At 70.1% G+C, this 57,032-nt stretch carries 50 protein-coding genes, 5 tRNA genes and 1 pseudogene (2 of these 56 running past the window's edge); 34 read left to right on the top strand and 22 right to left on the bottom strand.

Going from position 1 to position 57,032, the window contains the following annotated elements:
- From OKJ99_RS09290 to OKJ99_RS09260, 7 genes are all read right to left on the bottom strand, one after another.
- Positions 1-425: the 5' portion of a DUF742 domain-containing protein gene (locus tag OKJ99_RS09290; RefSeq protein WP_389282630.1), read on the bottom strand. It extends 172 nt beyond the left edge of the window; 425 of the gene's 597 nt are visible here — the first part of the coding sequence; its start codon is at positions 423-425; its stop codon lies beyond the left edge, outside the window.
- Positions 426-519: 94 nt separating this feature from the next.
- On the bottom strand, positions 520-933 hold the full coding sequence (locus tag OKJ99_RS09285) for a roadblock/LC7 domain-containing protein (protein ID WP_266714481.1): 414 nt from the start codon (positions 931-933) through the stop codon (positions 520-522).
- 10 nt (positions 934-943) lie between these two features.
- Positions 944-4,252, bottom strand: a complete 3,309-nt coding sequence (locus OKJ99_RS09280; protein ID WP_326015372.1) for a nitrate- and nitrite sensing domain-containing protein — start codon at positions 4,250-4,252, stop codon at positions 944-946.
- Positions 4,253-4,636: 384 nt separating this feature from the next.
- On the bottom strand, positions 4,637-5,227 hold the full coding sequence (locus OKJ99_RS09275) for a GTP-binding protein (RefSeq protein ID WP_326015371.1): 591 nt from the start codon (positions 5,225-5,227) through the stop codon (positions 4,637-4,639).
- Positions 5,208-5,618, bottom strand: a complete 411-nt coding sequence (locus OKJ99_RS09270) for a DUF742 domain-containing protein (protein WP_326015370.1) — start codon at positions 5,616-5,618, stop codon at positions 5,208-5,210. Before OKJ99_RS09270 ends, OKJ99_RS09275 begins: the two co-directional genes overlap by 20 nt.
- A 171-nt stretch (positions 5,619-5,789) precedes the next feature.
- Positions 5,790-6,203, bottom strand: coding sequence for a roadblock/LC7 domain-containing protein (locus OKJ99_RS09265; protein WP_266718905.1), 414 nt, complete (start codon positions 6,201-6,203; stop codon positions 5,790-5,792).
- Positions 6,204-6,212: 9 nt separating this feature from the next.
- Entirely contained in the window at positions 6,213-10,157 is a 3,945-nt protein-coding gene (locus tag OKJ99_RS09260) for a sensor histidine kinase (protein ID WP_326015369.1), read from the bottom strand.
- Between the two features lie 571 nt (positions 10,158-10,728).
- On the opposite strand from OKJ99_RS09260, the gene OKJ99_RS09255 reads away from it, so the two are divergent.
- The 9 genes from OKJ99_RS09255 (at position 10,729) to OKJ99_RS09215 (ending at position 14,717) form a co-directional block, all read left to right on the top strand.
- The gene (locus OKJ99_RS09255) at positions 10,729-10,917 is read left to right on the top strand and encodes a hypothetical protein (RefSeq protein WP_326015368.1); all 189 of its coding nucleotides are present in this window, start codon (positions 10,729-10,731) and stop codon (positions 10,915-10,917) included.
- A gap of 90 nt (positions 10,918-11,007) precedes the next feature.
- Positions 11,008-11,793: a fumarylacetoacetate hydrolase family protein gene (locus tag OKJ99_RS09250; protein ID WP_326015367.1), complete on the top strand. Its 786-nt coding sequence runs from the start codon at positions 11,008-11,010 to the stop codon at positions 11,791-11,793.
- A complete protein-coding gene (gltX, locus tag OKJ99_RS09245; RefSeq protein ID WP_326015366.1) occupies positions 11,777-13,276 on the top strand; it encodes a glutamate--tRNA ligase in 1,500 nt (499 codons plus the stop codon). Before OKJ99_RS09250 ends, gltX begins: the two co-directional genes overlap by 17 nt.
- Positions 13,277-13,348: 72 nt before the next feature.
- A complete protein-coding gene (locus tag OKJ99_RS09240; protein WP_326015365.1) occupies positions 13,349-14,080 on the top strand; it encodes an HAD family hydrolase in 732 nt (243 codons plus the stop codon).
- Between the two features lie 89 nt (positions 14,081-14,169).
- Positions 14,170-14,241: transfer RNA gene (locus OKJ99_RS09235), tRNA-Gln, on the top strand.
- A gap of 42 nt (positions 14,242-14,283) precedes the next feature.
- Positions 14,284-14,356, top strand: a tRNA-Glu gene (locus tag OKJ99_RS09230).
- 62 nt (positions 14,357-14,418) lie between these two features.
- Positions 14,419-14,491, top strand: a tRNA-Glu gene (locus OKJ99_RS09225).
- Positions 14,492-14,529: 38 nt separating this feature from the next.
- Positions 14,530-14,601, top strand: a tRNA-Gln gene (locus OKJ99_RS09220).
- Positions 14,602-14,644: 43 nt separating this feature from the next.
- Positions 14,645-14,717 (top strand) — tRNA-Glu (locus OKJ99_RS09215).
- Positions 14,718-14,869: 152 nt separating this feature from the next.
- Here the strand turns inward: OKJ99_RS09215 and ndgR are convergent.
- Positions 14,870-15,586: an IclR family transcriptional regulator NdgR gene (gene ndgR, locus OKJ99_RS09210; RefSeq protein WP_326015364.1), complete on the bottom strand. Its 717-nt coding sequence runs from the start codon at positions 15,584-15,586 to the stop codon at positions 14,870-14,872.
- Between the two features lie 189 nt (positions 15,587-15,775).
- Between ndgR and leuC the strand changes: the two genes are divergently transcribed.
- The 4 genes from leuC (at position 15,776) to OKJ99_RS09190 (ending at position 19,176) form a co-directional block, all read left to right on the top strand.
- On the top strand, positions 15,776-17,200 hold the full coding sequence (gene leuC, locus OKJ99_RS09205; RefSeq protein WP_326015363.1) for a 3-isopropylmalate dehydratase large subunit: 1,425 nt from the start codon (positions 15,776-15,778) through the stop codon (positions 17,198-17,200).
- 5 nt (positions 17,201-17,205) lie between these two features.
- Positions 17,206-17,799, top strand: a complete 594-nt coding sequence (gene leuD / locus OKJ99_RS09200) for a 3-isopropylmalate dehydratase small subunit (RefSeq protein ID WP_326015362.1) — start codon at positions 17,206-17,208, stop codon at positions 17,797-17,799.
- A 318-nt stretch (positions 17,800-18,117) separates the two neighbouring features.
- On the top strand, positions 18,118-18,357 hold the full coding sequence (locus tag OKJ99_RS09195) for an SCO5555 family protein (RefSeq protein ID WP_266714505.1): 240 nt from the start codon (positions 18,118-18,120) through the stop codon (positions 18,355-18,357).
- 132 nt (positions 18,358-18,489) lie between these two features.
- On the top strand, positions 18,490-19,176 hold the full coding sequence (locus OKJ99_RS09190) for an HU family DNA-binding protein (protein WP_326015361.1): 687 nt from the start codon (positions 18,490-18,492) through the stop codon (positions 19,174-19,176).
- 111 nt (positions 19,177-19,287) lie between these two features.
- Here the strand turns inward: OKJ99_RS09190 and OKJ99_RS09185 are convergent, their stop codons facing one another.
- On the bottom strand, positions 19,288-19,491 hold the full coding sequence (locus tag OKJ99_RS09185) for a hypothetical protein (protein ID WP_326015360.1): 204 nt from the start codon (positions 19,489-19,491) through the stop codon (positions 19,288-19,290).
- A 37-nt stretch (positions 19,492-19,528) separates the two neighbouring features.
- Positions 19,529-20,164, bottom strand: coding sequence for a 2-phospho-L-lactate guanylyltransferase (gene cofC, locus OKJ99_RS09180; RefSeq protein WP_326015359.1), 636 nt, complete (start codon positions 20,162-20,164; stop codon positions 19,529-19,531).
- Positions 20,165-20,287: 123 nt separating this feature from the next.
- On the opposite strand from cofC, the gene OKJ99_RS09175 reads away from it, so the two are divergent.
- The 3 genes from OKJ99_RS09175 (at position 20,288) to OKJ99_RS09165 (ending at position 23,354) form a co-directional block, all read left to right on the top strand.
- Positions 20,288-21,091: a lysophospholipid acyltransferase family protein gene (locus tag OKJ99_RS09175; protein WP_326015358.1), complete on the top strand. Its 804-nt coding sequence runs from the start codon at positions 20,288-20,290 to the stop codon at positions 21,089-21,091.
- Positions 21,088-22,098 (top strand): NAD(P)H-dependent glycerol-3-phosphate dehydrogenase, encoded by a 1,011-nt coding sequence (locus OKJ99_RS09170; RefSeq protein ID WP_326015357.1) that lies wholly within the window; start codon positions 21,088-21,090, stop codon positions 22,096-22,098. Before OKJ99_RS09175 ends, OKJ99_RS09170 begins: the two co-directional genes overlap by 4 nt.
- 92 nt (positions 22,099-22,190) lie before the next feature.
- Positions 22,191-23,354: a D-alanine--D-alanine ligase family protein gene (locus OKJ99_RS09165; protein WP_326015356.1), complete on the top strand. Its 1,164-nt coding sequence runs from the start codon at positions 22,191-22,193 to the stop codon at positions 23,352-23,354.
- A gap of 24 nt (positions 23,355-23,378) precedes the next feature.
- Here the strand turns inward: OKJ99_RS09165 and OKJ99_RS09160 are convergent, their stop codons facing one another.
- Positions 23,379-23,891, bottom strand: a complete 513-nt coding sequence (locus OKJ99_RS09160) for a DUF3515 domain-containing protein (protein WP_407700663.1) — start codon at positions 23,889-23,891, stop codon at positions 23,379-23,381.
- Between the two features lie 20 nt (positions 23,892-23,911).
- Positions 23,912-24,145 (bottom strand): Lrp/AsnC family transcriptional regulator, encoded by a 234-nt coding sequence (locus tag OKJ99_RS09155; RefSeq protein WP_016642988.1) that lies wholly within the window; start codon positions 24,143-24,145, stop codon positions 23,912-23,914.
- A 230-nt stretch (positions 24,146-24,375) separates the two neighbouring features.
- Between OKJ99_RS09155 and OKJ99_RS09150 the strand changes: the two genes are divergently transcribed.
- Entirely contained in the window at positions 24,376-25,344 is a 969-nt protein-coding gene (locus OKJ99_RS09150; RefSeq protein ID WP_326015355.1) for a thiamine-phosphate kinase, read from the top strand.
- A 100-nt stretch (positions 25,345-25,444) separates the two neighbouring features.
- Here the strand turns inward: OKJ99_RS09150 and rpmB are convergent, their stop codons facing one another.
- Positions 25,445-25,630, bottom strand: a complete 186-nt coding sequence (rpmB, locus tag OKJ99_RS09145) for a 50S ribosomal protein L28 (RefSeq protein ID WP_266714523.1) — start codon at positions 25,628-25,630, stop codon at positions 25,445-25,447.
- A 285-nt stretch (positions 25,631-25,915) separates the two neighbouring features.
- Here rpmB and OKJ99_RS09140 point away from each other — a divergent pair, with 285 nt between their 5' ends.
- The 3 genes from OKJ99_RS09140 to OKJ99_RS09130 all read left to right on the top strand — a co-directional run bounded on the left by OKJ99_RS09140 (position 25,916) and on the right by OKJ99_RS09130 (position 29,975).
- The gene (locus OKJ99_RS09140; protein WP_326015354.1) at positions 25,916-27,628 is read left to right on the top strand and encodes a DAK2 domain-containing protein; all 1,713 of its coding nucleotides are present in this window, start codon (positions 25,916-25,918) and stop codon (positions 27,626-27,628) included.
- Positions 27,629-27,699: 71 nt separating this feature from the next.
- Complete coding sequence (locus tag OKJ99_RS09135) at positions 27,700-28,980, top strand: glucarate dehydratase family protein (protein WP_326015353.1); 1,281 nt, start codon at positions 27,700-27,702, stop codon at positions 28,978-28,980.
- Complete coding sequence (locus tag OKJ99_RS09130; protein WP_326015352.1) at positions 28,974-29,975, top strand: 2-hydroxyacid dehydrogenase; 1,002 nt, start codon at positions 28,974-28,976, stop codon at positions 29,973-29,975. The genes OKJ99_RS09135 and OKJ99_RS09130 overlap by 7 nt, the downstream gene beginning before the upstream one ends.
- A 57-nt stretch (positions 29,976-30,032) precedes the next feature.
- Here OKJ99_RS09130 and OKJ99_RS09125 read toward each other — a convergent pair whose 3' ends face one another.
- The 6 genes from OKJ99_RS09125 to OKJ99_RS09100 form a co-directional block, all read right to left on the bottom strand.
- Positions 30,033-30,749: a sulfite exporter TauE/SafE family protein gene (locus tag OKJ99_RS09125; protein ID WP_326015351.1), complete on the bottom strand. Its 717-nt coding sequence runs from the start codon at positions 30,747-30,749 to the stop codon at positions 30,033-30,035.
- On the bottom strand, positions 30,746-31,762 hold the full coding sequence (locus tag OKJ99_RS09120) for an ABC transporter ATP-binding protein (RefSeq protein WP_326015350.1): 1,017 nt from the start codon (positions 31,760-31,762) through the stop codon (positions 30,746-30,748). Before OKJ99_RS09120 ends, OKJ99_RS09125 begins: the two co-directional genes overlap by 4 nt.
- On the bottom strand, positions 31,759-32,748 hold the full coding sequence (locus OKJ99_RS09115) for an ABC transporter ATP-binding protein (RefSeq protein ID WP_326015349.1): 990 nt from the start codon (positions 32,746-32,748) through the stop codon (positions 31,759-31,761). The genes OKJ99_RS09120 and OKJ99_RS09115 overlap by 4 nt, the downstream gene beginning before the upstream one ends.
- Positions 32,745-33,731: an ABC transporter permease gene (locus tag OKJ99_RS09110; protein ID WP_326015348.1), complete on the bottom strand. Its 987-nt coding sequence runs from the start codon at positions 33,729-33,731 to the stop codon at positions 32,745-32,747. The genes OKJ99_RS09115 and OKJ99_RS09110 overlap by 4 nt, the downstream gene beginning before the upstream one ends.
- A 10-nt stretch (positions 33,732-33,741) precedes the next feature.
- Positions 33,742-34,671 (bottom strand): ABC transporter permease, encoded by a 930-nt coding sequence (locus OKJ99_RS09105; protein ID WP_326015347.1) that lies wholly within the window; start codon positions 34,669-34,671, stop codon positions 33,742-33,744.
- A gap of 90 nt (positions 34,672-34,761) precedes the next feature.
- Positions 34,762-36,303, bottom strand: coding sequence for an ABC transporter substrate-binding protein (locus OKJ99_RS09100; RefSeq protein WP_326015346.1), 1,542 nt, complete (start codon positions 36,301-36,303; stop codon positions 34,762-34,764).
- 246 nt (positions 36,304-36,549) lie between these two features.
- Between OKJ99_RS09100 and kdgD the strand changes: the two genes are divergently transcribed.
- The 10 genes and pseudogenes from kdgD to mutM all read left to right on the top strand — a co-directional run bounded on the left by kdgD (position 36,550) and on the right by mutM (position 47,000).
- On the top strand, positions 36,550-37,464 hold the full coding sequence (kdgD, locus tag OKJ99_RS09095) for a 5-dehydro-4-deoxyglucarate dehydratase (protein WP_326015345.1): 915 nt from the start codon (positions 36,550-36,552) through the stop codon (positions 37,462-37,464).
- A gap of 42 nt (positions 37,465-37,506) precedes the next feature.
- On the top strand, positions 37,507-38,478 hold the full coding sequence (locus OKJ99_RS09090; RefSeq protein ID WP_326015344.1) for a 2-hydroxyacid dehydrogenase: 972 nt from the start codon (positions 37,507-37,509) through the stop codon (positions 38,476-38,478).
- Between the two features lie 48 nt (positions 38,479-38,526).
- Positions 38,527-41,748 (top strand): helicase-related protein, encoded by a 3,222-nt coding sequence (locus OKJ99_RS09085; RefSeq protein WP_326015343.1) that lies wholly within the window; start codon positions 38,527-38,529, stop codon positions 41,746-41,748.
- Positions 41,749-41,924: 176 nt separating this feature from the next.
- A complete protein-coding gene (gene rsmD / locus OKJ99_RS09080) occupies positions 41,925-42,524 on the top strand; it encodes a 16S rRNA (guanine(966)-N(2))-methyltransferase RsmD (protein ID WP_326015342.1) in 600 nt (199 codons plus the stop codon).
- A gap of 26 nt (positions 42,525-42,550) precedes the next feature.
- Positions 42,551-43,030, top strand: coding sequence for a pantetheine-phosphate adenylyltransferase (gene coaD / locus OKJ99_RS09075; protein WP_326015341.1), 480 nt, complete (start codon positions 42,551-42,553; stop codon positions 43,028-43,030).
- 91 nt (positions 43,031-43,121) lie between these two features.
- Positions 43,122-44,216, top strand: a complete 1,095-nt coding sequence (locus OKJ99_RS09070; RefSeq protein ID WP_326015340.1) for an ATP synthase F0 subunit B — start codon at positions 43,122-43,124, stop codon at positions 44,214-44,216.
- Positions 44,217-44,362: 146 nt separating this feature from the next.
- A complete protein-coding gene (locus tag OKJ99_RS09065; RefSeq protein WP_326015404.1) occupies positions 44,363-45,007 on the top strand; it encodes a YceD family protein in 645 nt (214 codons plus the stop codon).
- A gap of 2 nt (positions 45,008-45,009) precedes the next feature.
- Positions 45,010-45,183: a 50S ribosomal protein L32 gene (gene rpmF / locus OKJ99_RS09060; RefSeq protein WP_030361955.1), complete on the top strand. Its 174-nt coding sequence runs from the start codon at positions 45,010-45,012 to the stop codon at positions 45,181-45,183.
- Between the two features lie 7 nt (positions 45,184-45,190).
- Positions 45,191-45,988, top strand: a complete 798-nt coding sequence (gene rnc / locus OKJ99_RS09055) for a ribonuclease III (protein ID WP_326015339.1) — start codon at positions 45,191-45,193, stop codon at positions 45,986-45,988.
- A 128-nt stretch (positions 45,989-46,116) separates the two neighbouring features.
- Positions 46,117-47,000 (top strand): annotated as a pseudogene (mutM, locus tag OKJ99_RS09050) (bifunctional DNA-formamidopyrimidine glycosylase/DNA-(apurinic or apyrimidinic site) lyase).
- Positions 47,001-47,016: 16 nt separating this feature from the next.
- On the opposite strand, the gene OKJ99_RS09045 reads toward mutM, so the two are convergent.
- Positions 47,017-47,961: a CAP domain-containing protein gene (locus OKJ99_RS09045; protein WP_326015338.1), complete on the bottom strand. Its 945-nt coding sequence runs from the start codon at positions 47,959-47,961 to the stop codon at positions 47,017-47,019.
- Positions 47,962-48,103: 142 nt separating this feature from the next.
- Between OKJ99_RS09045 and OKJ99_RS09040 the strand changes: the two genes are divergently transcribed.
- From OKJ99_RS09040 to OKJ99_RS09025, 4 genes are all read left to right on the top strand, one after another.
- Positions 48,104-48,385, top strand: a complete 282-nt coding sequence (locus OKJ99_RS09040) for an acylphosphatase (RefSeq protein ID WP_326015337.1) — start codon at positions 48,104-48,106, stop codon at positions 48,383-48,385.
- Between the two features lie 381 nt (positions 48,386-48,766).
- A complete protein-coding gene (locus OKJ99_RS09035) occupies positions 48,767-48,970 on the top strand; it encodes a hypothetical protein (RefSeq protein WP_326015336.1) in 204 nt (67 codons plus the stop codon).
- A gap of 230 nt (positions 48,971-49,200) precedes the next feature.
- On the top strand, positions 49,201-52,806 hold the full coding sequence (smc, locus tag OKJ99_RS09030; protein WP_326015335.1) for a chromosome segregation protein SMC: 3,606 nt from the start codon (positions 49,201-49,203) through the stop codon (positions 52,804-52,806).
- 243 nt (positions 52,807-53,049) lie between these two features.
- A complete protein-coding gene (locus OKJ99_RS09025) occupies positions 53,050-54,465 on the top strand; it encodes a sugar porter family MFS transporter (RefSeq protein WP_326015334.1) in 1,416 nt (471 codons plus the stop codon).
- Between the two features lie 85 nt (positions 54,466-54,550).
- On the opposite strand, the gene OKJ99_RS09020 is transcribed toward OKJ99_RS09025, so the two are convergent.
- Both OKJ99_RS09020 and OKJ99_RS09015 read right to left on the bottom strand, forming a co-directional pair.
- Positions 54,551-55,528 carry an LLM class flavin-dependent oxidoreductase gene (locus OKJ99_RS09020; RefSeq protein ID WP_326015333.1) on the bottom strand — a complete coding sequence of 326 codons (978 nt, stop codon included), beginning with the start codon at positions 55,526-55,528 and terminating at the stop codon, positions 54,551-54,553.
- A 65-nt stretch (positions 55,529-55,593) separates the two neighbouring features.
- Positions 55,594-57,032: the 3' portion of a cytosine permease gene (locus OKJ99_RS09015; RefSeq protein WP_326015332.1), read on the bottom strand. Its footprint extends 7 nt past the window's final position; 1,439 of the gene's 1,446 nt are visible here — the last part of the coding sequence; its start codon lies off the right edge, out of view — the gene reads right to left on this strand; its stop codon occupies positions 55,594-55,596.

Raw genomic sequence — 57,032 nt, 5'->3', positions numbered from 1 at the left:
GCCACCGACTTGATCTCCCGGCACAGATTGCAGATCCGCTGGTGCTCGGGCAGTTGGCCCTGCAACTGGTGCGGCTGCGCGGTGGTATGCACCAGCGCCTCGATGGCGAGCTGGTACCGCGGCCTTGTGCGACCGCCCGTCATGGCGTACGGGCGCACCAGCGGGTTGTTCTTCGCAGCGGGTGCGGGATTCGCGTCAGGACGCGGCTGCGGCTGCACGGGCTGGATGCGCGGCGCGGGCGGCTGGTCGTAGGGACCGGGCTGCCGGGTCGGTCGGGCGTGGTTCGCCGACGAGGGGGAAGACGGAAAGTTGTACCGGTTCTGGGATCCGTCGTCACCCATGCCTGCCTGGCCCCGCCCCTGGCCGTGGCCGTAGGGCGGCCACTGGGCCGACGAACCGCTCGGGGGTGTTGCTGAACCAGACACGAACTTCCTCCTCCGACTGCGCTGGGCACCATCACTGTGGAGCCGCGTCCCGAAACCTTACGGCCACGGGGCGCGAATACGCACTGTCTGTTTGTTAGTTGAGAAGGCTTCCCTGAAGCTCCGCCCGCAGGTCCGGCGTGAGAACCGTGCCCGCCCGGTCGACAAGAAGGGCCATCTCGTACCCAACGAGGCCAATGTCCGCCTCAGGGTGTGCAAGGACGGCGAGAGAAGAGCCGTCGGAGATGGACATGATGAAGAGGAATCCTCGCTCCATCTCCACAACTGTCTGGTTCACCGGGCCGCCTTCGAAGATGCGGGAGGCGCCCGCGGTCAACGAGGTCAGACCCGAGGCGACGGCCGCCAGCTGGTCGGCGCGGTCGCGGGGGAACCCTTCGGACATCGCCAGAAGGAGTCCGTCGGCGGAGACCACCACAGTGTGGGACACACCGGGGGTGTTGTCCACGAAGTTGGTGATCAACCAGTTCAGGTTCTGTGCCGCCTGGCTCATCGGGCTCACACTAACGCTCCTGGTTGTAGGTGCTGTCAGGGCCACCGTGCTGATTGTTGGTGGCCTGGCCGTTCGTATCACTGCTGCCCTCGCTGCGTCCCCGCTGTACGCCGCGACGCAGGTTGCTGAGCCTGCCCCGGACGTCCTCGGGCGCGCGGGAGACCTGTGGGCCGCCCTGAGGCGTCGACTCCGCCGTGCCCTCGACCAGGTTGGCCCTGGGTACCCGGCGCGGCAGCCCGGAGGCGGTGACCCCGCCCGCCTTCGGCTTCTTGAGCTGCTCCGCGCGCACCCACCGGGCGTCGTTGGCCGAGCGCCAGGAGGTGTCCTCGTCGGAGTGGGTCTCGGGGGCCTGCTGGGGGGTCGGAGCCGGCTCCTGCGGGGCACCGCCACCGCGCCGCGGCAGACCTGCGTCGGTCAGCGCGTGGGGTGCGGAGGGGGCCGGTCCGGTCGGATCTGCCGAGGGGGTGACGCCGTGTCCGTCGAAGCCTACGCGTTCCCGGTCCGTCGCGGCAGTGCCCGGAGCGGATTCCGCTTCGGGGCCGAACGGGCCCTGGAAATCGGCCTGGTAGGGCTCCCGGTAGGCGTCCTGCGCCTGCCAGTCGGCCCTCGGCGCGGACGGCTCGAAGGGGTTGTACGACTCCCGCGGAGCTTCCGCATAGCCGTCCTGCGGGGCGTACCCGGAGGTGAACCCGTCCCGCTGACCGGTGTCGTGGGTGGGCTGCACGGGGACGAACCCGTCGAAGCTGCCTTGCGGCCGGCCGTCGAAACCACCCTGCTGCCGGCCGTCGAATCCGCTCTGCTGCGGGGCGTCGTAGCCGCCCTGGTGCTCGTCGTAGACGTCCTGCTGCGGATCGTCGTAGGCGAGCTGCTGACGGTTGTCGTACGGGGCCTGCCGGGTGTCGTACGGGTTCTGCTCCGCGAAGGGCGGACGGTCCTGCTGCGGCTGCTGTGGCTGGAACTCGTCGCGGAAGAGCGGGCGTTCCTGCGAGTGCTGCTGCTGGTCCTGGGTGGGGTCGTGCTGCTGCGCCTCCAGGGCCGCGCGGCGCTCCTCACGCATGAGGGAACGGCCGACAGGGTCCAACTCGCGGGCGTCGTCCGGGACGTCGTAACGGCTGTCGTCGAAGCCGAGCTCGGCGGCCGTGCGCAGCGGGGTGTGCTCGAACGCGGCCTGCTTCGGGATCATCGTCGAGACGGTGAACTCGGAGTCCTCCAGGACCCCGCCGCCACCACCGTGCGTGATCGCCTCGGGCAGCATGACGAGCGATGTCGTACCCGCCTGCTCGCCCGAGGGGCGCAGCTGCACGCGGATGCCGTGCCGGTCGGAGAGGCGGCCGACCACGAACAGGCCCATGCGCTGGGAGATCGCGGCGTCCACCGTCGGCGGGTTGGCCAGCTTGTGGTTGATGTCCGCGAAGTCCTCGGCGGTGAGGCCGATGCCCTTGTCGTGGATCTCGATCATGACGCGGCCGTCAGGGAGACGGGTCGCGGTGACGCGGACCTTGGTCTGCGGCGAGGAGAACGTCGTCGCGTTCTCCAGAAGCTCGGCGAGCGCGTGCACGAGGTCGGTGACCGCGCGGCCGTGGATCTCGGCCTCGGGGACGCCGGCCAGCTCGATGCGCTCGTACTGCTCCACCTCGGAGGAGGCGGCGCGCAGCACGTCGACCAGCGGGACCGGCTGGTCCCAGCGGCGGCCGGGCTCCTCGCCCGCGAGCACCAGGAGGTTCTCGCCGTTGCGGCGCATACGGGTCGCGAGGTGGTCCAGGCGGAAGAGGTTCTCCAGCTGGTCCGGATCGGCCTCGTTGTTCTCCAGGTCGGTGATGAGGGTCAGCTGGCCCTCGATCAGCGACTGGTTGCGGCGCGACAGGTTGGTGAAGATCGCGTTGATGTTGCCGCGGAGCAGGGCCTGCTCGGCGGCGAGCCGGACGGCCTCGCGGTGCACCTGGTCGAAGGCGCGGGCGACCTCGCCGATCTCGTCCGTCGTGACGATCGGGATCGGCTGGATACGGGTGTCCACGCGGCCAGGCTCGGTGCGCGAGAGCTGGTCGACGAGCATCGGCAGGCGCTGCTCGGCCACGTCGAAGGCGGCGGAGCGCAGTCGGCGCATCGAGCGGGACATCTGCCGGGCCATCTGCCCGGCGATGAGGAAGGCGGCGAGCAGGGCGACCACGACGGCGGCACCGATGGTGATCGCCTCGCGCTTGGCGTCGGCGGCGATCGCCGAGGCCTCGGTCACGGCCTTGTCCGCGAGATTCGACTCGATCGTGCGGTAGGCGTCGAACTTCGCGGTGTTGACCGCCCACCAGTTCTCGGGCGTGACGCCCTTCTGGGCGAGCGCGAGCCGGGCGCTCGGCTGGGTGCTGGGCAGGGCCACGATGGCGCCGACCATCTTCGTGGTCTCGGGCGGCGGGACGTACGAGGGGTTCTTGGCCTTGGCCGCGGCTGCCTGCTTGGCGCCGTCGGACTTCAGCTTCTTGATCGTGCCCTCGAGCTTCTGGAGGTCCTCGGCCGTACCGCCGCCCTTGTACTCCTCGATGGCGATGTTCTCGAGGTAGGCGTAGCTGCCGAGCGCGGTGCGCTGGCGGCTCAGGTTCGTGGCGCCGGGGCCCGGCTTCACCAGGAGGTGCATGCCGATGGACCGCTCCAGCGAGAGCGCCGCCTTGGTCAGCGAGATCGCGTAGACGGTGCGGCCGTAGCTGGTGATGTTGCCGGTGCCGAGGCCGAGCTCGTTGGCGAACTCCATCAGCGGGTGCTGGATGGCGACGTAGCCCTCTTCGGTCTGCACGCCGGACAGCCTGGAGGTGTAGGCGGCGGCACGCAGCTTCTTCAGCTGGGGCTCGACCTTGGTGAACTGCGCCATGCGGCGCTGGAGGCCTTCCTTCTGCGGCATGTTCTCGGCCGCGGCGTGGAACTTCTCGGCGGCGGCGTCCGTGGCCTCGCGGGTCTCGGCGACCTTGGGGTCGTCCTTCTTGCCCTGGAGGAGGGGGGCGGCGGTGGTGTCGCGCTCCTCGATGAGGCGGTTGCCGTACGTCAGCGAGGCCTGCACGAGACGTGCGGTGTTCTCGGCGTCCTCGGCCTCCTGCCAGGTGTCGATCGAGTTCGACACCTGGAAGCCGCCCATGACGAGGCCGACGACCACGGGTATGAGGAGGATGGCGTTCAGCTTGGTGGGTACACGCCAGTTACGGGGCGACATGCGCCCGCCCGACGATGCCGGCGCCATGGCCTCGGCCGCCGGTGCGGTCCGCGCCGCGTCGCGCGGGGGCGGGGTGAAGTTGCCCCGCGCCGAGACCGGCTCGGGACTGTTCTTGCTTCGCCTCACTCGACCAACAACCTCTCGGCGTCGGCACCTACGTTGTGCCGCTGTATGTCTCCAGGCCCATTCCTACTGGGCAGTTCAGCGCATTCCAGCACGTCAGGAGGCGCACTTCCAAACAGTCGGAAGCGGAAGCTCCGCGTGACGCATACCCCAGATAAAACGGTCATAAAGAGCGAGCCCCGCCAAAAGGCGGGGCTCTTGTGAGCGCAGTGGAACCGGCTGTGCGCGACGTGTGTCGGTGCCCTGGGAATTCTCTTTCGAAACGTTATGAACAGCACGGCCCGGCGTGTCAAAGGCCACAGGGGTCGCCGAAGGGGGCTACGACAACTGCCGTAAGGATCCAGCCACTTGATGACCGGGATCCGACCGTTTCTGACAGGCGTCCGGCTACTTCAAGCGGGCCATCAGGGCGTGCTCCACCAGCGTGATCAGGCCGCTCTTCGCGTCGGCGCGGTGCCGGGCGTCGGTGGTGATGATCGGGGTGTCGGGGCCGATCTGGAGGGCCTCGCGCACCTCTTCGGGGGTGTACGGCTGTGCTCCGTCGAAGCCGTTGAGGGCGATGACGAAGGGGAGGCCGGAGTTCTCGAAGTAGTCGACCGCGGGGAAGCAGTCGGCGAGGCGGCGGGTGTCGACGAGGACGACGGCGCCGATCGCGCCGCGGACCAGGTCGTCCCACATGAACCAGAAGCGGTCCTGGCCCGGTGTACCGAAGAGGTACAGGATCAGGTCCTGGTCGAGCGTGATGCGGCCGAAGTCCATGGCGACCGTGGTGGTCGTCTTGTCCCCGGTGTGAGTGAGGTCGTCGATCCCGGCGCTCGCCGAGGTCATGACGGCCTCGGTGCGCAGCGGGTTGATCTCGGAGACGGCGCCCACGAACGTGGTCTTGCCGACGCCGAAACCGCCCGCCACCACGATCTTCGCCGAGGTGGTGGCACGGGGGGTCGCGCCCAGCGCGCCGTCAGAGCTTGCGAAGTCCACTGAGCACCCTTTCGAGCAGAGTCACGTCCGGCGCACCGCCGTTGGCCTCGTCGCCGCCCGGCTGGTGAATGGCGACGAGCCCGGCCTCGGCCAGGTCCGCGACGAGGATCCTGGCCACACCGAGCGGCATCGACAGCAGGGCCGAGACCTCGGCCACCGACTTCACCTCGCGGCACAGGTGGCAGATGCGCTGGTGCTCCGGCAGCAGCGTCATCAGGGCCGCGGGGTCGGCCGTCGTGCTCACCAGCGCCTCGATGGCGAGCTGGTAGCGCGGGCGGGTCCGGCCACCGGTCATCGCGTAGGGGCGGACCAGGGGCTGGTCGCCCTCGGGACCGTACGCGGCGTGGGCGGTTGCGCCGTACGGGTCGTATGAGTCGATGGGCGGGGTCATGGATCCTCCGGGCGGGACGACAAGTGCGGGGGCCTGCCGTCTCAGGGTGGGCCGGTGGGGGGATTGTGACGGCGGAACATCGGGTGTGCGGATTGCGTGCGCTGACTGGATTCCTGGGCTGCCGATGAAGCAGACTGCGATGGAGGCCGGGGTTACCGGCCGTTACGGGCCTCAGTGCAGCAGGCTGCCCTGGAGTTCGGCGCGCAGGTCGGGAGTGAGCACAGAGCCCGCCCGGTCGACCATCAGGGCCATCTCGTAACCGACGAGGCCGATGTCGCAGTCCGGGTGCGCGAGCACCGCGAGCGACGAGCCGTCCGAGATGGACATGAGGAAGAGAAAGCCGCGCTCCATCTCCACGACCGTCTGATTCACCGGGCCGCCCTCGAAGATCCGGGACGCGCCGGCCGTGAGCGAGGTGAGTCCCGACGCCACGGCCGCCAACTGGTCCGCGCGATCGCGCGGGAACCCCTCGGACATCGCGAGCAGCAGCCCGTCCGCGGACACCACGACCGTGTGCGAAACACCCGGTGTGTTGTCCACGAAGTTCGTGATCAACCAGTTCAGGTTCTGTGCCGCCTGGCTCATCTGGCTCAACTAACGCTCCTGCTGGTGAGTGGGGCTGGGGTAGCTGCCGGTGTTGCCGGCCTGCCGCCCCTGCTGGATGCCCCGACGGAGATTGGTCAGCCGACCGCGCACCTCGTCGGGCGCGCGCGAGACCTGAGGACCGGTCTGAGTCTGCTGCTCCTGGGCGGTTCCCGCCACAAGGTTCGCCCTCGGCACACGGCGAGGCAGACCGGAGTGGGTGACGCCGCCCGCGGCGGGCTTGCGCACCCGCTCGGCCTGACGCATCAGGTCGTCGTTGGGGGACTGCCGCCAGTTGGCCTCGGCCGGGTCCGGGGACGCGGCGGGGCGTGAGGGGGCGGCAGAGGGAGCCTGTGCCTGCGGCCGCTGCGGGAGACCCTGCTCGGGGCGCCTACTCGGCGGCTGCATGCCCTGGTTCCGGCCCTGACCGTTCTGGTTCCGACCGTTCTGACCCTGGTTCTGACCCTGGTTCTGGTTCTGAGCCTGACCCTGGTTCTGGCTGTTCTGGCCGTGGAACCAGTTCGTCTCCAGCGTGTCGTACAGCGGCGTACGGCCGTCCCCGCCCGAACCGTCGCCCGGCGGCAGGAAGTCCTCCTGCGAGGGCTGCGCCGGGATGCCCTGGTTCTGAGCGCCGTTGCGCTGAGGCGGCTTCGGGGGCGTGAACTCGAACTGACCGGTGGCCGAGCGGCCCTCAGGCTGCACGTACTGGCCGGTGTTCGCCGGATCGCTCGGGGGGCGGTTGTACTGGCCGGTGTTGGCCGGGTCCTGGACGCGCGGGAACTGAGCGGTGCTCGACGGCTCCTGCGGGTTCTGGAACCGGCCGGTGGCCGACGGGTCGCCCTGCTGCTGGCTGTACTGGCCGGTGTTGGCCGGGTCGCTCGGGGGGCGGTTGTACTGGCCGGTGCCGGACGAGGTGTCCTGCGGGCGGGGGAAGCCGCCGCTGTCCGACGGGCCCTGCTGCCGGCCGTACTGACCGGTGTTGGACGGGTCCTGGACGCGCGGGAACTGAGCGGTGCTCGACGGCTCCTGCGGGCGCTGGTGCCGACCGGAGGACGGCTGATTGCCCTGCGGCTGGTTGAACTGGCCGCTGCCGGACGGGTCCTGACGGTCCGTGAGGCCGCCGTCCTGGAAGCCGTTCGCCGTGTCGGGCCCGCCGGTGTTGCCGCCGCGCGGGCCGAAGACGTCCGAGCGGACGAACTGGCCGGAGTCCTGCGAAGGGCCGGGGCCACCCTGCTGGGGCGGGCCCTGGCGGTCGTCGTGGACGCGCGGGAAGCGGGCCGTGGAGTCCGGCTCGTCGTGACCGCGCGGAACGTCCAGGTTCGGCTGCGCGTTCTCGTCGCCCCAACTCGGCGTGCGGGGCTGCGGGTTGCCGCCCGGCAGCTCGGCGCGCGGGCCACCGCGCGGGGGCAGCACCGGGCGCCGGCCACGCGGCTCGTTCGGGTCGCTGTGGGTGCGCTGCTGCGGCGGCACGGGACCGCCGGGAGCCTGCCCCTTGCTGAACACGTCCGGAGCGGAAGGGCCGGAAGGACCGGAGGGGGCGGACGGACCGGAGGGGCCCGAAGGGCCGTTGGCACCGGAACCGGCAGGCGCCTGCGGGCCACCGCCGCGCGCGGGCAGCGCCGCACGCGGCCCACCCGTACCGGCACCGACCTGCGGCCGCCCGCCGGGGGCACCGGAGCCGCCACCGAGGAGACCGGCCGGAGCACCGGAGTTGCCGGGCGCCTGGCCGCGCCGCGCCGCGGCGACACCGGCCGCGGCCTGCGCGGCGGCCGGACCACCGGAACCGGGGCCGCCCTTGCCGGAAGGCTTCTTGCCGCCCTGCGCGACGTCCACGGGAAGCATGACCAGCGCGGTCGTACCACCGGAGTCGGAGGGGCGGAGCTGTATACGGATGCCGTGGCGCTGCGAAAGGCGGCCGACCACGAACAGACCCATGCGGCGCGAGACCGAGACGTCCACGGTGGGCGGCGACGCGAGCCGCTCGTTGATCGCGGCGAGGTCCTCGGGGGAGAGGCCGATGCCGGTGTCGTGGATCTCGATCAGCACACGCCCGTCGGGCAGCGCGTGACCGGTGACCTTCACCTTGGTCTGCGGCGAGGAGAACGAGGTCGCGTTCTCGAGCAGCTCGGCGAGCAGGTGCACGAGGTCGTTGACGACGCGTCCGGCGACTTCGGTCGCGGGCACGGCGGCCAGCTCGATGCGCTCGTACTGCTCCACCTCGGACGCGGCGGCACGCAGCACGTCGACGAGCGGCACGGGCCGCGTCCAGCGGCGACCGGGCTCCTCACCGGCGAGAACGAGCAGGTTCTCACCGTTACGGCGCATGCGGGTCGCGAGGTGGTCGAGCTTGAACAGCGACGACAGCTGGTCCGGGTCGGCCTCGCGGGACTCCAGCTCGGAGATGAGCGAGAGCTGACGCTGGATGAGGCCCTGCGAACGGCGCGAGAGGTTGGTGAACATCGCGTTGACGTTGCCTCGCAGGAGGGCCTGCTCGGCGGCGAGACGCACGGCCTCGCGGTGCACGTCGTCGAAGGCCGCGGCCACCTTGCCGATCTCGTCGCGCGAGTGCACGCCGACCGACTCCACGGACGTGTCGATGTCCTGCGGGTCGGACTCGGACAGCTCCCTGACCAGCTCGGGCAGGCGGTCCTGGGCGACCTTGGTCGCGGTGTCCTGGAGCCGGCGCAGCGAGCGGATCATGGACCGGGCCACGACGAAGGCGCCGACGAGCGAGACGCCGAGCACGAGCAGGATCAGCGCACCGTTGATGATGGCCGAGCGCTCGGAGGCGTTGCGCAGCTCGCGGGCCTGCTGCTCCATCTGGTTGAGCAGGGTCAGCTCGATCTTGGACATTTCCTGGATGCGCGTGGTGTCCGCGTCGACCCAGTCCTTGTACGAGCGCTTGTCCTGCGACCTGATGCCGTCGGACTTCTGCAGCACACGGTTCGCGTAGGTGTCCGCGGCCTTGATCGTGGAGTTGTTCTCCTCGATCGGCTTCAGCAGCTCCTGCGCGGGCACGGCGCCGTAGACGGCCTTGAACGACTGGAGCTGCGACTCCTGGTTCTCGGCGGCCGCGAGACCGTACTGCCGGTCGGTCTCCGAGAGCTTGCCGAACCGGGCGCTGTTGGGCGGCAGACCGGCCGCGATGATGGCGCGCTGCTCGGAGGCGTACTCCTTGGCGGAGGAGAAGGCCGAGAGGGCGCGCGTGCGCTGGATCATCTCGGGGCTGCTGGTCGCCTGCGCCATGTCCGTGGACAGGGAGAGCAGCTCGTCGATGATGCGGGCGTAGGAGTCGACGGTCTGCGAGGAGTTCGACTTGTCGTCGTACGCCCCCTGCCGGATCTTGTTGAGGTTGATCAGCTCGTGGGCGATCTGCACCGCGTGCTCTCGCACACCGTTGAGGCTGCCGGTCTCGCCGTCGGCCTTGATGTCGGTGGTGCTCTGCAGGAACGTGTCCTGGGCGCGGTCGGTCTTCTCCCGCGTCGACTTGACGTTGAAGTCGCGCGTCGAGGAGCCGTTGGACAGCGGGCCCGCCGCCTGGTCGCGCTCCTCCTGGAGCGCCGAGGCCAGCTCGGTGGCCTGCTTGGTCATCTCGGTCAGCAGCTTCATGTTGTCGAGCTGCTGGATGTCGTTCAGGGACTCGGCGATACGCAGCGCGCCCAGCGAGGTCGCGGCGACCACGGGCAGCGCGAGCAGCGAGACGAGACGCGTCGAGATGCGCCAGTTGCGCAGCGCCAGCCGGGAACCGGGCCCCATGGGGCCCCTGGGCTTCGCCGAGGACGGCGTGCCCGAGCCCGAAGCGCCGCTTCGCCCGTCGGCCTCCGAGGTGTCGACGGACGCGGTGCGTCCGGGGTTCTGGGCGTGCGGGGGCCGGGTGCCGCCGGCTGTCGGGCCGGTCCCGCCGCGCGGCTCCGGCTCCGCCGCAGCGCTGCCATCCCTGTTCTTACGTCCCTGCACTAGCGTCGCAACCTCTGGACCAGGCGCCCCGCCCGTATACACGGACAAGACGGTGTCGGCGTCGTTCGGGGGACGACCTGAAACGTCCCCCTGTGGTCGTGAGTGACCGGCGCGGATTCCCCCTGTCCGCCGCTGCTCGGCGCTGCGATGCGCCCGTGTGCGCCGGTTCTGTACCTGCGGCGGTCCACGCGATTCCAGCACAGTGCAGGATCTCCAACAAGGCCCGAGGTGGCTGCCGCACCCTGCGTGACGCGATGTAAGAGGAGAGTCACGGGACGTACAACTCGACCTGCTTCAACCCGGACATTGCGGCGCTTTCCGCGTACGCCAGGGGGGTTCCCTTGTGGCTGTGATCGGGAACGGAATAGTGGCTTCAGTCGCGTAATGTCCGTTTCGTGGACGGGAGTTGGCGGCCCGAAGTGCCCTATTTGCGAGGTGCCCAGTGAGCAAACTCACACACGGGTGATCGTAACTTCCCGGCTTTCGGCGGGAATCGGATGTTTAGCCTGACCTTTTAAAGGGATGGCCCACCAGACTCACCAGACTACGGAGAAGGTTCCCGAGCACCCTCATGACGAAGACGATGATGTTCCAGAACATTGCCAACCCGCGGCGCACGACGCTGGCGCACCTCGCGGACGCCGACGAGATCCAGGCCGGGCCGGCGGTACCGGAACACCCGGCGACGCTCCCCACCAACACGGCCAACCCGAAGCGCACGATCCTGATGGTGGCGCCGGAGACCGCCCCGGCGGCCTAACAGGCGGCACAACGGCGACGGCGCCACCGCGTTAGCCTGGGGCGGTCACATCCCACCGGGCCAACGCCAGAAAAAGGGGCGCAGCAGACCGTGCGCATCGCCAGATTCTCCATCGACGGGAACGTCGCCTTCGGCGCGGTCGAGGGCGACAAGCCAGACGAGCTCGTCCTCGACATCATCAAGGGCATCCCGTTCGCGGACTTCGAACTCTCCGGTACGAAGGTCCCGGTCAGCAAGGTCCGGCTGCTGCCCCCCGTGCTCCCGAACAAGGTGGTCGCCTTCGGCCGCAACTACGCGGAGCACGCGAAGGAACTGGGCAACGAGGTCCCGGACACGCCCTTCGCCTTCTTCAAGCCGTCGACGTCGGTGATCGGCCCGGGCGCCGAGATCCAGTACCCCGGCTTCTCCGAGGAGCTGCACCACGAGGCGGAGCTCGCCGTCGTCATCGGCCGCATGTGCCGCGAGGTCCCGCGCGAGCGCGTCAAGGACGTCGTCTTCGGCTACACGGCCGCCAACGACGTGACCGCCCGCGACGTACAGAAGCGCGAGAAGCAGTGGGCGCGGGCGAAGGGCTTCGACACCTCCTGCCCGCTGGGCCCCTGGGTCGAGACCGACCTCTCGCTGGAGCAGGCCTCCGACCTCACCATCCAGTGCACGGTCAACGGCCAGCAGCGCCAGCTCGGCCGCACGTCGCAGATGATCACGTCCATCGAGGACCTGATCGTCAACATCTCCGAGGCCATGACGCTGCTCCCCGGCGACGTCATCCTCACGGGCACCCCGGAAGGGGTCGGCCCGCTCAGCGTCGGCGACGAGGTCGCCGTCAGCATCGAAGGCATCGGCACTCTCACCAACAAGGTTGTCAAGCGTGGCTAGCGCACCCGTCCCCTCCTCCTCCGTACGTGTCCGTTTCTGTCCCTCGCCCACCGGTAACCCCCACGTGGGCCTGGTCCGCACCGCCCTGTTCAACTGGGCCTTCGCGCGCCACAACCAGGGCACCCTGGTCTTCCGCATCGAGGACACCGACGCGGCCCGCGACAGCGAGGAGTCGTACGAGCAGCTCCTCGACGCGATGCGCTGGCTCGGCTTCGACTGGGACGAGGGCCCCGAGGTCGGCGGCCCGCACGCGCCGTACCGCCAGTCCCAGCGGATGGACATCTACAAGGACGTCGCCGACAAGCTCGTCGAGGCCGGCCGGGCGTACCCCTGCTACTGCTCCACCGAGGAGCTGGACGCCCGCCGCGACGCGGCCCGCGCCGCCGGCAAGCCCTCCGGCTACGACGGCCACTGCCGCGATCTCACCGCCGAGCAGAAGGCCGCGTACGAGGCCGAGGGCCGCAAGCCCATCGTCCGCTTCCGCATGCCCGACACGAAGATCACGTTCAACGACCTGGTCCGCGGCGAGATCTCGTACGAGCCCGAGAACGTCCCGGACTACGGCATCGTCCGTGCCAACGGCGCCCCGCTCTACACGCTCGTCAACCCGGTCGACGACGCGCTGATGGAGATCACCCACGTCCTGCGCGGCGAGGACCTGCTCTCCTCCACCCCGCGCCAGATCGCCCTCTACTGGGCGCTCAAGGACTTGGGGCTCGCCAAGCTGGTGCCCGAGTTCGGCCACCTGCCGTACGTCATGGGCGAGGGCAACAAGAAGCTGTCGAAGCGCGACCCGCAGTCCTCGCTCAACCTGTACCGCGAGCGCGGCTTCCTCCCGGAGGGCCTGCTCAACTACCTCTCCCTCCTCGGCTGGTCCCTCTCCGCCGACCGCGACATCTTCTCCATCGACGAGATGGTGGCGGCCTTCGACGTCAAGGACGTCCAGCCGAACCCGGCCCGCTTCGACCTCAAGAAGTGCGAGTCGATCAACGGCGACCACATCCGCCTGCTCGACCCGAAGGAGTTCGCGGCGCGCTGCGAGCCGTGGCTGAAGGCTCCGGTCGCGCCGTGGGCCCCGGAGGACTTCGACGAGGCGAAGTGGGCGGCGATCGCCCCCCACGCCCAGACCCGCCTCAAGGTCCTCTCCGAGATCACGGACAACGTGGACTTCCTCTTCCTCGCCGAGCCGGTCTTCGACGAGGCGAGCTGGACGAAGGCCATGAAGGAAGGCTCGGACGCCCTCCTGACGACGGCCCGCGAGAAGCTGGACGCGGCCGACTGGAGCTCGCCCGAGTCCCTCAAGGAGGCCGTCCTGGCCGCCGGCGAGGCCCACGGCCTCAAGCTCGGCAAGGCCCAGGCCCCGGTCCGCGTCGCGGTCACAGGACGCACGGTCGGCCTGCCCCTCTTCGAGTCCCTGGAGATCCTGGGCAAGGACAAGACCTTCGCCCGCATCGACGCGGCCCTGGCCAAGCTCACCGCGTAACCACGCGCGCGCAGCCGCAAGGAAGACCCGGAAGCGATCCGCTTCCGGGTCTTCCGGCGTTACGGTCGTGCCATGCCGCACAGCACCGCGATCAAGGCCATCGTCTGGGACATCGACGACACGATCTTCGACTACGCCACCGCCGACACCGTCGGCATGCGGGAGCACCTCGCGGCGGAGGGGCTGCTCGACGGCTACGGCACCGTCGAGGAGGCGCTCGTGCGGTGGCGGGCCGCCACGCGGGAGCACTGGGCCCGGTTCGAGGCGGGGGAGGCCGACTGGGAGGGGCAGCGCAGGGACCGCGTGCGCAGCTTCGTGGGGCGTGCCATGGAGGCCGAAGAGGCCGACGGCTGGTTCGCCCGTTATCTCGGTCACTACGAGGCCGCGTGGAGCCTCTTCCCCGACACCGTCCCGGCCCTCGACACCCTCGCCGACGGCTACCGGCACGCGGTGCTGTCCAACTCCTCGCTGCACAACCAGGACCGCAAGCTCCGCGTCCTCGGGGTGCGCGACCGCTTCGAGGCCGTCCTGTGCGCCGCCGAACTCGGCGTCGCCAAGCCCGAAGCGGCCGCCTTCCACGCCGTCTGCGCGGAGCTCTCCCTGGAGCCGCACGAGATCGCGTACGTCGGTGACCAGCCGGACACGGACGCCCGCGGAGCCGTCGACGCGGGCCTGAGCGGAATCTGGCTCGACCGCGCTGAACTGGGCGGCAGGCCCGAACTCGTACGCATCACAGGGCTTGAGCAACTGCCTGCGCTGTTGGCGGGACATACCCGTTTTGGAGCGCAGTCCACCTTCGGGTAATGTTCTTTCTGCGCCGAGGGGAGCGGGCCGAAAGGTCAGAATCCCGGAAGCGCAAGCCAAGCAAGATCCCCTCGGGGGTTGTGTTTCGGTGGCCTATGGTGTAATTGGCAGCACGACGGTTTCTGGTTCCGTTAGTCTAGGTTCGAGTCCTGGTAGGCCAGCTCGCAGAGCTCATCTGCACCCGTGGACATGGCGTCCACAAAGCCCCCGTTGTGTAGCGGCCTAGCACGCCGCCCTCTCAAGGCGGTAGCGCCGGTTCGAATCCGGTCGGGGGTACAGATCCTTCCCGCGGGGACGGCCTGGGTAGCTCCCACCGACTCTGATGCAGGATCGCTAGGGCCCCCGTTGTGTAGCGGCCTAGCACGCCGCCCTCTCAAGGCGGTAGCGCCGGTTCGAATCCGGTCGGGGGTACGCATTGAGTTCGCGGGCCGCAAGGCCTTGAACTTCAGTGGTCTATGGTGTAATTGGCAACACTACGGTTTCTGGTACCGTCATTCTAGGTTCGAGTCCTGGTAGACCAGCTCGGATTTGCGGCCGTGCAAATGAAGCGCCTGCAAGATCCATGCCCCCGTTGTGTAGCGGCCTAGCACGCCGCCCTCTCAAGGCGGTAGCGCCGGTTCGAATCCGGTCGGGGGTACTCGCGAACGATCAAGGCCCTTCCCGAAGTCGGGAAGGGCCCTTTTTCGTATGCGGTGACATGTGCGGAGGACAACTCCGGCCGGTCGCTGCGGCGTTGGAGCGACCGGCCGGGAACGGGCGGGGAACGTAAGGGGAGTTGGGACGACCGGATCAACCGGTGCGACGCAGGGCCTCGGAGAGGCGTCCCGCGGCGTCGATGACCGCCTGGGCGTGCATACGGCCCGGGTGGCGCGTGAGGCGCTCGATCGGCCCGGAGACCGAGACCGCGGCCACGACGCGGTTGGAGGGGCCGCGTACGGGCGCGGAGACGGACGCGACGCCCGGCTCCCGCTCGCCGATCGACTGGGCCCAGCCACGGCGCCTGACGCCCGACAGGGCCGTCGCCGTGAAGCGGGCGCCCTGGAGGCCGCGGTGCAGGCGCTCCGGCTCCTCCCAGGCCATCAGGATCTGCGCGGAGGAGCCCGCCTTCATCGTGAGGGTCGAGCCCACCGGGACCGTGTCCCGCAGTCCGGAGAGCCGCTCCGCCGCGGCGACGCAGATGCGCATGTCGCCCTGGCGGCGATAGAGCTGGGCGCTCTCGCCGGTGACGTCCCGCAGGTGCGTGAGCACCGGGCCCGCCGTCGCGAGCAGGCGGTCCTCGCCGGCCGCCGCCGAGAGTTCCGACAGGCGCGGGCCGAGAATGAAACGGCCCTGCATGTCACGCGCCACCATGCGGTGGTGCTCCAGGGCCACCGCCAGGCGGTGGGCTGTGGGTCTTGCCAGTCCGGTGGCCGCGACAAGGCCTGCGAGGGTCGCGGGTCCGGACTCCAGGGCGCCCAGGACAAGGGCTGCCTTGTCCAGGACGCCGACGCCGCTACTGTTGTCCATGCGTCGATACTCCCGTCTCACTCTGTGAAACGCAAGTTCAATTTTCCGTGGAACTTGCCACCCTGTACGTCACACCGGCCCGTGGACCAAACGGGCCCGGCCGTTGGCGTCCGGCACGGGGGTACGGGCGACGGCGATCCGAAATCTCTAGTTGGGCCGGCGCACCTCAAGCCGGCCGGAGGGAAAGCGATGGGTAGGACACTCGCGGAGAAGGTCTGGGACGAGCACGTCGTCCGGCGCGCCGAGGGCGAGCCCGACCTCCTCTTCATCGATCTGCACCTGCTGCACGAGGTGACCAGCCCGCAGGCCTTCGACGGCCTCCGCCAGGCAGGTCGTCAGGTGCGGCGCACCGACCTCACCATCGCCACCGAGGACCACAACACCCCGACCCTCGACATCGACAAGCCGATCGCCGACCCGGTCTCGCGCGTACAGCTGGAGACGCTGCGCAAGAACGCCGCCGAGTTCGGGGTCCGCCTGCACTCGCTGGGCGACGTCGAGCAGGGCGTCGTGCACGTGGTCGGTCCGCAGCTGGGCCTGACGCAGCCGGGCACCACCGTCGTCTGTGGCGACTCCCACACCTCGACGCACGGCGCCTTCGGCGGCCTGGCGTTCGGCATCGGCACCTCGCAGGTCGAGCACGTGCTGGCCACGCAGACACTGCCGATGGCCCGCCCGAAGACGATGGCGATCACGGTCGAGGGCGAACTGCCCGAGGGCGTCACCGCCAAGGACCTGATCCTCGCCATCATCGCGAAGATCGGCACCGGCGGCGGCCAGGGCTACATCCTGGAGTACCGCGGCTCGGCCATCGAGAAGCTGTCGATGGAAGCGCGGATGACCATCTGCAACATGTCCATCGAGGCCGGTGCCCGCGCGGGCATGGTCGCCCCCGACGAGACGACCTTCGCGTATCTGGAGGGCCGTGCGCACGCCCCCAAGGGCGCCGACTGGGACTCCGCCGTCGAGTACTGGAAGACGCTGAAGACGGACGACGACGCGGTCTTCGACGCCGAGGTCTTCATCAAGGCCGAGGAACTGGCGCCGTTCGTCACCTGGGGCACCAACCCCGGCCAGGGAGCGCCGCTTTCGGCGAACATCCCCGACCCGGCTTCGTACGAAGACGCTTCGGAGCGCTTCGCCGCCGAAAAGGCCCTGGAGTACATGGGGTTGGAGGCCGGGCAGGCGCTGCGCGACGTCAAGGTCGACACCGTCTTCGTAGGCTCGTGCACCAACGGCCGCATGGAGGACCTGCGCGCCGTCGCCGAGATCGTCAAGGGCCGCAAAATCGCCGACGGGGTACGGATGCTGGTCGTTCCCGGCTCCGCGCGCGTGGGCCTGCAGGCCGTCGAGGAGGGCCTGGACAAGGTCTTCAAGGAGTTCGGCGCCGAGTGGCGCTACGCGGGCTGCTCCATGTGCCTGGGTATGAACCCGGACCAACTCGCGCCCGGCGAGCGCTCCGCGTCCACCTCCAACCGCAACTTCGAGGGCCGGCAGGGCAAGGGCGGCCGCACCCACCTGGTCTCGCCCCAGGTCGCCGCGGCCACCGCCGTTCTGGGCCACCTGGCCTCGCCCGCCGACCTGTCCGACGCCCCTGTCGCCGCTGGAGTCTGAGAGTCATGGAAGCATTCACCACGCACACCGGCCGGGCCGTCCCGCTGCGCCGCAGCAACGTGGACACCGACCAGATCATCCCCGCCCACTGGCTCAAGAAGGTGACGCGGGACGGGTTCGAGCACGGGCTCTTCGAGGCCTGGCGCAAGGACGCCGAGTTCGTGCTCAACAAGCCCGAGCGCGAGGGCGCCACCGTCCTGGTGGCCGGCCCCGACTTCGGCACCGGCTCGTCCCGTGAGCACGCGGTGTGGGCCCTGCAGAACTACGGCTTCAAGACCGTCATCTCCTCCCGCTTCGCGGACATCTTCCGCGGCAACTCCCTCAAGAACGGTCTGCTGACCGTGGTTCTCGACCAGAAGGTCGTGGACGCGCTGTGGGAGCTGGTGGAGAGCGACCCGCAGGCCGAGATCACGGTCGACCTGCAGGAGCGCGAAGTTCGGGCCCAGGGCATCACCGCGCCCTTCGAACTGGACGAGAACTCCCGCTGGCGGCTGCTCAACGGCCTCGACGACATCAGCATCACCCTGCGGAACGAGGAGGACATCGCCGCATTCGAGGCGAAGCGTCCGGCCTTCAAGCCGCGGACGGTCCAGGTCTGAGCCGACCGGGTTCCTACGGCTCCCTAACGGATCCGTAGCCGAGCAAGGCTTATTCAGGCCACATCAGCAGGGCCCTGTACCCCCAATCGTGCACCGGTTGGGGGTACTTCTGTGTCCGGCTCCAGAGCCCCTTCCTGGCCCTGCGCGAGGGGTCGCCGGGGTGCCTCAACTCCCTTGAATACCAAGGGTGTTCCAGGGGTAGGCGTGCGTCGGCGGCGCTCTGGGCGAGCATGTCGCGCGAGGCTCCAGAAGGGCCTTCTGGGGCGGGAGTTGCACCCTGCGGAGGCGACAACTCGCCCCAGATGGCACAATCTGTGCATGGAACACGACGGCCAACTCCAGCTGTATGCGGCGGTCGCGGACCAACTCAAGGAAGCGCACGCCAGAGTGCGCACACTGCAAGTCCCGGAGGGCGTACGGATGGCGCTGACCCGGAAGCTGCTGGCCGTCACGGCCGCGGCCAAACACGATCTCGCCGGTGCGGCAAGGCGTCTGGAGCGATTCATGGCGGACCTCGACGACTTCGAAGAGGGCTCCATCACTGAAGAGGAACTCTGAGACTGTCCAGTTCGTTGCGGCACAAGGGTGATTAGCCCGTTTCGCGTTTGATTTGCGGTATATATCTGCCTAACGTGCGAAAAAGCCGGTGCGAAAGAGATTCGTTCCGGCAATGTCTCCGAAGGGGAAGACGTGAACAAGGCGCAGCTCGTAGAAGCCATTGCCGACAAGGTTGGTGGCCGTCAGCAGGCCGCTGACGCCGTCGACGCCGTACTCGACGCCATCGTGCGTTCCGTGGTCAGCGGTGACCGTGTCTCGGTGACGGGCTTCGGCTCGTTCGAGAAGGTCGACCGCCCGGCCCGCTACGCCCGCAACCCGCAGACCGGAGAGCGTGTCCGGGTCAAGAAGACCTCGGTTCCGCGTTTCCGTGCGGGCCAGGGCTTCAAGGACCTCGTCGCGGGTTCGAAGAAGCTCCCGAAGAACGACGTCGCGGTCAAGAAGGCGCCCAAGGGCAGCCTGAGCGGCGGCGCTTCGGCGACGGTCAAGAAGGCGGCCGCGAAGAAGGCCACCACCGCCAAGAAGGCCGCTGCCAAGAAGGCGGCTCCGGCGAAGAAGGCCACCACCGCCAAGAAGGCCACGGCCAAGAAGACCACCGCCAAGAAGGCGACCCCGGCCAAGAAGGCGGCTCCGGCGAAGAAGGCCGCCACCGCCAAGAAGGCCACGGCCAAGAAGACCACCGCCAAGAAGGCGGCCCCGGCGAAGAAGGCCACCGCCAAGAAGACGGCGCCCGCCACGAAGGCCACCGCCAAGAAGGCGCCCGCCAAGAAGTCGACGGCGCGCAAGACCACCGCCAAGAAGGCGACCGCCCGCAAGAAGTAAGTCGCTTCTCGGGCGTACGCCACAAGGTTGCTCACGCGTCGGGCCGGGCTCCCTTCGGGGAGACCGGCCCGCGGTGTGTCCAGGGGCCCCCACCGGGCCCTACGGGGGTTTTCAGAAGGTCTGCAGGGTCACCAGCGTGATCTGCCGTGCGTCACCCTCGCCCTGCACCTCGATGCGCACCCGTTGCCCGGGGCGCAACAGCCGCAGGCCGCCCGCGTCGAAGGCGGCGGCGTCGAAGGAGACGGGCGTGCCGTCGTCCAGGAGGACGCTGCCGGCACGGGTTTCGGAGTCGTACGTGTACGCGGTGGCCTGCATACGGGCAGCGTACTCAGTGCGTGCTTCCGTGAGGGATTCAGTCCGGGATCAGGAGCCCCGCCGCGGCCTTCGCGGTGTGCGGGCCCACGCCAAGGGCGAGCGCCGCCCGCAGGTCGTCGCCGGTGTCGACGTCCTGGCGTACGGAGTGGACGCCTTCGAGGGGGAGTTCCACGGCGCCGGACGCCGTGTGGCGGGCACGCGATGCACCGCCGAATGCGGGCAGCAATTCCGTGCCGGGGGCCGCGGCCAAGAGTGTTGTGCCGATTCCGGTGGCATCGGGCAGAAATGCGCGGGGAAATGCGGCGGCCGAAGCGAGAACGCGGGCCAATTCTGAGGGGCGCAGAGCCGGGAGATCGGCATTCAGGGCGGCTATGGCGGCGGCCGGGCGTCCGGAGCGCACGAACCCCTCCCCGTGCGCGAGAGCGGCGTTGAGGCCCGCCTGCGGGGTGTCCGGGACCACGTGGGCGCCCAGGGCCGCCAGTTCGCGTTCCGCGCGGGGATCGTCCGTGACGACCACCACATCCCGCACCGCCGCACAGGCTCCCACCGCGGCCACGGTGTCCTGGGCGAACGCCAGGGCGAGGCTTGGGCGCAGGGCGTCTCCCGCTGTCGGGGCCAGTCTGCTCTTGGCCCGCACCAGCGGTTTCAGCGGTATCACCAGGGTCCACTGCACGCGCCCATTGTGACCTGTGCATGAGGTGCGGCTGTCTGTGCGGGCGTACGGTGTTCTCGACAGGCCGGTGGGCCGGGGCGACACTTGTGCGGCCCCCAGGCCCCCCTAGAGGAAGGTGTCCGAGTGTCCCGCCGCAGAATCGGCTTCTGGTACCGCTTCGCCGCGGTCCTCTGCAAACCACCGCTGGTGGTTCTGTTCAAGCGGGACTGGCGTGGAATGGAGAACATTCCGGCCGACGGAGGCTTTATCACCGCGGTCAACCACAATTCGCATCTGGATCCGTTCCTCTACGCGCACTTTCAGTACAACACGGGACGGGTCCCGCGTTTCCTCGCCAAGCACGGCCTCTTCAGGAAGGGGTTCGTGGGCGCCGCGATGCGCGGCACCGGACAGATTCCCGTCTATCGCGAGTCCACGAACGCGCTGAGCGCCTTCCGTGCCGCGATCGACGCGGTGGAGCGCGGCGAGTGCGTCGCCTTCTATCCGGAAGGAACGCTCACCCGCGATCCCCAACTGTGGCCGATGACCGGTAAGACCGGCGTCGCGCGCGTGGCACTGCAGACCAAATGCCCGGTGATTCCGGTCGGCCAGTGGGGCGCCACGGAAGCGCTCGCGCCGTATTCCAAGAAGCCGGACTTCTTCCCCCGCAAGACGCACCACGTGCTCGCCGGTTCCCAGGTCGACCTCTCCGCGTACTACGACAGGGAGATCACGCCCGACCTCCTGAAGGAGGTGACCGAGGTCATCATGACCGCGATCACCTCCGAGGTGGCGGAGCTGCGCGGCGAGAAGGCCCCGCAGAAGCGGTACGACCCGCGTGAGGCGCGCATCGAGCAGCGCCGCAAGGCCCAGGCGGGCAGCGGCAAGTCACAGGCGGAAAGCGGCAGTTCGGCCACGAGCGGTACGACCGAGGAGAGCAGCAAGTGACCCGACCCGTGAAGGCCGCCGTCTTCGGCACCGGCTCCTGGGGCACCGCCTTCGCGATGGTGCTCGCGGACGCGGGCTGCGACGTCACCCTCTGGGCCCGCCGCGCCGAACTCGCCGAGGCCGTCAACTCCACGCGTACGAACCCGGATTACCTGCCCGGCGTGGAACTCCCGGAGAACGTCCGGGCCACCGCCGACCCGGCGCAGGCCGCGGCGGACGCCGATTTCACGGTGCTCGCCGTGCCCTCGCAGACGCTGCGCCAGAACCTGGGGGAGTGGGCGCCGCTGCTCGCTCCCGACACCGTCCTCGTCTCGCTCATGAAGGGCGTCGAGCTCGGCTCGGCGATGCGCATGAGCGAGGTCATCGAGGACGTCACGAAGGTCGGCGAGGACCGCATCGCGATCGTCACAGGACCCAACCTCGCGCGCGAGATCGCCGCCCGGCAGCCCGCCGCCGCGGTCGTCGCCTGCCGCGACGAGGCCGTGGCCCAGCGGCTCCAAGTCGCCAGCCACACCCCGTACTTCAGGCCGTACACGAACACCGACGTGATCGGCTGCGAGCTCGGCGGCGCGGTCAAGAACGTCATCGGGCTCGCCGTCGGCATCGCGGACGGCATGGGGCTCGGCGACAACACGAAGGGCTCGCTCATCACGCGCGGGCTCGCGGAGACGACGCGGCTCGGGCTCGCCATGGGCGCGGACCCGCTGACGTTCTCCGGACTCGCGGGCCTCGGCGACCTGGTGGCCACCTGCTCCTCGCCGCTGTCGCGCAACCACACCTTCGGCACGAACCTCGGCAAGGGCATGACCCTGCAGGAGACCATCGCGGTCACCAAGCAGACCGCCGAGGGCGTCAAGTCCTGCGAGTCGGTGCTCGATCTGGCGCGCCGGCACGGCGTCGACATGCCGATCACGGAGACCGTCGTCGCGATCGTCCACGAGGGCAAGTCCCCGGTCGTCGCGGTGAAGGAGCTCATGTCGCGCTCCGCCAAGCCGGAACGACGCTGAGCGACGGGCCGGCGGCGGGTCTACGACAACTGTGCGACCGGCGCTCTGCGGGCACTGACTCTCGTACTACCAGCAGGTACGCTCAACGCGATATGAGCAGCGAGAACCTCCCCCAGAGCCCTGCGTCCACCGCGGGTGGGCCCAAGCCGCGTGTGGCCGTCGTCTTCGGTGGCCGCAGCTCCGAGCACGGCGTCTCCGTGGTCACGGCCGGCGCCGTGCTGCGTGCCATCGACCGCTCCAAGTACGACGTGTTGCCGGTCGGCATCACGCGTGAGGGGCGTTGGGCGCTGACGGCGGACGACCCCGAGCGGATGGCCATCACCGACCGTCAGGTGCCGGACGTCGCCGATCTCGCCGAGTCGGCCGAGGGCGGCGTGGTCCTCCCGGTCGACCCGAGCTCCCGCGAAGTCGTCTACAACGAGCCGGGATCTGTCCCCAAGGCCCTCGGCGAGGTCGACGTCGTCTTCCCCGTGCTGCACGGCCCGTACGGCGAGGACGGCACCATCCAGGGCCTCCTGGACCTCTCCGGAACCCCGTACGTCGGCTGCGGTGTGCTCTCCTCGGCCGTCGGCCAGGACAAGGAGTACATGAAGCGCATCTTCACGTCCTTCGGACTGAAGGTGGGGCCCTATCTGGTCGTGCGTCCGCGGGAGTGGGAGCAGGATCAGGAAGGCGCCCGCCGCCGCGTCGCCCACTTCGTCGGGGACCACGGCTGGCCGCTGTTCATCAAGCCCGCGCGCGCGGGTTCGTCGATCGGCATCACGAAGGTCGACTCCTTCGACGGGCTCGACGAGGCGATCGAGACCGCCCGTGAGCACGACCCGAAGGTGATCATCGAGGCCGGCATCGTCGGGCGCGAGATCGAGTGCGGGGTCCTGGAGTTCGAGGACGGGCCGCGTGCCTCCGTCCCGGCCGAGATCCCGCCGGCCGACTCCCACGCGTTCTACGACTTCGAGGCGAAGTACATCGACTCCGCGGCCGGCATCGTGCCCGCGCCGCTGAGCGAGGAGCAGACCGCCGAGGTCCGCCGGCTCGCCGTCGACGCCTTCGAGGCCATGTCCTGCGAGGGGCTCGTGCGGGCGGACTTCTTCCTCGACGAGGACGGCGAGTTCGTCATCAACGAGATCAACACGCTGCCGGGCTTCACGCCGATCTCCATGTACCCGCGGATGTGGGAGGAGACCGGCGTCGGCTACCCGGAGCTGGTGGACCGGCTCATCCAGGCGGCGCTGCGGCGGTCGACCGGACTGCGGTAGACCGCGGCTTCCATGACGTGCCTTCTAGTCGGCGATCCCCTTGGGGATCGCCTTCTTGATGGGGCCCGCCAGGTCGACCAGGGAGCCCGCCCCGTTCTTGGACACCTCGTCCTTGGGGAGGGTCACCTCCACGAAGGCGAGGCGCCCGCCCGTCGTCATGCGCTGCGCGCCGTCGTCGAGTTCGTCCGCGACCCAGCCGACGCCGTCGATCGTCGCCGTGTTGCTGCTCGTCTTCAACGCAGCGTCGGGCCACGGCACGCCGCAGCGCAGTATGATCGCGGGGCTTCCCCACGCCGCGGTGAGCTCCGAGCCCGGTTCGGGATCGTTGCGCTCGAGTCCGTCGACCTTCTCCGGCAGGACCTTGTCCAGGTTCCGGCACAGCTTGGCGGCCTTCGCGTCCGGAGTGGGAACCGCCACCTCTGGCGCCTCGCCCGTCGAAGCGCAGCCCGCGGTGGCGATCAGCAAGGAGAGCGAGGGCACCGCGATGGACAGGCGACTCAGCCGGCCGTGCCGGATCCGGTGACGATATGACTTCACCGGCACAGCGTAGACGGGGACTACAGGTGGACGACCGGGCAGGTCAGAGTGCGCGTGATGCCGTCCACCTGCTGGACCTTGGCGACCACCATGCGGCCCAGTTCGTCGACGGTGTCGGCCTGCGCGCGCACGATCACGTCGTAGGGGCCGGTGACGTCCTCGGCCTGGATCACTCCTGGAATCTTCCCGATCAGCTCGGCGACGGTCGACGCCTTGCCTACTTCGGTCTGGATCAGGATGTACGCCTGTACCACGGAACCTCCAGGGCGGCCACGAGGATCATGTGGGGAGAAGGGACGCCACGTTATCGCGTCACCGCTCGCCGCGGGGAGACCCGGTGGCGGCTGTGGCGCCCGACGGACGTGGAAGGCAGGCCCGTGACAAGAACCGTACCCATGACAGAGACGGCCCGCGACCGCAAGCGGGCCGGGGCATACGGCCCTGGCGGGCGGCAGCGAACCGGGGCAGAAAGGGCAGCACGCGCATGAAGGGCACCGTCGGCGAGTTGGGGGAGTTCGGCCTCATCCGAGAGCTGACCTCTCGGCTCACCACCACCCCGGCCGTACGCATCGGTCCCGGCGACGACGCCGCCGTGATCGCGGCGCCGGACCGCAGGGTCGTCGCCAGCACGGACGTCCTCCTGGAGAACCGGCACTTCAGGCGCGACTGGTCCACCGCGTACGACGTCGGGCGCAAGGCCGCCGCGCAGAACCTCGCCGACATCGCGGCCATGGGCGCCGTGCCCACCGCGCTGCTCCTCGGCCTCGTGGTGCCCGCGGAACTGCCCGCGTCCTGGCCCTCGGAGCTGATGGACGGGCTGCGCGACGAGTGCCAGGTGGCGGGCGCCGCCGTCGTCGGCGGCGATGTCGTGCGCGGCGACACGATCACCGTGGCGATCACCGCGCTCGGCGACATGCAGGGCCACGAGCCGGTGACCCGGGCCGGCGCGCAGCCCGGCGACGTCGTGGCCGTGACGGGCTGGCTGGGCTGGTCCGCCGCCGGGTACGCGGTGCTCTCGCGCGGCTTCCGCTCGCCCCGCGCCTTCGTGGAGGCGCACCGCCGCCCCGAACCGCCGTACGAAGCGGGCCCCGCGGCGGCCGGGCTCGGTGCCACCGCCATGTGTGACGTGAGCGACGGGCTCATCGCCGACCTGGGCCACATCGCCGAGTCGAGCAAGGTCCGCATCGACATCAAGTCGGGGCAGGTGGATGTGCCCACGCAGATGAGCGACATCGGTCAGGCCGTCGGCGTCGACCCGTTGCAGTGGGTGCTGACCGGGGGCGAGGACCACGCGATCGTGGCCACCTTCCCGCCGTCCGTGAAGCTGCCCGCCCGCTGGAAGGTGATCGGCGAGGTGCAGGGTCCCTCGGCGCTGTCCCAGGTGACCGTGGACGGAGCGTCCTGGGCGAATCAGGGCGGCTGGGATCACTTCGGAGGAGAGATCGAGTCGTGAGCGCCTGCTCGGCAGCTCCCTAGGGCAAAGAAAAGAGCCGATCCCCGAGGGGACCGGCTCTTTTCAAGCAACCAGCTAGGTGGCCGCGCTAGGCGTAACGTCAGCGCGAGACCTTGCCGGCCTTGATGCACGAGGTGCAGGCGTTGAGGCGCTTCGGCGTCCCACTGATCACGGCACGCACACGCTGGATGTTCGGGTTCCAGCGACGAGGCGTACGGCGGTGCGAGTGGGAGATGCTGTTGCCGAAGCCCGGCCCCTTGCCACAGACGTCGCAGTTGGCAGCCACGGGTCACTCCAAAGACTTCAGATGCTCTTACGGTTGATCCCGGCATGCCGGGATCAGGATCGGAGGATCTGAGTGGCGGTGCCAGGGGATGGCCCGACGAATATCGGGCAACCCGAGCAGCATACAACGGCTGCGTCGGTACAACGAAACTACCATGGCTGGTCGGGCGGCCCGCCCGGGCTCCGGACCAGGTCGGGACCGGCTTTCGGGCCGGGCCCTCTTTCCGGACGCTCACCTTCCGCGGTCTACTCTGCGGTGCCAGTCCAGCTGCTCTAGGAGGCGCAGGTGCCGCAGGTGCTCGACGTGATCGCGGTGCGCGCCTGGTGCTCACTCGCCCTGGAGGCGCTCGGCCGCGACCGTGCGGAGATAGACGCGATCAACGTGTACCCGGTCGCCGACGGGGACACCGGCACCAATCTCTATCTGACCGTCGAGTCCGCGCATCAGGCCGTCGAGGCGGTCTTCGCCGGTCTTGAGGCGGGGCCCGAGCCGGCCGCTCCCACGCTCCCCGAAGTGATGCGCGCCATGGCGCACGGCGCACTCATCGGCGCCCGGGGCAACTCCGGGACGATCCTCGCGCAGCTGCTCCGCGGCATGGCGCAGGTCCTCGCCGCGGGCTCGGACGGCTCGGACGGCTCAGACGGCTCGGACGGTGAGGGAGATCACGTCGCGGGAGCCAGCGCCGACGCCGACGCCCTGCGGATGGCGCTGGGTCGGGCCGCCGAGGCCGCGCGCGAGGCGGTCGCCCACCCCGTGGAGGGCACCGTCCTGACCGTGGCGACGGCGGCCGCGGCGGCCGCCTCCGGGGTCGACGGGGACTGCCGCGACGTCGTCCGGGCCGCCTACGACGGCGCGTGCGTGGCGCTCGACGCGACGCCGGGGCAGCTCGCCGCCCTGGGCAGCGCCGGGGTCGTGGACGCGGGTGGGCGGGGGCTCGTGGCCGTCCTGGGGGCGCTGAGCGAGGCGGTCTCGGGGGAGGCGGCGCCGGTACGCCGAGGTGGAGCGGGCGGCCACGCGCGCGTGGATGCCGTCCCCGATGGCGTGCTGCTCGAATGCCCCGAGGACGAGGGCGCCGCGGGCCCCGCCTTCGAGGTCATCTACCTGCTGGAGGCGGAGGACGGGCCGGTGGCCCGGCTGCGGACCCGGCTCGACGCCCTCGGGGACTCGCTGGTCGTCGTCGGCGGGGACGGCCTGTGGAACGTCCACGTACATGTCGACGACGCGGGCGCGGCCGTGGAGGCGGGTGTCGAGGCCGGGCGCCCGTACCGCATCCGCATCACCCACTTCGGGCTCGGAGACGTGCACGCGACGCACGCCTCGGCGCCGCGGGAGCGGGTGCAGCGGGCCGTGGTGGCGGTCGTGCCGGGTGACGGGCTCGCCGGGCTCTACCGGGAGGCGGGCGCCACGACCGTGCCCGACCGGCCCGGGGAACCGCCCGCCAGCGGGGAACTCGTCGACGCGATACGGCGGGCCCACGCGCGCGAGGTGGTGCTGTTGCCGAACGACGCCGAGCTGCGGCACACCGCCGCGGCGGCCGCCGAGCAGGCCCGCTCCGAGGGGCTGCGGATCGCGCTCATCCCGACCCGCTCGGCGGTCCAGGGCATCGCCGCGCTCGCCGTCCACGAGCCCGACCGGCGCTTCGACGAGGACGTCGTCGCGATGACCTCGGCCGCGGGTGCGACCCGGTACGGCGAACTGGCCGTCGCCGAGCGGCAGTCGTGGACCATGGCGGGCATCTGCCAGGCGGGCGACGTCCTCGGCCTCATCGACGGCGACGTGGCGGTCATCGGCGGCGAGGTCCCGGCGACGGCCCGCACCGTCCTCGACCGGATGCTCGCGGCGGGCGGCGAACTCGTCACGCTCGTCCTCGGCGAGGAGGTCTCCGACGAGGTCGCGGCGGGGCTCGAACAGCACGTGCGCGAGTCCTACCTGGCCGTGGACACGGTGGTGTACCGCGGTGGGCGGCAGTCGGCGCTGATGCTGATCGGCGTCGAGTAGGGCGACTCGTACCTCCCCAATCACATACACAAGCCTTGTCTACGTACGTAGACGCGTGCCAGTATCCCGTCATGTCTGACACTGAGAAGCACCGGATCTCCGAGGTGCGGGTGACGCCGGTGGCCTTCCGCGACCTTCCGCTGCTCAACTCCGTAGGCGTGCACGAGCCGTTCGCGCTCCGCTCGGTCGTCGAGGTCGTGACCGACAGCGGCCTGTGCGGGCTCGGTGAGTCCTACGGGGACCTGCCGCATCTGCGCCGCCTGGAGCGGGCCGGGCAGCACCTGGTCGGCACAGATGTCTTCGACCTCAACGGTGTCTGGCGCGGGGTCAACGAGTCGCTGGCCGCCGACAGCGGCGTGGGCGGGCACGGGATGAGCGGGATGGTGACCGACAGCTCCCTCGCCGACCGGGTCGTCTCGCCCTTCGAGGTCGCCGCGCTCGACCTCCAGGGCAAGGCCGTCGGCCGCCCGGTGAGCGACTTGCTGGGCGGCGCCGTGCGCGACCGCGTCGCCTACAGCGCGTACCTCTTCTACAAGTGGGCCGGCCACCCCGGACAGGAGGACGACGAGTGGGGGGCCGCGCTCGACCCCGATGGTCTGGTCCGCCAGGCGCGGCGGATCATCGACGCGTACGGCTTCGGCGCGATCAAGCTGAAGGGCGGCGTCCTCCCGCCCGAGGAGGAGATCGAGGCGGTCCGGGCGCTGCGCGCCGCCTTCCCCGGGCTGCCGCTGCGGCTCGACCCCAACGGGGCCTGGAGCGTGGCCAGTTCGGTCAAGGTGGGGCAGGAGCTCGACGGGGTCGTCGAGTATCTGGAGGACCCGACGCCCGGCATCGAGGGCATGGCCCGCGTCGCGCGCGAGGTGTCGATGCCGCTCGCCACCAACATGTGCGTGGTCGCCTTCAAGCACCTGCCGCCCGCCGTGCGCCAGGACGCCGTCCAGGTGGTGCTCTCCGACCACCACTTCTGGGGCGGGCTCCGGCGGTCCCAGCGGCTCGGCGCGATCTGCGAGACGTTCGGCATGGGGCTCTCCATGCACTCCAACTCGCATCTGGGCATCAGCCTCGCGGCCATGACCCACCTCGCCTCCGCCACCCCGAACCTCGACTACGCCTGCGACACGCACTGGCCGTGGAAGGACCCGGCCGAGGACGTCGTCGTGCCGGGCGCGCTCACGTTCGAGGACGGCGCCGTCGCGGTGCCCACCGCCCCCGGACTCGGCGTCGAGCTCGACCGTGACGCGCTCGCCCGGCTGCACGAGCAGTACCTCACCAGCGGCATCCGCGAGCGCGACGACACCGCCTACATGCGCCGCTTCCGGCCGGAGTTCGACCCGACGGTGCCAAGGTGGTGAGCGGGGGAGCGGGGCGGCCGCTGGAGGTCCTCGTCACCGAACCGGTCATGGGGCGGTTCAGGGACGTGCTCACCGAGGGCGGCGCGCACCACTGGACCTTCGCGTACGGTGACGATCCCGCGGCCCGAGCCGCTGCCGCGGCCACCGCCGACGTCCTCGTGTGCTCCGCCGCCGACCGCGAGCTGCTGGCCGGGATGGAGCGGCTGCGGCTGCTGCACGTCACCGGGGCCGGCTACGACAAGATCCTGCTGGCCGCGCTGCGGCCCGGGGTGCGGGTGGCGAACACCTTCCACCACGGCCGCTCCATCGCCGAACACGTGGTGATGGTGTCGATGATGCTGCTGCGCGACGTGGCGCGCGGCGAGCGGGACATGCGGGCCGGCGTCTGGCGCAACGCCGTCGTCGACCGGTCCTACGCCTTCGGCGGCATCCTCGCCGGGCGCACCCTCGGCGTCCTCGGGATGGGCGAGATCGGCGGCGAAGTGGCGCGTGTGGCAGGCGCGTTGGGCATGCGGGTACGTACCGTGCGTCGCGATCCGACCGCGCCGCCGCCTCCCGGGGTGGACCTGGAGTGGGTGGGCGGGCAGGACCGGCTGCACGAGATGCTCCGTGCCTGCGACGTGGTCGTGGTGACGGTGCCGCTGAGCGAGGAGACGCGCGGGCTCGTGGACGCCGCCGCGCTCGCCGCGATGAAACGCTCCGCCGTGCTCGTCAACGTGGCCCGGGGCGCGGTCGTCGACGAGAAGGCGCTGCACGCGGCGCTGAGCGACGGCACGATCGCCGGGGCCGGCCTCGACGTCTGGTGGCGCAACCCGCGCGAGCCCGCGGCGCCGCCGCCCTCGCACCTGGACTTCACCGGGTTCGACAACGTGGTGCTCACGCCGCACCAGTCGGGCCACACCGAGGAGACCTTCCGCGGCCGGGCCGAGGACATCAGGGCCAACGTCGAGGCGCTCGCGGAAGGGCGGCCGCTGCGCAATCTGGTGCGGAGCTGACGGTCGTACCGAAGGGCACACCGGAAAGGGCACACCGGAAAGAGCCACCAGAAGGGGTCACACCAGCTGCTCGCCGATCAGCAGCACCGCCCCCAGCGCCGACACCCCGATCGCGGCCCAGCGCAGCCGTCGCGCGTCCATGAAGCGGTTGACGTAGCGCGAGAGCACGTAGCCGATGACGGACGCGGGAGCCAGCACGGCCGACATCCGGAGCGTGTGCGCGCCGATGGAGCCCGTGGCCGCGAGCGTCGCGACGGACAGCACCGAGCCGATCAGGAAGAACCCGCTCATGGTGCCGCGCAGCACAGGGGCGTCCTTGCCCTGCCAGACCAGGGCCATCGGCGGGCCGCCGATCGAGGTCGCGGTGCCGAGGAGCCCCGACGCGGACCCGGCCAGGACCAGGACGGGACGGTGCGGTCGCGGGGCCCAGCCGAAGCAGGTCAGGACGACCCCCAGGAGCACCACGCCGGACAGCATCAGGGCGAGGCCCCGGGGTGGCAGCGCGGCGACGAGCAGCGCTCCCGCGACGGTGCCGGGCACCCGGCCGACCAGCGCCCAGCCGGTGCCCCGCAGATCGATGTGCTGCCGCTCGGTCACCGTCACCAGGAGGGTGAGCACGCCCGCCTGAATGATCAGCGTTCCCGGTACGAGGGAGGGGTCCACGACGGCGACCACCGGCGCGGCGAGCATCCCCATGCCGAAGCCGATGGACGCCTGCAGACAGGCGGCGAGCACCACCGCGACCGCGATGACCAGACAGCCGGTGAGCGTCACCGACCGTCCCCGCCCGCGGCCACCAGGCCGGAGGCGTCCTCCAGCGGATGGAAGCAGGCCGCCGTGTGCCCCGGATCCCGTGGGTCGACGGCCGCCTCGGGCGCGGCCGAGGCGCACGCGTCGGTCGCCTTCCAGCAGCGGGTGCGGAAGCGGCAGCCGGACGGCGGCGAGAGCGGGGAGGGCAACTCGCCCTGGAGGACGATGTGTTCGCGGCGCGCGTCGGCGTCGAGCGACGGCGCGGCCGACATCAGCGCCGCACTGTACGGGTGCAGGGCGCGGTTGAAGACGGACTCCGTGTCGCCCTGTTCCACGATGCCGCCCAGGTACATCACCAGCACGCGGTCCGCCACGTGCCGGACCACCGACAGGTCGTGGGAGATGAAGAGATAGCTGACGCCGAGCTGTCGTTGCAGGTCGTTGAGGAGGTTGAGCACCTGCGCCTGCACGGAGAGGTCGAGCGCGGAGACCGGCTCGTCGCAGATGATCACGTCGGGGGAGAGGGCGAGCGCGCGGGCGATGCCGATGCGCTGGCGCTGGCCGCCGGAGAACTCCTGCGGGTAGCGCTGCTCGTCGCCCTTGCGCAGCCCCACGAGGTCGAGCAACTCCCGTATGCGGGCTGAGCGTTCGCCTGCCGTGCGGTGCAGGGACCTGTGGGTGCGCCACGGTTCGCCGATGATCTCGCCGGCCGTCATCCGGGCGTTGAGCGAGGCGAACGGGTCCTGGAACACCATCTGCACCCGGCGCCGCCATGCCAGCAGCTCCGCCCCCTTGAGCGCGAACGGGTCCACGCCGTCGAAGCGGACGCTGCCGCCGTCGGGCCGCTCCAGCATGAGCAGCGTGCGGGCCAGCGTGGACTTCCCGCAGCCCGACTCCCCGACGAGGCCGAGGGTCTCGCCGCGCTTCAGATCGAAGGAGATGCCGTTCAGGGCGCGCAGCCCGCGCCCCTTGCCGGCGCCCGGGACCTGGAACGTCTTGGTGAGGTCGCGTACTTCGAGCAGGGGTGTGTCGGTCATCGGGTCACCTCGTCGGAGAAGTGGCAGGCGGCCGTGCGGCCCGGCGCGACCTCGGCGGGTTCGGGGCGCCGCGCGCGGCACAGGTCGCGCACCAGCGGGCAGCGGTCCTGGTAGACACAGCCGGACGGGATCGAGTGCAGGTCCGGCGGGGCGCCGCCGATGGACCTCAGCTCCTCGCCACGGGCGGCGTGCACCGGCACCGAGTCCAACAGGCCCTTCGTGTACGGGTGGTGGGGCGCGCCGAACACCTCGCGCACGGGACCCGACTCGACGACGGTGCCCGCGTACATCACCACGACCTCGTCGGCCTGCTCGGAGACGAGGGCCAGATCGTGGGTGATCAGTACGACGCTCATGTCCCGCTCCGTGCGCAGCTCCCGCAGCAGCTGCATGATCTGCGCCTGCACGGTCACGTCGAGCGCGGTCGTCGGCTCGTCGGCGAGGAGTACGGACGGGGAGAGCGCGACCGCGATGGCGATCAGGAGGCGCTGGCGCATCCCGCCGGAGAACTGGTGCGGATAGGCGTCCGCCCGGCCCTCCGGCTCCGGGATGCCGACCCGCGCCATCAGCTCGATCGCTTCCCTGCGGGCCTGCTTGCGGGACATGCCGCGGTGGATCCGGAACGGCTCGGCGAGCTGGGTGCCCACCGTGTAGACCGGGTTGAGGGCGGTGAGCGCGTCCTGGAAGACGATGGCGAGTTCAGGTCCCGCGAGCGAGCGCCGGGTCCGTTCGTCGGCCGCGACCAGGTCGGTGCCGTCGAGCAGGACCCGGCCCCCGCTCACCTCTGCGGCCGGGTCGAGCAGCGACACGATGGCCTGCGCGGTCATCGACTTGCCGCAGCCGGACTCGCCGAGCAGCGCGAGCGTCCGGCCGCGCCGCGCCTGGAAACTGACCGTGTCCACGGCGCGTACGGTGCCGTGCGGGGTGCGGATGTCGACGCTGAGGCCGTCCACCTCAAGGGCGGTGTCCGTGGCGGTGGCGGTCACGAGCTGGCCTCCTGGGGAGCGGTGCGGGCGGCGCGGCGCCGCGCCTTGCGGGGCAGCGCCAGGCGCCAGCGCTGAGCGGGGTCGGTGGCGAGCCGCGCCCAGGACGCGAGCACGGTCGCGGAGACCGTCGTGATGACGATGGCGAGCCCGGGGAAGAAGGTCAGCCACCACGCGCTCTGCAGATACGTCCGTCCCTGCGAGACCATCAACCCCCAGCTGACATCGGGAGGTTGGATGCCGATGCCGAGGAAGCTCAGCGAGGACTCCGCGAGCATCACGTAACAGAATTCGAGGGTGGCGAGGGTCAGCAGCGTCGGCAGCACGACCGGGAACACGTGCCGGCGGATGATCGCCCCGCTGGACGTGCCGAAGGTCCGCGCCGCGTCGACGAACAGGCGGCTCTGGAGCTCGGACGACTCCGACCGGGCGGTGCGCAGATAGACCGGGAGCCGGGTGACGGTCAGCACCAGGACGAGATTGGCGACGCTCGGCGAGAAGACGTACAGCACGACGACCGCCATGAGCAGCGAAGGGAAGCTCATGATGACGTCGGCCACGCGCATCGCGACCGTCTCCCGGCGGCCGCGGTGGTACCCGGCCCACATGCCGATCACCGAGCCGACGGCCAGCGCGAACAGCACCGCGGGCACGGCCACGCTGAACGTGGTGCGGGCGGCGACGATCAGCCGGGCCAGCATGCTCTGGCCGAGCGGATCGGTGCCGAGCACGCCGAGCCAGCCGTGGTCGAGCGAGAAGGGTGCCTGGTTGGCGTTCTTCAGGTCCTGGTCGGTGGCGGAGCCGCCGAGCAGCGGCGGGCCGAGGACCGCGGTGAGCGCGATCAGGACCAGCAGCACGGCCGCCACGGTGGCGACCCGGTCGCGCAACAGCATGCGCCACAGGGGGACTTGGCTGCCGCGCGGCGCCGCTTCTTCGGCCTCCGTGGGAGGTGTGTCGGAGGCGGGCTTGTCGATCGAGGTACTCACGGCGTCCTCCTCAGGCCGTCGCCGTCTCGCGCACGCGCGCGTCGAGCAGCGCGTAGCAGACGTCGATGACGATGTTGAGCGCGAAGATGGTGATCGCGGTGATCAGCACCGCGGCCTGCAGCACCGCGAAGTCGCGGCCCAGGATGGAGTCGATCATCAGCTTCCCGATGCCCGGCCAGCCGAAGATCGTCTCCACCACCACGGCGCCGTTGACCAGCGATACGGCGAGGTCGCCCGCGACGGTGAGCGCGGGCGCGGCGGCGTTGCGCAGCGCGTGATGGCTGACCACGCGGACGTTGCCGGCGCCCTTGCTGCGCGCCAGACGCACGTACGGGGCGGAGAGCGCGGAGACCATGGCGCCGCGCACCACCTGGGTGAGCACGCCGAGCGGCCGGATCACCAGGGTCGCCACCGGCAGCACCCACGAGAGCATCCCGTCGGTGACGCCCGAGGTGGGCAGCGCGCCCAGGGTGACGGCGAAGATCCATACGCCGGTGATCGCGAACCAGAAGTCGGGGACGCTCGCGGCGGTCATGGACAGGAACGAAGAGACGCGGTCGGCAAGGGAGTTGGGCCGGAAGGCGGCCCAGCTGCCGATGATCACCGCGCCGATGACGGCGATCAGCATGGTCGCGAAGGCGAGCTGCAGCGTGGCGGGGAAGGCCCGCAGAGCCATCGTCGCCGCGGACTCGCCGGTGCGCAGCGACTCGCCGAAGTCGAGCTGGAAGACGCCGCCGAAGTAGTCGGCGATCTGCTGCCAGATCGAGTCGTCGAAGCCGTTGCGGGCGGCGAAGGCGGCGCGCTGGGCCGGGGTTGCGGATTCGGGCAGGTACAAGGACGACGGATCGCCGGTGAGCCGCGCGAGGACGAAGACCCCGAGGAGCACCGCGAGCAGCGGCAGGATGCTGGTCAGCGTGCGGCGGCGAAGGAAGGGGAACATCGCTGTCCCTAGGTCGGAGGACGGGTGGGCACTTTCAGCCCCTGCGGCGATTGAGCAGCGGGGTCCGGGGCGGAGCCCCGTGACGTGGGATCAGTCGACGTGGCTGAACTCGGCGAGCCGCATCTCATCCCCGGTCGCGGAGTTGGGCTCGTACCGAACCTCCGGAGCGAGCGCAGCGATCCCGTACATGTGCGCCACATACGCGTACTGCGTGATCTCGTCCGGCTCCCGGGCGAAGACCCGGCCCAACGCCCGCTGCCGCGCGTCCCCGGTGAGGGCCTCCGCCGCCCGGATCCTCCGGTCGAAGGCGGCCGTGCCGCCGGAACTCTGGAACCCCTTGCTCAGCAGGTACTGGTCCATGGAGAAGGCCGCGTCACCGGCCTGGTTCCCGTGCTGGATGAGCAGCAGGTACGGGCCCGTGTTCTTGGGGAAGGGCCGCTCCTGGAACTCGGTGCTGCCCGCGGTGTCCTTCATCTGGATCTTGACGTTGAGCCCGATCCCCGCCAGCTCGTTCTGCATGACCTGGACGGTCTCGTCGACCTTGGGGAAGAGCGCGGTGCGGCTGATCAGCCGGATCTGCTTCCCGACGTCGACGCCGTCGGCCTTCGCCTCCGCGAGCAGCTTCCTCGCCTTGGCGAGATCGGTCGGCCAGGGCTTGAGCCCCTTGTCGTACCCGGTGATCCCGGAGGGCACGAGCTGGGACGCGACCTTGGCGTCGCCCTGGTACAGGGAGTCGACGATGCCCTTGCGGTCGATCGCGTAGTTGATCGCCTTGCGCACCCGCTCGTCGTTCAGCGGCGCCTCACCGAGCTGCATGCGCAGCGCGGTGGTCTCGTTGTTCGGATACGTGACCGCGGTGTCGCCCGCCCCGTCCTGCGGGCCGAGCGACGTGGCCACGTCCGCCTCGCCGTTGGTGACCATGGCGGCGCGGACACTGCCTTCGGGGCGCCACTGGTAGAGGGCCTTGCGGTAGTCGGGGGCCCGGCCCCAGTACCGCTTGTTGGCGGCGAGGGAGAGCCGCAGACCCGGCTCCCAGTCGGCTATCCGGTACGGGCCCGTGCCGATGGGCTCACGCACCTTCTTCTTCGCGTCGGTCGACGTCGGCACCATCTCGATGAACGAGAGCCGCAGCGGCAGGATCGGGTCCGCCTCGGGGGTCGTCACCTTCAGGGTGCGGGCGTCGGGCGTCGACAGCTTCACGTCCATGTCCCCGAAGACGTAGCCCTCGACATTGCAGCCGAGCTTCGAGTTGACCGCGCGGTCGATGGAGTACGCGGCGTCCTTCGCGTCGAACCGCGAACCGTCGCTGAACCGGACGCCCTCGCGGACGGTGTACGTCCACTGGGTGTCCGAGGTGCGCTTCCAGGCGGTCGCGAGCTTCGGTACCAACTTGCCCGAGTGCGGGTCGCGTTCGGTCAGCGGCTCGGTGATGTTGGAGCGCACCACCACGCCGGTGGAGGTCAGCGAGGACTCGCAGGGTTCGAGGGTGGGCGGCTCCTCCGGCAGGACCACGCGCAGCGTGTCCTTGCCCGCCGTCACCGACGCGCTGTTGGCCACGGTGCAGCCGCTCGCGGCGAGCGTGCAGACGAGCGCCAGAGCGAGAGCCCGACCGGGGATGGGAACAGGGGGCATGGGGCTTCCTCCACCGCGACAGGCACCAGCGTGTCCACGGATGTAGACGCCGTTTCAATTTGTGGACGCACGGTAAGTGTGGGTTCTGAGACGCGTCAAGAGATTGCGCAGGCAGGGAAGTTGGACGCGCAGGATGAGCGGAGAGGGAGTGGAGTTCGTATATGTAGACACCATTCCTGTCCATGATCAAGTCTGCTAGCTTGCGGCCAGCCGGCCTCATCCGCCCGACGACCCTGGAGATGCCCCATGGCCCGTTTCTCGCCCGATGATCTGCGCCGCGTCCTGGGCTCCGGCCTGCTGTCCTTCCCCGTCACCCACACCACGCCCGACCACGCCTTCGACGAGCCGGCCTACCGCACGCATCTCCAGCGCCTGGCCGGGTACGACGTGGCGGGCCTCTTCGCCCCGGGCGGCACCGGCGAGTTCTTCTCGCTCAGCCACACCGACGTCGACGCGGTGCTGCGGGCGACGGTCGCCGAGGCGCGGGACGGGCTGCCGGTCATCGGGGCGGCCGGATACGGCACGGCGACCGCGGTGGAGATGGCCCGGCGGGCGGAGGAGGGCGGGGCCGACGGCCTCCTGCTGCTGCCGCCCTATCTCACCGAGGTCGGGCAGGAGGGGCTCTACGAACACGTGGCCCGGGTCTGCGCGGCCACCTCGCTCGGCGTGATCGTGTACCACCGGGCCAACGCCCGCTTCAAGGCGGCGACCGTCGACCGGCTCGTCGCCCGGTTCTCCAACTTCATCGGGTTCAAGGACGGCGTCTGCGACATCGACCTGATGGCCCGGCTGCACGCCGAACACGACGGCCGGCTCGTCCTCATCGGCGGCCTCCCGACCGCCGAGACCTACGCGCTGCCCTATCTCGAACTCGGCGCCACCACCTACTCGTCGGCCATCTTCAACTTCGCCCCGCAATGGGCCTGCGACTTCTACGCGGCCGTGCGCGCCCACGACACGGCGCAGGTCTACGACCGGCTGCGCGAGTTCGTCCTGCCGTACATCGCGCTGCGCGACCGGCAGCCCGGCTACGCGGTGTCGATCGTGAAGGCCGGCCTCACCGTCTCCGGCCACGGCGCGGGCCCGGTGCGCCCGCCACTGACCGACCTCACCGAGGCCGAGCACACCGAACTCGCCGCGCTCGTCAAGAAAGTGATCTGAACCGGCCCTGGACCGCGAACCGGTCCAGGAAGGAGTCCCCGCATGACCACGTCCACCGCCGCCGTCGGCCGCATCCTCGCCGTCGGCTCGCTCAAGCCCTCGCTCGCCCAGACGCTCAGCACCACGTACGACGCTCTCGTCCTTCCGAAGGAAGGACCGGAACGCGACCGCTTCCTCACCGAGTACGGGGGTGAGATCGGCGTCGTCGTCACCTCGGGCCGCGCGGGGGTCGCCGCCGAGCTCATGACCGCACTGCCGCGCCTCGGCGCCGTCGTCAACTTCGGGGTCGGCTACGACACCACCGACGTCGCCCTCGCCCTGGAACGCGGCATCGTGGTCAGCAACACCCCCGACGTGCTCACCGACTGCGTCGCGGACACCGCGCTCGGGCTGACGCTCGACGTACTGCGCGGGCTCTCCGCCGCCGACCGCTACGTACGCGCGGGCCGCTGGCCGGGCGAGGGCCCCGTCCCGCTGGCGCGGCGGGTCAGCGGGGCCCGGATCGGCGTGCTCGGACTCGGCCGGATCGGGCGGGCCATCGCCACCCGGTTCGCCGCCATGGGCTGCCCGATCAGCTACCACAGCCGCCGCGAGGTGCCCGGCGTCGACTACGCGTACGCGGCCTCGCCCGCGGAACTGGCCGCCTCCGTGGACGTGTTGGTGGTCGCCACCTCCGGCGGCGCCGCCACCAGCGGCCTCGTCTCCCGAGAGGTCCTCGAAGCGCTCGGCCCCCAGGGCTACCTCGTCAACATCGCGCGCGGCAGCGTGGTCGACGAGGCCGCGCTGGTCGACCTGCTGACCAACGGCGGACTCGCGGGCGCCGGGCTCGACGTCTTCGCCGCCGAACCGCACGTGCCGGAGCCGCTGCTCGCCCTGGACAACGTGGTGCTCACACCCCATCTGGCCAGTGGCACCGTCCAGACCCGCGACGAGATGGAACGGCTGACCCTGGACAACCTGACCGCGTACCTCGCGCACGGGAAGCTGGTGACGCCGGTGCCCGAGATGGGCTGAGGCCCGTTTCGGGGCCGTGTTCGGCCATTGTCAGTGGCGTGGTGTGCAATGGATCTCGTGCCCGCGCTCGAAGAACCACTGAAGAAGGTGCTCGGTCCCGCCACCGCGAAGGTGATGGCCGAGCACCTCGGCCTGCACACGGTCGGCGACCTGATCCACCACTACCCGCGCAGATACGCGGAGCGGGGCGAGCTCACCCGCCTCGCGGAGCTGCCGCTCGACGAGCACGTGACGGTCGTCGCGCAGGTGGCCACGGCCCGCATCCTGAAGTTCAACGGCGGCAGGGGCCAGCGCCTCGAAGTCACCATCACCGACGGCAGCGGCCAGCTCCAGCTCGTCTTCTTCGGCCGCGGCATCCACAAGCCGCACAAGGACCTGCTGCCCGGTACGCGCGCGATGTTCGCCGGCAAGGCATCGGTCTTCAACCGGAAGATGCAACTGGCGCACCCCGCCTACCAGTTGCTCAACGCCGAGTCCTCCGACGAGGCGGCCGAAGCCGTCGGCTCGTGGGCCGGGGCCCTGCTGCCGATCTACCCGGCCACGGCCAAGCTGGAGTCCTGGAAGATCGCCAAGGCCGTCGACCTGGTGCTGCCCAGCGTGCCCGAGGCCGAGGACCCACTGCCCGAGTCGCTGCGCGAGGGCCGCGGCCTCGTCCCGCTGCCGGAGGCCCTGCTCAAGATCCACCGGCCGCACACCAAGGACGACATCGCCAACGCCCGGGACCGCCTCAAGTGGGACGAGGCGTTCGTCCTCCAAGTGGCCCTCGCCCGGCGCCGCTTCGCGGAGACCCAGCTGACCGCCGTCGCCCGCGTACCGCAGGAGAGCGGCCTGCTGACGGCCTTCGACGCGAAGCTCCCCTTCACGCTCACCGACGGCCAGCAGAAGGTCTCCAAGGAGATCTTCGACGACCTGGCCACGGAGCACCCGATGCACCGGCTGCTCCAGGGAGAAGTGGGTTCCGGCAAGGCTCAGCCACTCGACTCACTGGTCCTGACACCGGAGGGTTATACGAGGATGGGGGACGTCGCTGTTGGAGACGAGGTCGTTGTCCCAGGTGGTGAAATCGCCGTGGTCGACGGGGTTTTCCCGCAGGGTGAGCGCGACGCATGGCGGTTGATTCTCTCGGACGACAGCGTCGTCGAGTGCGATGACGAGCACCTGTGGATCGTCGGCACCAGCTGCGCCTGGTTTCGAGGGCAGGCCCCGAAGGTCTTGACGACTCGTGAGATCAGAACTGATCTCCACAAAGCCGATGGCTCGTCGAAGTGGTACATCCCGGCGATCACGCCGGTGGACCTCGGAGGCGGAGCAGAGCCTTCTCTGGACCCCTACCTCTTCGGGGTCCTGACGGGGGACGGGTCATTCCGGCACAACCTCAGGATTTCATCGATCGACGACGAGATCCTCAGCGCAGTCCGCGCCGCGGTGGCTCCGGGGTGCGAGGTGGTGCCCGTGCCGGGGAACAACTGCGACTACACGCTTCGCATGCTCACACCGAGGGGCGGCACACGACGGAACCCCCTGATCAGAGCCCTGCGTTCCATGGGCCTTTGGGGCGTGACCTCACACGACAAGTTTCTCCCCGATGAGTTCAAGAACACGGCGATCAAGAATCGGCTCGCGGTGCTCCAGGGACTCATGGATACGGACGGCACTGTGGACGCGCAGGGCTTGAGTGTTTCTTTCTGCTCGGCCTCGCGGCGTCTGGCGGATGACGTGGCGTGGCTTGCCAGGTCCCTTGGCGGCACGGCGCGTGTGCTGGCGAAGAAGGAAGCTTTCAACGTGTCCATTGCCCTCCCCGACGCGTACCCACCCTTCCGGCTGACGCGTAAAGCACAGCGCATGAAGGCGCGGCCCAAATACAACACGTTCCGTCGGGGAATCCGCGCTGTCGAACATGTAGGGCGCAAACCGGTTCAGTGCATCAGCGTCGCGCATCCGAGCCATGCCTATGTGACCGACCACTTCACCGTGACCCACAACACGATGGTGGCGCTGCGCGCCATGCTCGCCGTCGTCGACGCGGGCGGTCAGGCCGCGATGCTCGCGCCCACCGAAGTCCTCGCCCAGCAGCACCACCGCTCCATCACCGAGATGATGGGCGAGCTGGCGCAGGGCGGAATGCTGGGCGGGGCCGAGCACGCCACCAAGGTCACCCTGCTCACCGGTTCCATGAACACCGCGGGGCGCCGCCAGGCCCTCCTCGACCTGGCCACGGCCGAGGCGGGCATCGTCATCGGCACGCACGCGCTGATCGAGGACAAGGTGCAGTTCGACGACCTGGGCCTGGTCGTCGTGGACGAGCAGCACCGCTTCGGCGTGGAACAGCGCGACGCCCTGCGCTCGAAGGGCAAGCAGCCGCCGCACCTCCTGGTCATGACGGCGACGCCGATTCCGCGCACGGTCGCCATGACGGTCTTCGGTGACCTGGAGACGTCCGTCCTCGACCAGCTCCCGGCCGGCCGCTCGCCGATCGCCAGCCATGTCGTGCCCGCCGCCGACAAGCCGCACTTCCTCGCGCGCGCGTGGGAGCGCGTACGCGAGGAGGTGAGCAAGGGGCACCAGGCGTACGTGGTCTGTCCCCGGATCGGCGACGGCGAGGACGAGAAGCCCAAGAAGGGCAAGAAGCAGTCCGCAGAGGACGAGGCGGAGAAGCGGCCGCCGCTCGCCGTGCTCGACGTCGCGGAGGAGCTGGCGCGCGGCCCGCTCCAGGGCCTCAAGGTAGAGGTCCTGCACGGCCGCATGCAGCCCGACGACAAGGACGCCGTGATGCGCCGCTTCGCCGCGGGGGAGACGGACGTCCTGGTGGCGACGACCGTCATCGAGGTCGGTGTGAACGTGCCGAACGCGACGGCGATGGTGATCATGGACGCCGACCGGTTCGGCGTCTCGCAGCTCCACCAGCTGCGCGGCCGCGTCGGCCGTGGCTCGGCTCCGGGTCTGTGTCTCCTGGTCACCGAGATGCCGGAGGCCGCTCCCGCGCGCGCCCGCCTCGGCGCCGTCGCCTCCACGCTCGACGGGTTCGAGCTGTCCCGGATCGACCTGGAGCAGCGCCGCGAGGGCGATGTGCTCGGCCAGGCCCAGTCCGGAGTGCGCTCCTCCCTGCGGATGCTCGCCGTGATCGAGGACGAGGAGATCATCGCCGAGGCCCGGGAGGAGGCCACCAAGGTGGTCACGGCCGACCCGGAGCTCGACCACCTGCCGGCCCTGCGCATCGCCCTGGACGCACTGCTCGACGAGGAGCGGGAGCAGTACCTCGACAAGGGCTGACCCCATCAAGCCCCGCCGGCGTTTGAGGCGCGGGGTCCGGGGCGGAGCCCCGTGGCGCAGGGGCGGTCGGCCTCCACCCTCCACCGCCCGGCAGGCGCGGCATGACGGCGTCCTGACAGACTGGACCTGCAGTGACGTGACCGCAGAAGTCGTACGGAAGACAAGGACGTAGCGCGATGACCCGCGTGATCGCCGGGACCGCCGGCGGACGCCGCCTCGCGGTGCCGCCGGGCAACGGCACCCGGCCCACCTCCGACCGGGCGCGCGAGGCCCTCTTCTCCACCTGGCAGGCGCTGCTCGGCGGCAGCCTCGACGGCACCCGCGTCGCCGACCTGTACGCGGGCTCCGGCGCCGTCGCCCTGGAGGCGCTCTCCCGCGGCGCCGCACACGCGCTGCTCGTCGAGGCGGACGCCCGCGCCGCCCGCACCATCCGCGAGAACATCCGCGCGATCGGCCTGCCGGGAGCAGAGGCACGTACCGGAAAAGCGGAGCAAATCGTCGCGGGCCCGCCCCCGGCCGACCCCTACGACCTGGTCTTTCTCGACCCTCCGTACGCCGTCTCCGACGATGATCTTCGAGAGATCCTGCTCACACTCCGGACGCGGGGCTGGCTCACGGACGAAGCGCTCGTCACCGTGGAACGCAGCACCAGAGGCGGCGAATTCCGGTGGCCGGACGGCTTCGAGGGCCTGAGGTCCCGTCGCTATGGCGAAGGCACGTTTTGGTACGGTCGCGCCGCCTTGAACACCACCCTCACGTGCGACGACGCACGATGACCGGACCGGAGAGCGAGGGACTTCCCGTGCGCCGCGCAGTCTGTCCGGGGTCGTTCGACCCCATCACCAACGGCCACCTCGACATCATTGCCCGAGCCTCCAAGCTCTACGACGTCGTGCACGTCGCGGTGATGATCAACCAGTCCAAGAAGGGACTGTTCGAGGTCGAGGAGCGGATCGAGCTGATCCGCGAGGTCACGGCCGAGTTCGGCAACGTGGAGGTGGAGGCCTTCCACGGCCTCCTCGTCGACTTCTGCAAACAGCGCGACATTCCGGCCATCGTGAAGGGCCTGCGCGCCGTCAGCGACTTCGACTACGAGCTGCAGATGGCCCAGATGAACAACGGCCTGTCCGGTGTGGAGACCCTCTTCGTCCCCACCAACCCGACGTACAGCTTCCTGTCGTCCTCCCTGGTCAAGGAGGTCGCGGCCTGGGGCGGCGACGTCTCGCACCTGGTTCCGGTGCAGGTCAACGAGGCATTGGCGGAGCGCCTTCCCAAGAAGTGACGCGCACGTCCACGTTGGGCTTACAGTCGTCTCGTCCGTCTCCAACACCCCAGCCAATCCGGCGTCTAGACGAGAGAGTGGCGAGCACACGGTGGACGTGCAGAAGAAGCTCGACGACATCGTCGGCACGGTCGGCGGCGCGCGCTCGATGCCCATGTCGGCCTCGTGCGTGATCAACCGCGCCGACCTGCTCGCGATGCTCGAAGAGGTGCGCCAGGCGCTGCCCGGCTCCCTCGCCCAGGCCCAGGAGCTCATCGGCGGCCGCGAGCAGATGGTCGAGCAGGCCCACGCGGAGGCCGAGCGGATCATCGAGGGCGCCCGGGCCGAGCGCGGCACCCTGATCTCCGACACGGAGATCGCCCGCCGCGCCCAGGCCGAGGCCGACCGGATCCTCTCCGAGGCCCGCCAGGAGGCGGAGGAGGTCCGCGCGGAGGCCGACGACTACGTCGACTCCAAGCTGGCCAACTTCGAGGTCGTCCTCAACAAGACGCTCGGCTCGGTCGGCCGTGGCCGCGAGAAGCTGCTCGGCACCGGTCCGGGCGTCGACGAGGCGGGCTACGAGGACGAGGACGCCCCCGAGCGCAGCCACGACCCGGAGACGCTGCGGCGGGACGCCGACTCGTACGTGGACACCAAGCTCGGCGCGTTCGAGGCGGTGCTCGCCAAGACCCTGGACGCCGTCGGCAAGGGCCGGCAGAAGCTGCACGGCCGCATCGCCAGCGACGACCTCGGCACGCTGACCGTGGACGGCGAGGGGCAGCCGCACACCAGCGACGCCGACTACCTCGCGGGCCTCGCCGGGATGGGCGACGCCCAGATCGGGCAGCCGGCCGCCCCGCAGATGCCGCAGCCCCCGCAGGTCCCCCAGATCCCGGCCCAGGCCCCGGAGCCCGCGCCCGCGTACGCGCAGCAGGCCCAAGACCCGTACGGCGGCTACCAGCAGCAGCCCTACGGCCAGCAGGACGCCTACGGCACCTACCAGCAGGACCCGTACGCGGCGTACCAGCAGGATCCGTACGCGTATCAGCAGCCCCAGCAGCAGGACCCGTACGCGTACCAGCAGCATCAGCAGGAACAGCAGTTTCAGCCGCAGCCGGCCCAGGACAGTGCGCTCGACGAGACGAGTCTCTTCGACACGAGCATGATCAGCCTGGAGCAGATGAGGCAGTACGAACAGGGGCGCTGAGCCGGCCCCGGGGGCTGATTGGGCCGTGAGCGAAAGGTCCAGTACCCTGGTTCTTCGGTCGCGCGTAGCACGTGCGTTCCGAGCTGCCCGGAAATTCGGGGCGGCAACCCCCACATGAGCTTCGAAGAACGAAAGCAGGACCAGCCCTGAACACCCACCTCGACCACCGCAACCCATTCGTGTTCGATACGCACGAGCTGGGTCGGCGTCCTGGTGCCATGCAGCGGCTGTCCCGCACGATCGACGCTCCCAAGGAGTTCGGCCTCCTGGGAGTCATCGAGGTGCCGGAAGGCGCCCCGGTGGAGCTCGACCTCCGCCTGGAGTCGGTCATGGAAGGGGTGCTTGTCACAGGCACCGCCCGTGCGTCGGCCAAGGGGGAGTGCGTAAGGTGTCTGGAGCCGCTCGTCCAAGAGGTCGACGCGGGCTTCCAGGAGATGTTCTCGTACCCTGACGCCGACGACCGGGGCCGCGTAAAAGCGGATCCGGCCGACGACGCCGAGGAAGACGAGGACAGGCTCTTTCTCGAGGACGGCTTGTTCGACCTCGAGGCAGTGCTGCGTGATGCGGTGGTGCTCGCACTGCCGATGCAGCCGGTGTGCCAGGAAGACTGTGAAGGTCTGTGCTCCGAGTGCGGAGTGCGGCTTTCGGACGAGCCGGGCCACCACCACGACGCCGTCGACATCCGTTGGGCGGCATTGCAGGGACTCGCTGAATCCATCCAGGACGGCGAGAAGGACGAGATGAGCGGCGCCGAAGCGCAAGCGGGCGTCGACGAGAAGCAGGAGAAGTAGCCGTGGCTGTTCCGAAGCGGAAGATGTCGCGCAGCAACACGCGCCACCGCCGGTCGCAGTGGAAGGCTGCGGTCCCCACCTTGGTTTCGTGTGAGCGTTGCCAGGAGCCCAAGCTGCAGCACATCGCGTGCCCGGCTTGCGGCACCTACAACAAGCGCCAGGTCCTCGAGGTCTGAGCGGCTGGTGAGAGGCACAGTGTCGAGCCCCAAGAAGGCGGATGACGCCAAGAAAAAGGTGGACACCACAGCCTCGTCCCACACGCTTCTGGAAGGGCGGCTCGGGTACAAGCTCGAGTCCGCCCTTCTGGTGCGTGCGCTGACGCACCGTTCGTACGCGTACGAGAACGGCGGCCTGCCGACGAACGAGCGCCTGGAATTCCTGGGCGACTCGGTCCTCGGTCTCGTGGTCACCGACACTCTCTACCGCACCCACCCCGACTTGCCGGAAGGCCAACTGGCCAAACTGCGGGCCGCTGTGGTCAATTCGCGTGCACTTGCGGAGGTCAGCCGCGGGCTGGACCTGGGCTCCTTCATCCGGCTCGGCCGTGGTGAAGAGGGAACGGGCGGCCGGGACAAGGCGTCGATCCTCGCCGACACCCTTGAAGCGGTGATCGGTGCGGTCTACCTGGACCAGGGTCTGGACGCGGCGGGCGAACTCGTCCACCGTCTGTTCGACCCACTCATCGAGAAGTCCTCGAATCTCGGTGCCGGCCTGGACTGGAAGACCAGTCTCCAGGAGCTGACGGCGACGGAGGGACTCGGCGTGCCCGAGTACCTGGTCACCGAAACCGGCCCGGATCACGAGAAGACCTTCACTGCTGCCGCCCGCGTCGGAGGCGTCTCGTACGGCACCGGCACCGGCCGCAGCAAGAAGGAAGCGGAGCAGCAGGCCGCTGAGTCCGCGTGGCGTGCGATTCGCGCTGCCGCGGACGAGCGGGCGGAGGCTGCGGCTGCGGCGGTCGATACGGCCCCGGGGGCGTAACCGCCCCGCTTCCTGAGCCCGCCCCACCGGTTCGCCGGAGGGGCGGGCGTCGTATTTTCCCCGCTCCTGGGGCCCCGCCCCAGACCCCGCTGCTCAAACGCCGCAGGGGCTTGAAAATGGAGGAACCCGTGCCAGAGCTGCCCGAAGTGGAGGTCGTCCGGCGCGGTCTTGAGCGGTGGGTGGCGCATCGGACCGTCGCGGAGGTCGAGGTGCTGCACCCGCGGTCCGTACGCCGGCACATCGCGGGCGGCGCGGACTTCGCGTCCCGGCTCAAGGGGCGGACGATCGGCGAGCCGAGCCGCCGCGGCAAGTATCTGTGGCTGCCGCTGGAGGGCTCGCACACCGCCGTCCTCGCCCACCTCGGCATGAGCGGCCAGCTCCTGGTGCAGCCGCACGACGCCCCCGACGAGAAGCACCTGCGCATCCGCGTCCGCTTCGCCGACACGCAGACATCGGCCGCTACCGCGGCGGGCGACACCGAGCTGCGCTTCGTCGACCAGCGCACCTTCGGCGGCCTCTCGCTGCACGACACCGATGCCGCAGGACTGCCCGACGTCATCGCGCACATCGCCCGCGACCCGCTCGACCCGCTCTTCGACGACGCCGCGTTCCACACCGCGCTGCGCGCGAAGCGCAGCACCATCAAGCGGGCCCTGCTCGACCAGTCCCTCATCAGCGGCGTCGGCAACATCTACGCGGACGAGGCACTGTGGCGCGCGAAGCTGCACTACGAGCGCCCACGGAGACGTTCACCCGCCCCCGCACGGCCGAACTCCTGGGCCACGTAAGGGATGTGATGAACGCGGCGCTGAGCGTCGGGGGAACGAGCTTCGACGCCCTGTACGTGAATGTGAACGGGGAGTCGGGATACTTCGACCGGTCCCTCGACGCGTACGGGCGCGAAGGGCTGCCGTGCGGGCGCTGTTCGACGCCCATGCGCCGGCGCCCGTGGATGAACCGGTCCAGCTACTACTGCCCGCGCTGCCAGCGCCCGCCGCGCACGGCGGCGTGAGCCTCGTCGTAGGGCGTCAGTAGCCGAAGTCCTGCGTCCACCACGGCCCGCCCGAGCCGAAGTGCACACCGACGCCCAAGGTCTTGAAGTCGCAGTTCAGGATGTTCGCCTTGTGGCCGGGGCTGTTCATCCAGGAGTCCATGACCGACTGGGCATTGGCCTGGCCGCGGGCGATGTTCTCGCCGCCGAGGTCCGTGATGCCCGCTTCCTTGGCGCGGTCCCAGGGGGTCGCCCCGTCCGGGTCCGTGTGGTCGAAGAAGTCCCGCGAGGCCATGTCGTCGCTGAACGCCGTGGCGAGCGAGGCGAGGCCGCTGTCGGCCGTCACCGGGGAGCAACCCACCTTGGAGCGCTCCCGGTTGACGAGGGCGAGGACCTGGGCCGATGCCGCCTTCTCCGACGTGGTCGCCGAGCCGCCCCCACTGCCGGAGGGCGTCTTCGTCCGCGCCGGTGACGACGGGGCGGACGTCGGTGGGGCCGCGCTCTTCGTCTTCGTGGCGCTGTCGCCGGAGGACCGGGACGGCTGCGTGCGCTTGGACGACGGCTCGGAGGACCGCGGCGCGGCGCTCGAAGCGGACCGGGACGGCGTCGCGGACGGAGTGGCCCGCTCGGTCCCGCGGTTCGCCGCGGACGGCGCCCGGTCGTCGACCGCACCGCCCGTGCCGCCCTGCGCCGTGACGTCGGGGGAGTCGGCGGCCTGTATCTCGTTGCCGCCGCCACCACCGCCGAACGTGAAGCCCCCGCCCCCGGGTATCAGCCCCGTGGTCACCGCGACCGCGCCCATCGCGACCGCGGCCGAGGCACCGAGCAGACCGGTGCGCAGCGGGACGCCGTCGCGCTTCTTGCGGTGGTGGGAGGTGTCGGGTTGTGCGGGAGGCGAGGGGTGCGGCGGGTACTCCGCGTAGCCCTGCGCAAAGTCGCTCGCGTGCGGGCGGCCGGCGGCGGAGCGTCGGTGGCGTCCCATGTCCTGGCCTTCCTGGTCCTCTGGTCGTCACTGTGGTGCGTGCTTCTCACTCGTACGAGTGAGGTGCGATGGTCGGGGACGCTACCCCAACTCCCCAGTGCAGGAAGTGCTCCGAGTGCTTTTGGCCGGTTAGCGTGCACTCATGAACGAAGAAGTACGGCTCACCGCCTGGGTGCGCGGACGTGTCCAACGTGTGGGTTTCCGGTGGTTCACCCGTGCGCGTGCCCTGGAGATCGGCGGCCTGAGTGGTTTTGCTCTCAATCTGGACGACGGGCGTGTCCAAGTGGTCGCCGAGGGACCGCACGGCGAATGCCAGCAATTGCTCGACTGGCTCCATGGCGACGACACACCCGGCCGGGTCGACGGTGTGACTGAGATCTGGGACACGCCCCGTGGCGGCTACGACGGGTTTGCCATCCGCTGAGTCGTTACCGCAGGCGGGCCCGGGTGAGGGCGCTCGGGAAGTGCCGCGGGCACCTGCGTGCGGCAGAAACTCCCTGGTGGTTGCCAAGAACGGGGACTCGTGGCAGGCTCCCCGGGAACGGATGATCTCTACGCCCCCGGGCCCCGAACGTGAGGCCGTACCGCAGGTTCTGCGGCGCGAAGCCCCCGGTTTGCCCGCCAATACGGGGCGTGATCGTGTTGACCGTCAAACTTTTTGGTGAGACTCTGGAAGTCCCCGCGCACCTTAGCTGTTTGGCATGTGAGAACGGCAGCAATACAAGAAGTGCCAAGCACCGCGGGTGCGATTCCCTCACGACCCACACCGCTTCGGTCGGTCACTCATTGTGGAGGACCATCCATCATGGCAAAGGCGCTTCTCGGTTACGTCGGCGGCAGCGACCCGCGACTTCTCTCCGAGATGCGACGGCTCCAGCAGCGCGTCCAGGACCTCGAATCCGAGCTCGGCCGTATTCAGGCCGAGAACGACGCGCTCGCGGCTGCCGCTTCTCACGACTCTCTCATCGAGGGTATCGACGTACCCCAGGCGGAGCCTGCGCTCACCTGACCACCCCCAGCGACTTGGGTGGTCGGGCACCGCCCGTAACCAGCCGCTCGACTCGACAGAGCTATCCAAGGGACGCTTCGGCGTCCCTTTTTCTCTTCTCGCCCGTACTTCCGGGTGCCCCCGCGCACCGGTTTCCCTGACGTTCTTTACGTCTGATGTGCCCTGCATGTTCACGGGTGAAACCGTGGGTTCATGGAGTGAGACAGGGGTGCCGGGTAGAGTCCGACGGCGTGCACCTCAAGGCCCTGACCCTGCGCGGGTTCAAATCGTTCGCCTCGGCCACCACGTTGCGGTTCGAGCCGGGCATCACCTGTGTCGTGGGTCCCAACGGTTCGGGCAAGTCCAATGTCGTGGACGCCCTGAGCTGGGTCATGGGCGAGCAGGGCGCCAAGTCGCTGCGCGGCGGCAAGATGGAGGACGTCATCTTCGCCGGCACCACCGGGCGCCCGCCGCTCGGCCGCGCCGAGGTCTCGCTCACCATCGACAACTCCGACGGCGCGCTGCCCATCGAGTACGCCGAGGTCACCATCACGCGGATCATGTTCCGCAACGGCGGCAGCGAGTACCAGCTCAACGGCGACACCTGTCGACTTCTCGATATCCAGGAGCTGTTGTCGGACTCCGGCATCGGCCGCGAGATGCACGTCATCGTCGGTCAGGGCCAGCTCGACGGCGTGCTGCACGCCGACCCGATGGGCCGCAGGGCCTTCATCGAGGAGGCCGCGGGCGTCCTCAAGCACCGCAAGCGCAAGGAGAAGGCGCTGCGGAAGCTGGACGCGATGCAGGCCAACCTCTCACGCGTACAGGATCTGACCGAAGAGCTGAGGCGGCAGTTGAAGCCGCTGGGCAGACAGGCCGCCGTCGCCCGGCGGGCCGCCGTCATCCAGGCCGACCTGCGCGACGCGCGGCTGCGGCTGCTCGCGGACGATCTCGTACGTCTCCGTGGAGCGCTCAGCGCCGAGGTCGCCGACGAGGCGGAGCTGAAGCGGCGCAAGGGCGCGGCCGAGGAGGAGCTGAAGAAGGCGCTGCTGCGCGAGGGGCATCTGGAGGACGCGGTCCGGCAGTTGACGCCCCAGCTGCAGCGGGCGCAGCAGTCCTGGTACGAGCTGTCGCAGCTGGCCGAGCGGGTGCGCGGAACGGTGTCGCTGGCCGACGCGCGGGTCAAGAGCGCCACGGCGGCGCCCGCGGAGGAGCGGCGCGGGCGTGAGCCCGAGGAGCTGGAGCGCGAGGCCGCGCGGGTGCGGGAGCAGGAGGCCGAGCTCGAAGCGGCCCTTGAGGCGGCGCAGGTCGCCCTGGACGAGACGGTCACCCACCGGGCAGAGCTTGAGCGGGAGTTGGCGGTCGAGGAGCGCCGGCTCAAGGATGTCGCGCGGGCCATCGCCGACCGGCGGGAGGGCCTCGCCCGGCTCCAGGGGCAGGTCAACGCGGCGCGCAGCAGGGCCGCCTCCGCGCAGTCCGAGATCGACCGGCTCGCCGCCTCCCGCGACGAGGCGCAGCAGCGGGCGGCCGCCGCGCAGGAGGAGTACGAGCAGCTGCAGGCCGAGGTCGACGGGCTCGACGCCGGTGACGAGGAGCTGTCCACGCGGCACGAGGAGGCCAAGGCCGCGCTCGCCGAGGCGGAAGCCGCGTTGAGCGCCGCGCGGGAGGCCGCCACGTCGGGGGAGCGCAAGCGCGCGGCGCTCGCGGCCCGGCACGAGGCGCTCGCGCTCGGACTGCGGCGCAAGGACGGCACTGGCGCGCTGCTGGGCGCGAAGGACCGGTTGACCGGGCTGCTCGGCCCCGCCGCCGAGTTGCTGTCGGTGGCGTCGGGCTACGAGGTGCCGGTGGCGGCGGCGTTCGGCGCGGCGGCCGACGCGCTCGCGGTGACCACGCCCGCGGCGGCCGCCGAAGCGATCCGCCTCCTGCGCAAGCAGGACGGGGGGCGGGCGTCCCTGCTGTTGGCCTCTCAAGCCCCTGCGGCGTTTGAGCAGCGGGGCCCGGGGCAGAGCCCCGGCGGTGCCGCGCAACCTACCCCTCAGGGCCCACCACCCGCCGCCGATCTGGTCCGCGGCCCCGCCGAGCTGATGCCCGCCGTGCAGCGGATGCTGCAAGGCATCGTCGTCGTCGGGACGCTCGAGGACGCCGAGGATCTGGTCTACGCGCGCCCCGAGTTGACCGCGGTGACCGCCGAAGGGGATCTGCTCGGGGCGCACTTCGCGCACGGTGGCTCTGCCGGGGCGCCGAGCCTCCTGGAGGTGCAGGCGTCCGTCGACGAGGCCGCCGCCGAGCTGGAGGAACTGGCCGCCCAGTGCGAACAGTGGGCCGAGGCGCAGCACGCCGCGGCCGAGCGGCGCGGCGAATGCGCGGCGCTCGTCGAGGAGTTGGGGCAGCAGCAGCGGGTCATAGAGCGTGAGCGCTCCGGTCGCGCCCAACAGCTCGGCCGACTCGCGGGGCAGGCCCGCGGCGCCGCCGGCGAGGCGGAACGCAGCGCCGCCGCCGCGGCCACGGCGCAGGACGCGCTGGAGCAGGCCGTACAGGACGCCGAGGAGCTGGCCGAGCGGCTTGCCGTGGCCGAGGAACAAGCCGCCTTTGGGGAAGGAGGGGACGAGGAACCCGACACCTCCGTGCGCGACCGCCTCTCCGCCGACGGAGCCAACGCGCGGCAGACGGAGATGGAGGCGCGCCTCCAGGTACGTACCCACGAGGAGCGCGTCAAGGGGCTCGCGGGGCGTGCCGACTCGCTCGACCGGGCCGCCCGCGCCGAACGCGACGCACGCGCGCGTGCCGAGCGACAGCGCGCCCGCCGCCAGTACGAGGCGGCCGTCGCCGAGGCCGTCGCCTCCGGCGCCCGCCGGCTGCTCGCGCACGTCGAGGTGTCCATCACCCGGGCCGACGAGGAGCGGACCCTCGCCGAGCGGGCGAAGGCGGCGCGGGAGCAGGAGCTCGGAGCCGAGCGGGCCCGCGGCCGCGATCTCAAGGCAGAACTCGACAAGCTGACGGATTCGGTCCACAAGGGCGAGGTACTCGGCGCCGAGAAGCGGCTGCGGATCGAGCAGCTGGAGACCAAGGCGCTGGAGGAGCTCGGTGTCGAACCGGCAGGACTCGTCGCGGACTACGGTCCCGACCAGCTCGTGCCGCCCTCGCTCCCCGCCGAGGGCGAGGAGCTGCCGGACGACCCGGAGCACCCGCGCAACAGGCCCCGTCCGTTCGTCCGTTCGGAGCAGGAGAGTCGGCTCAAGTCCGCGGAGCGCGCGTACCAGCAGCTCGGCAAGGTCAACCCGCTTGCTCTTGAGGAGTTCGCGGCACTGGAGGAGCGCCACAACTTCCTCAGCGAGCAGCTGGAGGACCTGCGGAAGACCCGCGCCGACCTGCTTCAAGTGGTGAAGGAGGTCGACGAGCGCGTCGAGCAGGTCTTCACCGAGGCCTACCGGGACACGGCGCGCGAGTTCGAGGGCGTCTTCAGTCGGCTGTTCCCGGGCGGTGAGGGACGCCTCGTCCTGACCGACCCCGAGAACATGCTCACGACGGGTGTCGATGTCGAGGCCCGCCCGCCGGGCAAGAAGGTCAAGCGGCTCAGCCTGCTCTCGGGCGGCGAGCGGTCCCTGACCGCGGTGGCGCTCCTCGTCGCCATCTTCAAGGCGCGGCCGAGCCCGTTCTACGTGATGGACGAGGTGGAGGCCGCGCTCGACGACACCAACCTGCAACGCCTCATCCGCATCATGCGGGAGTTGCAGGAGGCCTCGCAGCTCATCGTGATCACGCACCAGAAGCGCACGATGGAAGTCGCGGACGCGCTGTACGGCGTCTCCATGCAGGGTGACGGGGTGTCCAAGGTCATCAGCCAGCGGCTGAGCTAGGACCCGGGCCCGCCCGACCGGGCCGCCCCTCTACCAGTGTTCAAGTCTTGAACTCGGTACGACACTCGCATGCCTGAAATTCACAGCACCCGAAGTGTTGACTTCAAAACATGAAGGCATAGTCTCTGCAACGTTGCTTTTACCTTCAGGTGGTGGGCGGCGTGAAGTTGTGCGCCACTGGAATCGCATCTGAAGGGCTCGCCCCCACCCCCGGCAGCGAGGCCGGTGGCCCGAGGAGTACATGTGACCAGTAGTGCGGCACCCAAGTCCGGAGCCCGGGAAGCCAGGCCCGAGCATCTGAGCCATGTCATCTTCATCGCGGCCGCCGCCGCGATGGGCGGTTTCCTCTTCGGCTACGACAGCTCCGTGATCAACGGTGCGGTCGAGGCCATCCGTGACCGGTACGACATCGGCTCTGCCGCGCTCGCCCAGGTCATCGCCATCGCCCTGATCGGCTGTGCCATCGGCGCCGCCACCGCGGGCCGGATCGCCGACCGCATCGGCCGCATCCGCTGCATGCAGATCGCGGCGGTCCTCTTCACCATCAGCGCCGTCGGCTCGTCCCTGCCCTTCGCGATCTGGGACCTCGCCTTCTGGCGGATCATCGGTGGCTTCGCCATCGGCATGGCCTCGGTGATCGGCCCGGCCTACATCGCCGAGGTCGCCCCGCCCGCCTACCGTGGCCGGCTCGGCTCCTTCCAGCAGGGCGCCATCGTTATCGGCATCGCCATCTCGCAGCTCGTCAACTACGCGCTGCTGCAGGCCGCAGGCGGCGACCAGCGCGGCAAGCTGATGGGCCTCGAGGTCTGGCAGGTCATGCTCGGCGTGATGGTCGTCCCGGCCGTCATCTACGGGCTGCTCTCCTTCGCGATCCCCGAGTCGCCGCGCTTCCTGGTCTCCGTCGGCAAGACCGACCGTGCCAAGCAGGTCCTCGAAGAGGTCGAGGGCACGGAGGTCGATCTCGACGCCCGCGTGGCCGAGATCGAGCACGCGATGCACAGCGAGCACAAGTCCTCCTTCAAGGACCTGCTCGGTGGCAGCTTCTTCTTCAAGCCGATCGTCTGGATCGGTATCGGCCTCTCGGTCTTCCAGCAGTTCGTCGGCATCAACGTCGCGTTCTACTACTCCTCGACGCTGTGGCAGTCGGTCGGTGTCGACCCGACGGACTCGTTCTTCTACTCGTTCACCACGTCGATCATCAACATCATCGGTACCGTCATCGCGATGATCTTCGTCGACCGCATCGGTCGCAGGCCGCTGGCCCTGATCGGTTCGGTCGGCATGGTGATCGGTCTGGCGCTCGAGGCCTGGGCGTTCAGCTTCGACCTGGTGGACGGCAAGCTGCCGGCGACGCAGGGCTGGGTGGCCCTCGTCGCGGCGCACTTCTTCGTCCTCTTCTTCGCCCTGTCGTGGGGTGTGGTGGTCTGGGTCTTCCTCGGCGAGATGTTCCCGAACAAGATCCGCGCCGCGGCGCTCGGTGTGGCCGCCTCGGCCCAGTGGATCGCCAACTGGGCGATCACCGCGAGCTTCCCGTCGCTGTCCGAGTGGAACCTCTCCGCGACCTACGTGATCTACACGATCTTCGCCGCGCTCTCCATCCCCTTCGTGCTCAAGTTCGTGAAGGAGACGAAGGGCAAGGCGCTGGAGGAGATGGGCTGACACCGGCTCCTCCCCGGGACCCGGGGAGATGGGTCAAGTCCCCGCTGCCATCTCCCCGTCGGCGTCACTGCCCCGGCCGAAGGACCTACGACTGGTCCTTCAGCCGGGGCAGTACGTTTTCGCAGTACAACTGCAGGCTGCGGCGGCCCTCGTCCAGGGGCATGCCGCCGGAGAGCGGATGCAGGATGTAGTTGTCGAGCCCCTGCGCCACGCACTCGTCGGGCGTGAGGATCCGGTAGACGCCCTCGGCGCGCAGCTCCTCCACCGTCCCGGCCCCCGACTTCACCGCGGACTTGATGTCCCCCGACTGCCAGGACGCGTACGTCCGCGCCTCGTGCAGGAAGTGCTTCCCGTACGTGGCCCAGGTGCGGTCCGGGTCCTCGGACAGGTGCAGGAGCGGGGTCACCTTCCCGGGCATCATGGTCCAGCCCTCGGTCCCGTACTCCTGAAGGCGCTCGTTGTAGTACGCCTCGAGCTCGGGCAGATGCGCGCTCGGGAAGAACGGGAGGCCGAGCCGTGCCGCCCGGCGGGCGGCCGCCTGCGAGGAGCCGCCGACCAGGAGCAGCGGGTGCGGCTGGGTGAACGGGCGCGGGGTGACACGGACCCGGCGGCCGCGGAAGGTGAACTCCTCGCCGGTCCAGGCCTTGAGCAGGGTTTCGAGCAGCTCGTCCTGGAGCTTGCCGCGGCGCTTCCACTCCACGTCGAACTGCGCGTACTCCTCGGGCCGGTAGCCGATCCCGGAGACCGTCACCAGGCGGCCGCCGCTGACCAGGTCGAGCACGGCGATGTCCTCGGCGAGGCGGAGCGGGTCGTGCAGCGGGCCGATGATCGCGGAGACGGTGACCGCGATGCGCTTCGTGGCCCCGAGGACGGCGCCCGCGAAGGTGAAGGGCGAGGACAGCCAGTTGTTGGCGACGCCGTGGTGCTCCTCGGTCTGCACCGTGTCGATGCCCTGCTCGTCGGCGTAGCGGGCCATCTCGACGGCCGCCTGGTAGCGGGCCGCGAGCGTTTCGGGTGTGCCGGCGGGGTCGACGAGGTTGAACCGTACGACGGACACGGGCATGGAAAAGTCCCCCTCCGCGAGGCGTGGAGCCGGATGCGTGGAGGGGGACGTTAGCTGACGGAGCGTCAGGAGGCCATGGCCTCGGCGGCCTCGGACTCGTCCGGGGCCGTGGTGGTGTCGGCCGGCTTGGGCAGCGCCAGGTACAGCAGGCCGGAGACGACGATCGTGACGACCCAGCCGAGGCCGTACTCACCGAGGAAGTTGTTCGCGGCGAGCGGTCCCGAGAACCAGGTCGACGACGTGAACAGCAGGCCGACGACCAGGCCGACCGCCCACGCGACACACGCGGCGGGGGAGAAGCCGCCCTTGTACCAGTAGGCGCTGGCGCGGGTGGTGTCGATCAGGGCCGCGGCGTCGTAGTGCTTGCGCTTGAACATGTCCGCGCCGAAGACGCCGACCCAGGCGGAGAAGGCCACGGCGAGCAGCGAGAGGAAGGAGATGAACGAGCTCATGAAGCTCGTCGCCACCAGCATCAGGATGGCGCCGAAGATCAGCGAGATCACCGCGTTGATGGAGACGGCCCAGTGGCGCGGCACCTTGAAGCCGAGGGTCTGCGCGGTGAAGCCGGCCGAGTACATCGACATGGCGTTGATCAGCAGCATGCCGACCAGCGCGATCAGCAGGTACGGCACCGCGATCCACATCGGCAGGATCTCGCCGAGGAAGGAGACCGGGTCCTGGGCGGAGGCCAGGTCCGGGGTGGAGACCGCCATCACGGAGCCCATCAGGACCATCGGCAGCACGACGATGCCGGCGCCGCCGATCGAGTTCCCGATGATGCCCTTGGTGGAGGCGGTGCGCGGCAGGTAGCGGGTGAAGTCGGGGGAGGACGGGATCCAGCTGACGCCACCAGCGGCGATCATGCCGATGCCCGCGACCATCAGCGACGTCTTCCCGGCGGGCTGCCCGAAGACCTCGGACCAGTCGGTGTTGATGATCAGGTAGACGAGCACCAGGACCGAGAAGATGCCGAACAGGTACGTCGCGTACTTGTTGCACATCTGCACGACGTTGATGCCGAGGCCCGAGATCGCGAACGTGACGCACACGAACAGCAGCAGGGTGAGGATCACCAGGAAGTTGTTCTGCTTGATGCCGAACAGGATGTCCAGGACGGTGAGCACGGCGTACGCACCGGTCACCGCGTTGATCGTCTCCCAGCCCCAGCGTGCGACCCAGATCAGCGAGCCGGGCAGCAGATTGCCGCGCTGACCGAACACCGCGCGCGACAGCGCCATGCCGGGCGCGCCGCCGCGCTTGCCGGCGATGCCGATCAGGCCCACGAGGCCGTACGACACGATGGGCGCCGCGATGGCGACGACGATGGCCTGCCAGAAGTTCAGCTTGTACGTCACGACGAGGCTCGCGCCCATCGTGAGCAGCAGCACGCTGATGTTGGCGGCGACCCAGGTCGGGAAGAGCTCGCGGGTCTTGGCGGTGCGCTCGGCGTCGGGGACGGGCTCGATGCCGCGTGTCTCCAGCGCGCCTTCGGCTTCGGCGGTCT

The organism is Streptomyces endophyticus, assembly GCF_035798155.1.
Lineage (GTDB): Bacteria > Actinomycetota > Actinomycetes > Streptomycetales > Streptomycetaceae > Streptomyces > Streptomyces endophyticus.
Note: the sequence above shows the minus strand (reverse complement) of the source record. Positions and strands in the feature narration are given on the sequence as shown.

Excerpts from the sequence above, each read along its gene's own strand:
- OKJ99_RS09045 (WP_326015338.1), bottom strand. The coding sequence starts at position 47,961 with ATGGGACGCCACCGACGCTCCGCCGCCGGCCGCCCGCACGCGAGCGAC.
- OKJ99_RS09105 (WP_326015347.1), bottom strand. The coding sequence starts at position 34,671 with ATGTTCCCCTTCCTTCGCCGCCGCACGCTGACCAGCATCCTGCCGCTG.
- ndgR (WP_326015364.1), bottom strand. The coding sequence starts at position 15,586 with ATGGACAACAGTAGCGGCGTCGGCGTCCTGGACAAGGCAGCCCTTGTC.
- rsmD (WP_326015342.1), top strand. The coding sequence starts at position 41,925 with ATGACCCGCGTGATCGCCGGGACCGCCGGCGGACGCCGCCTCGCGGTG.
- OKJ99_RS09285 (WP_266714481.1), bottom strand. The coding sequence starts at position 933 with ATGAGCCAGGCGGCACAGAACCTGAACTGGTTGATCACCAACTTCGTG.
- leuD (WP_326015362.1), top strand. The coding sequence starts at position 17,206 with ATGGAAGCATTCACCACGCACACCGGCCGGGCCGTCCCGCTGCGCCGC.
- kdgD (WP_326015345.1), top strand. The coding sequence starts at position 36,550 with ATGGCCCGTTTCTCGCCCGATGATCTGCGCCGCGTCCTGGGCTCCGGC.
- OKJ99_RS09270 (WP_326015370.1), bottom strand. The coding sequence starts at position 5,618 with ATGACCCCGCCCATCGACTCATACGACCCGTACGGCGCAACCGCCCAC.
- OKJ99_RS09100 (WP_326015346.1), bottom strand. The coding sequence starts at position 36,303 with ATGCCCCCTGTTCCCATCCCCGGTCGGGCTCTCGCTCTGGCGCTCGTC.
- OKJ99_RS09165 (WP_326015356.1), top strand. The coding sequence starts at position 22,191 with ATGAGCAGCGAGAACCTCCCCCAGAGCCCTGCGTCCACCGCGGGTGGG.
- OKJ99_RS09240 (WP_326015365.1), top strand. The coding sequence starts at position 13,349 with ATGCCGCACAGCACCGCGATCAAGGCCATCGTCTGGGACATCGACGAC.
- OKJ99_RS09195 (WP_266714505.1), top strand. The coding sequence starts at position 18,118 with ATGGAACACGACGGCCAACTCCAGCTGTATGCGGCGGTCGCGGACCAA.
- OKJ99_RS09255 (WP_326015368.1), top strand. The coding sequence starts at position 10,729 with ATGACGAAGACGATGATGTTCCAGAACATTGCCAACCCGCGGCGCACG.
- OKJ99_RS09135 (WP_326015353.1), top strand. The coding sequence starts at position 27,700 with ATGTCTGACACTGAGAAGCACCGGATCTCCGAGGTGCGGGTGACGCCG.
- OKJ99_RS09035 (WP_326015336.1), top strand. The coding sequence starts at position 48,767 with ATGGCAAAGGCGCTTCTCGGTTACGTCGGCGGCAGCGACCCGCGACTT.
- OKJ99_RS09040 (WP_326015337.1), top strand. The coding sequence starts at position 48,104 with ATGAACGAAGAAGTACGGCTCACCGCCTGGGTGCGCGGACGTGTCCAA.
- OKJ99_RS09090 (WP_326015344.1), top strand. The coding sequence starts at position 37,507 with ATGACCACGTCCACCGCCGCCGTCGGCCGCATCCTCGCCGTCGGCTCG.
- OKJ99_RS09120 (WP_326015350.1), bottom strand. The coding sequence starts at position 31,762 with ATGACCGACACACCCCTGCTCGAAGTACGCGACCTCACCAAGACGTTC.
- OKJ99_RS09020 (WP_326015333.1), bottom strand. The coding sequence starts at position 55,528 with ATGCCCGTGTCCGTCGTACGGTTCAACCTCGTCGACCCCGCCGGCACA.
- OKJ99_RS09085 (WP_326015343.1), top strand. The coding sequence starts at position 38,527 with ATGGATCTCGTGCCCGCGCTCGAAGAACCACTGAAGAAGGTGCTCGGT.
- OKJ99_RS09185 (WP_326015360.1), bottom strand. The coding sequence starts at position 19,491 with ATGCAGGCCACCGCGTACACGTACGACTCCGAAACCCGTGCCGGCAGC.
- OKJ99_RS09150 (WP_326015355.1), top strand. The coding sequence starts at position 24,376 with ATGAAGGGCACCGTCGGCGAGTTGGGGGAGTTCGGCCTCATCCGAGAG.
- OKJ99_RS09265 (WP_266718905.1), bottom strand. The coding sequence starts at position 6,203 with ATGAGCCAGGCGGCACAGAACCTGAACTGGTTGATCACGAACTTCGTG.
- leuC (WP_326015363.1), top strand. The coding sequence starts at position 15,776 with ATGGGTAGGACACTCGCGGAGAAGGTCTGGGACGAGCACGTCGTCCGG.